Origin of the sequence: Streptomyces corchorusii (genome assembly GCF_001514055.1) — a bacterium.
GTDB classification, from domain to species: Bacteria; Actinomycetota; Actinomycetes; order Streptomycetales; family Streptomycetaceae; genus Streptomyces; species Streptomyces olivaceoviridis.
This window is the reverse complement of sequence record NZ_KQ948360.1, coordinates 220128-274899: the sequence shown is the minus strand read 5'-3', so window position 1 is coordinate 274899 and position 54772 is coordinate 220128. Positions and strand designations below refer to the sequence as shown.

Here is a 54772-nt window from a genome sequence, read left to right as displayed (position 1 = left end):
AAGCGGCCGCGTGGCTGCTCAGCGACCGCGCCTCGTACGTGACCGGCGCGATCCTGCCGGTCGACGGCGGCGCCGGCGCCTGACAAGAGCGGCCCGGGTCCTGATCCGCGCTCTGGGCGCTGTCGAGAACGCCCGGCCGGCGTCGGCGCGGCTGACCTGATCCGGGGAGACGCAAGGGGCGGCTCCCCGGCGCGCATCAGGCACACAGGCAGCAAGTGGGTCACCGGCTCCCTGGCCAAGCAGACGGGTGATCTCCAGCCGGCGGTGTCGTGTCCAGGGCGGCGCGCATCCGGTGGCGCCTGTCCCGACAGGGCAGGGGCGAGGTGGTGCCCTGCCTTTACCCGCCGGCCCTCGGCTGTGAGGGACGCAGCCGCTTCCGGTTGCGGCCGACGTACGGTTGAAGTACCGAGGGCATCACGCACTCCGGCTGCCACGCCGGGTCGTCCTCGGCGAGTGACGAGTGAATCCGGGCCGCCCCAGTGGTCGGTGCGGAGACGGGTCGGCACCATGTCCGCCGCGGTCGAGGCAACTCCGTGCAAGCTCATCATGGCAGGGGCCGCGCCGAGCGCCCGCGCACGTCCGCAACCCCGCCGAGGGGAGGCGTGATGGCCATTTCCCGGCTGGACATCCATCGGCGGAACCGAGGAGAGCGGACGCTCGTCACGCTTGCCGGTGACATCGGGCCGGCCACGACGCCGCTGCTGCGGGCCGCAGTGGAGCAGTGTCTGCTGGACGGTGTCACCGTGATCGACATCGACTTGACCACGGTCGGCTCCTGCGACGCCAGGGGCTTGGACGTCCTCCTGTCGGCATCACGGCGCGCCGGCCGGGTCCACGCTCGCCTGCGGCTGCACCATCCGTGCGCGCAGATCGCCCGGCTCCTCGATGCCACCGGATCGGATTCGCTGCTCCTTACGGCCCCCGTGAGTCCCGTGCCGCCCGCCGCGTCCGGCGACCTGATGAGTACCGCGACGCGGGCACCCGGCGACCCCGCTCGTCGGCCGGACCAGCCGGTCCTCAGGGATGGGATCCGCCTTCGCCGGCTGACCCGCTGGCAGGCAGAAGACATGCGCGAGGACATCGCGGACCTGGCTGCGGAGTCCGTCGCGGGCACCGCCGGCGAGGCGTACCACGACCGCGGAGACTTCCTGCACCGCTTGGCGGTCACCGCCCACCGCCCTGGTTTCGCCCTGCTGGTCGCCGAGACGACGGTGCTGGTCGGTTGTGCCTTCGGTTTTCCGATGGGCTCTGACGGCTGCGACCGCCGGGAGTGCGGCGGAGCGCTCCAGGAGATCATCCAGCGGCTCACTTCCCGCGCACGGTTCGTCGTCCTCACCCAGGTCGTGGCCCATCCGCACGCTCAGCACCGCGACATCGCCCGCCGCCTGCAACAGCGCCTGCTCACCGACCTGCACTCCTCCCTCGGGGTCACCCTGCTGCATCCTGCCGACCAGGCCGGACAAGCCGCCTTCTCGTCCTGGGGCTGGCAGAACATGGGTGAGGTCGTCGGGCTGCCCGGCCCCGTCGCCCCCTGCGTGTTGACCCTGTCCGTCGAAGGGCAGCCCTCGGCACGCCGGTGATTGGGCAGAGGAGCCAGGGGCCGTCGGTCGTACCGGCCGGGGCGGTCACGCCAGCCGTCGTCCGCCGTACGGACAGCGTCTCGACGCGATGGCTGTCTGCCTCTCCACGCGATGGCTGCGCCACGCCGCTTGCCACGGCCGGGAGTAGCCTGACAGGTACCGAGAACTTCCGGGCGCACGATGACGGCGGCGCCGTTCCCGGCGAGGGACAGACACGGGCAGCCGGAATCCGCACGGCCCGGAACGGGATCGCACGATGAACGCCATCGCACAGCCCGCAGAAGGTACGACGTCAGGCGACGGACACTCCTACCGGATGCCCTTGCCCCGGCTGCGCCTCACGCCGGACGTCAGCCATGGCCCGCTGGACGGCGCGTGGTGGCCGCGCTGCGACGCACTGGAACTGGAGCTGCCCGCGCTGGTCGGCTCCCTGGATCCGGGCGTCGGCACCGTCACCCGCGTGACCGTGGGGACTGCCGCCTGGCCCGATGCCCCGCAGGAGGTGATGGCGCCCGGCCATGTGATCGAGGTGGTCCTAACCGATTCCGCCACCGAGGCGCATGCCATCACCGTGGACTGCGGCACCGTGGGACGCTGGGAACTGCTGGTGATCCCCCCGGACGAGCCGGCTGGAGTGGCCACTCGGCTGCTGACCGCCGCCGCGGACCCCGGGAACCCGCTGTCGGCTCCACGTCTGCTGGCACTCGCCGAGAGCGGCCTCGACGGACAGGACGCTTGGGAGTCGGAAGGCGGAGCCTGACCGAGATGAGCAGCCCGACCCGGCCGACTCCGCGTGACCGGCAGGGCGGGCGCCACGACCCCGTGGTGGAGCCATGGCACCGACGGATCCTTTGTCATCCTGGCCCGCCCCCGCACCAAGCGTGACCGCGGCGGGTGAGGGGATGACGGCAGGACGGCGTCCGGACCGGTCCGAGAGCTTCGGGGAAGCCCTTCTCGGGAAGATCCTCGACAGCGCGCACGAACTCCCGCCCCATCTCATCGGGCCCTTGGTCGCCGACGTGGTGGAGCGGCTCGGTGGCCGCCGTCCGCAGGTGCTGTTGCAGGACTACGGCCAGCTGGTGCTCGTACCGCTGCCCGGCGAGGGACTCACCGGCGGGGAACCCCAGGTGATCGACGATTCCGAGGCGGGTCGCTGCTTTCTGGACGCGGTCCCCGTGGAGGTGGCCCAGGAGGACGGCGTCCGGGTCCATATGCCCCTGCTGGACGGCGGTGACCAGGTGGGGGTCATGGCGGTGACGCTGGACAGCGTCGACGACCACGACCGCCGCCTGCTGCTCAGGATCTCCGGCCTGGTGGCCGACCTCCTGGTGACCAAGCACGGCTACTCCGACCTGTTCTTCGACGTCCGACGCGGTGAGGCGATGAGCGTCGCCGCGGAGATCCAGTGGTCCCTGCTGCCACCGCTGGCCATGATCATGCCCCGGGTCGCCGTCGCGGGGATCCTGGAACCCGCCTACGACGTGGCCGGCGACAGCTTCGACTACGCGCTCAACGGCGACGTCCTCCACGTGGCCATGATCGACGCGATGGGTCACGGGCTGGACGCGGCCACGATGGCCGCGGTGTCCATCGGCTCCTACCGCCACGCCCGCCGCGCCGGCGTCGGACTGTCAGAGATCTACTCGTTCATGGACCACGCCGTGACCAGGCAATTCGGTCCCGAGCACTTCGTCACCGCGCAGATGTTGCAGCTGAACACGACGACGGGGCGGGTGCAGTGGGTCAACGCCGGACACCTTCCGCCGATCCTCGTCCGCGACCACCGCGTCGCGCAGCGTCTGGACGGCCCGACGACACTCCCCGTCGGCCTGGGTGGCGCGGAGCCTCGGGTGAGCGAGCTGGGGCTGGTGCCCGGGGACCGGGTCCTCTGCTTCACCGACGGGGTGGTCGAGGAGCACGAGAGCGGTGGGGAGGAGTTCGGGGAGGACCAGCTGATCGACTGCGTGAACCAGCTGGAGAGGACCGGGCGCGGCATCCGGGCGGTGACGCGATCCCTGTCCCACACGCTCAAGCAGGCGCGGGGCGGGCAGACCAGCGATGACGCGACGCTGCTCATGGTGGAGTGGCGCGGCTGACCCCCTCGCCGTGCGACGCCGTTCCGCCGGTCACGCCCGGCGGCGGCCCGCCGGCCGGACGGACCGTGCCCGCTCCCGGTCTCGATGAGTACCACGCACCGTCGAGGACGCCCTCGCGCGATGCGGTCGTCTCCGGCCGGAGAAGCGCACATCCCGGTCGCACCGCCTCGTGGACGCCGCTGGGCAGACGCCGGGGAACAGGTGTTGCGCGGCTCGACCGGGCGGCCGGTCCGGGTGGTGAAGACGTACGCCGGCTCCTGCCCCTTCTCCCCCGCCTTGAGAACGCGGTTGTCCAGGTCGACGTCCGATCAGCGGAGGCCGACGATTCCTCCCCGGCGGGGCCCCATGGCGACGGCGAGCGCGAAGTGCGCATGGAATAGGGCGAGTTCCTCGCGGCAGGCGGAGCGCAGAACTCGGTGCGGCTCCTTGGCGGTTGCGGTGATGGGCTCCTTCTCCGGGGAAACGAAAGAGCGCCGGACATCAGGAACACTCCTCCGCCGCGATTTACCCCGTACACCCGTACGGCACGGGCAATGACCCCGGCCCAGGCCGCCACATCGCAGGCAGCCCGGGCTCCTCCCCGTGAGTTCCCAACTGAATTTGTTCAGTTCAACCATTTGCGGCCCGCGCACCCACCCCGCACCTCACCGCATTCTCACCCCGACGGCCCAACATGACGTGTCGCCCAGATGGATGAACAATTGGCTGAGTAGTGCCCCAACCCGAGGCAATGCGTGAAAGGCGAACCACATGCGTATTCGACGAATCCTCGCCGCCGTCATCGCCACGGCAGCCCTCGCCGGACTCGGCCTCACAGGCGCCGCCACCGCCACCGCCGCCAGCCTCACTCCGGGTGAGTGCGAGCAGGGCGGCGGAACGGTCAATTGGGCGAACAACACCTGTAGTGGCGGTATGTACGACGGGCAGATGGTCGACTAACCCCACCAGGCGCCCCGCAGCCACGCGCTGCGGGGCGCGGATCACCGGGCTTGGGCCGTGCTCGGTCAGCGGGACGCGGGCGGGATGCTCTGGTCGTACTGGAAGACGTTGCGGGGGTCGTAATCCGCCTTGATCCTGCGCAGTCGGCCGAAGTTGGATCCCCAGTAGGCGGTCTCCCATTCCTGCATGCCGATGTTCGGCACGTTGACGTAGGCGCCGTCCACGTAGGGCTTCAGTGCCTGGCTGAATTCGGCGATCCAGGCCTGGGCCTCCGGGGTGAGCGGGTCGCAGACGCCCGGCTGGTCACTGCGCTTGCCCCAGCCGGCGCCGGGTTCGGCGTAGAAGAGCGCGTCGCGGTGCGGGAACGCCGTGCCGCCGCGGGGGCTCTTCCTGACCGTGCCCCCGAACGCCTGGACGAAGTAGTTGCTGTCGTCCGTAGGGGCTTTCTTGATGAACGAGGCGATCACGTCGATCGCCTTGGCCGGGAACGGCTTCTTGGCGAACTGGGAGTAGAACTTCCAGTTGGCGGGTTCGAGCGTGATCGGGGTCTGGAATCCCGCGTACACGTCGCCCCAGTTTCCCACCTGCGTCGTCACGTTGGGGCTGTCGATCGACAGGAGAGGGGCCAGCAGCTTCTTCGCCTCCGCGGGTGTTCCTTCCGCGAGGACCGCGAACAGCAGGATCTGGTTCGGGTGGACTTCGAGCTGGGTGCCGAGGCGGTTGTCGGTGAACGGCATCGTGCGCTGGTAAGCCTGGAAGACCCTGCGCAGGTCGCCGATTCCGTCCCAGGTGGCCGTCAGATACGTGACGCTCTTCAGCGGCGCCAGCTTGTAGGTGAGCGAGGTGACGATTCCGAAGTTGCCGTTGCCCGCTCCGCGCAGCGCCCAGAGCAGGTCGGCGTGGTGGTTCAGATCGACCTTGATCGCCTTGGCGCACTCGCCGCCCTCCGCGACGACGATCTCGGCGCCGATCAGGCTGTCGCAGGCCATGCCGAGCCAGCGGGTGAGGAAGCCGAAGCCGCCGCCGAGCGTCGCGCCGGACAGGCCCACGCTGCCTTCGGTACCGGTCGTCACCGCGAAGTTCCGCTTCGCGAGCGTGGTCACCGCTTCCAGCTGGTTGAGTCCGGCGCCGACCTTCGCGACACGAGCGGCGGCGTCGATGTGGACCGACTTCAGCTCGCTGATGTCGATCACGAGGCCGTTGTCGACGTTCGACCAGCCCTCAAGGCTGTGGCGGCCACTCCTCACGCGCAGCGCGACGTCGTTCTGCCGCGCCCACGTCAGGGCGTTGACCACGTCCTGGGTGTCCTGAGCGAAGACGATGACCAGCGGGTAGTGGGAGAAGAGCTGGTCCCAGCCGAGGCGCGCGTCCGTGTAGCCGGGGTCGTCGGGGCGGACGATGCGGCCGGTCAGCTTCGCGGGCGGGCACTGTGCCCCGTACCCCTGGCTCACGGTGGCCTCGGTCACCGCACTCGCATCGGGGGCTTCGGCCGCCGCAACGGCCGGCACGACGACCGCGCCGGCACCTGCGACCGCCGTCGTCTTGAGCAGTCCCCGACGGGAAAAGTCGTTCATGGTCCCTGTCCTCTCACCCGCCAATGGGTGCAAATCAGTCCTTTGTGGACTTCAGGCGAAGCGGACGCTAGCAAGGGCGCTCGCGGCGAACCGTCTCGACACGCTCGCGACCTCGGACGAGGCTCCTGATGCCCGACTCCGCGCCTCCCGCGTCGGCCGCGCCCAGACGAACCGGTCCACGCACCGGTGAACCGGGGAGGCGCTCGGCCGAGTGCAGAGGCATCGCAGAGCCGCACGATCAGCCGGTAACCGACATCCATCGCCGCCAGCCCCAGCAACTCGGCGTGACGGGTGCGCCAGCGGCCCGTCGCCAAGTCGTCTGCGAGCCGGGTCAGGCCCGGTGCGAGGGCGTCGTCGCCGGTCTGGGCCAGCATGGAGATCCCCGCACGCGCCTGTGGGTCGAGGTAGGCGTGCGGGCGGCGCCAGTACGCGGCGCCGAAGCCGTCGACGCAGTCGTGGGGGATGCGGACCGGTTCCTGGCGGCCCCCGCCGAGCAGGTCGATCAGCCGCGTCGACGGCGTCGTCGCGCAGCGGGAGGTGCTCCGCGACGGCCCGCACCGCCGGAGCGGCGGCTCCCGCCGGACGCTGACTGATCATCACCTGGCTGGGCTCGACCGCCGGCACCGTCCGCGGCGGCTCGTACGAACCACCGCCCGCCCCCACGTCGAGTACGTCCGCCGCGTCCCCGACCGCTGCATGGATCTGGACGGCGATCCGCGGATCGGGTTGCCGCGTCCGGGCGTATGTGGCGCCGAGTGCGTCGTAGAGGACCAGGGCGGTCAGTATGCGGAGCCAAGTGCGTCGTGGAAGGCCACGGCGGTCAGTATGCGGAGCCGCCGTGGTCGTGGGGCCGCTCGTCGAGCCGGACCCGACCGGTGCCGGGATCCGCGGCGACGGGGCGGGCGCCCCTCGGTGGGCGCCGTCGGCCGCGTCGGCGTCAGAACGGCGAGTGCTCCCGCGCGGGCTCGGCGGAGGGCCGGGCCGGGGTCCGGCGGGCGGCTGCGGCCAGCGCCAGCGTGACGCAGAGCGAGGCCGCCGCCATCGCGGTCATCGCCATGGCCGGCGAGGTGAACTGGGCCACCGCGCCGGCCAGCGCCGCGCTCACGCCCTGGAAGGTCAGCATGCCGACCGAGTGCAGTCCCAGCGCCTGGCCGGACAGGTCGCCGGGGGTCAGGCTCATCAGCCGCTCCTGCTGGACCAGGCTCGCGCCGAAACCGGCGGAGGCCACGGTCACGCAGACCACCGCCACCGGCACCGGCGGGTGCGCGCAGAACACCAGGTACGGCGTCGCGAGCAGCAGCAGGAGCGGGGTCGCCAGCCGGCGCCGGACCGCGGGCCGCAGCAGACGGCCCACCGTCACGTCCCCGGCGAGCATGCCGAGCGCGGCAGACGCGAACAGGGTGCCGGCCGCGTGCGGTGCGTACGACACGTAGAGGGACTCGCAGCCGACGACCATGCCGTTGGGCAGCCACAGGCCCAGGTAGGTGAGGCGGCGCGGACGGGACGACCACAGCTCGGCGTTGGCGCGCCAGGTCGCCGACGGCGAGGGGCGGCCCGTGGCCCGGGGCGGCCGGGCGGTCAGGCCGAGGCGCAGGACGAGCGCGGACGTCAGGTACAGGGCCGCGGCCAGCAGCAAACAGGCCCGCGGGGAGAGGGCGGCGAGCAGGGCACCGCCGGTGGCGAACCCGGCGATCTGCATGAGCCCGCTCATCATGTTGAACAGCGAACGCCCGGGCAGGTAGCCGTCCTTGGCGAGGATCTCGTTCAGCAGGCCCCAGCGGACCCCGCCCCCGAGTGAGGCGACCAGGCCCAGGACCAGGACGGCGGTGAACAGCGCGCCGAGCGGCAGACCGGGCAGCGCCTGCACCGCCGTACCGGCGGCGAAGGCCAGCGAGACGGCGGTGAGGGTAGTGCGCGGGGGCAGCCGGTCGGCGCCGGAGAGCAGGAGGGTCGCGCCGAGCACCTGGGCGAGGGACGGGCCGAACATGCTCAGCGCCGACAGGAGGGGGGAGCCGGTCGCCCGGTAGACGAGGGTGCCGAGGGCGAGGCCGCCGACGGTCCCGGCGGCGGTCTGGGCGGCGGTGCCGAGGAAGAGCGCGGTGAACTCGGGGGTGCGGAACAGGGATCGGTAGGCGGGCATGTTCCGGAGTCTCGGACGGGCCGCGGCGGGCTCGTTACTGTTTCGCCGTCGTGCGAAAGGTCCGTACGCGGCGTACGAGGAGGCGTTCATGGGGTGGTGGCAGCTCAACGCGGACACCCTGGCCCGGAGCCGGTTCGTCATCTCGCCGCTCGCCGAGACCTTCGCCGCGCTGAAGCTGCTGCACGCCGGGCAGGGGACGCATCCCGGTGAGCACTCCTGGCTGGGCGCGCACCTGCCCGCCTACCGGGACAGGCTCGCGGCCGACCCGGTGACGGCCCGGCTGGTGCGGGCGGGGCTGGGGCGGGAGTGGATCGCCGACTTCCTCACGCCCACGCCCCGCGACGGCGAGAGCCTGCGGGACGGGATCGCCCGGGTCCGCGCCACCGGGCCAGCGGACGCCCGCGCGCACCTGCGGCTCTCCCTCGCCGGACCGCTGCCCGCCGGCCTGGACCGGGACGACCTGCCCGAGCGGGCGGCCGTACTGCTGGAGTGGGTGTGGGAGGAGACCGTACGACCGTACTGGGGGCGGCGCCGGCGGGTGCTGGAGGCGGATGTGGTGGCGCGGACCGCGCAGGCGAGCCGGGGCGGCTGGGCGAGCGTGCTGGACTCCCTGCGGCCGGGCGGCACGCGGTGGCTCGGGGACAACCGGTTCCAGATCAACCTGCACGAGTATCCGCCGCGCGAGATCTCCGGTGCCGAGCTGGTGTTCGTGCCGGTGACCGCGCAGCGCACGGGCTGGGTGGCCTGGGAGGACGGTGAGCGGTACGCCGTGGTCTACCCCTGTGCCGGTGTCCTGGCCGGGGACGCCGACCGGGTGGTGCCCGCCGGGCTGAGCGCGCTGCTCGGGCCGGGCCGGGCGGCGGTGCTGGTGCTCCTCGGCTCCCCCCTGAGCACCACCCAGCTGACCGCCGTGACCGGGCAGGGTCTGGGCTCGGTGGGCCGGCACCTGAAGGTGCTCCGGGAGGCGGGGCTGGTGACGCGTCGGCGGGCCGGGCGATCGGTGCTGTACGTACGGACGGCGGCCGGCGAGGTCCTGGTCGAGGCGGGGCAGGTGAGCCGGTGATCCGGGGAACCGGTGACGTGCCGGACGAGGCCGGGCAGGGGGGTGTCGTCCGGCGGGGCTAGCATCCGGGCATGACGACTACTGAGCACAGCGGCTCTCCGCTGGACGTCGAGATCGGGGCCCTCCAGGGCGGCTCCGCGGATCTGTCGCGGTTCGCGGGCAAGGCCGTCCTCATCGTGAACGTGGCCTCCAAGTGCGGGCTGACCCCGCAGTACACCGGACTGGAGAAGCTCCAGGAGCGGTACGCCGAGCAGGGCTTCACCGTGCTGGGCGTGCCCTGCAACCAGTTCCTCGGGCAGGAGCCCGGAACCGCCGAGGAGATCGCGGAGTTCTGCTCGGCGACCTACGGCGTGACCTTCCCGCTGACGGAGAAGGTGGAGGTGAACGGGGCGGGCCGGCATCCGCTGTACGAGCGGCTCGTGGGCTTCGCCGACGCCGAGGGGCACAGCGGGGACATCCGCTGGAACTTCGAGAAGTTCTTGATCGGCCGGGACGGTCGGGTCGTCGCGCGGTTCTCGCCGCAGACCGAGCCGGAGTCGGCCGAGGTCGTCTCCGCGATCGAGGCCCAGCTCGGCTGAGTACGGCTCGGGCCTGGTGGCCCGGTAGAAGGCGGTGAGCCCTCTCGGCAAGGACGGCGACTGGTCGAGAGGGCTCTCCTGGTGGTGCGTGTGCAGTTGTCGTGCGGGTCAGGGTCAGGGAGAACCCCTCACGCCTTGACCGAGGACACGAAGGCGTTCCACGCGTCGGCGGGGAAGGCCAGGATCGGCCCCTCGGGCGTCTTGGAGTCGCGTACGGCGAGTTCGGCGGCGGTGGGCGACTTGACCTCGACGCAGGCGCCGTTGCCCGCGGAATAGGAAGACTTCATCCAGGTCTCCGAAGCGCCCTGAATCAGTGCCATGTCCACTCCTGTTGCGAGTTGCGGTAGTGCGGTTCACGCCAACCATGTCGTCTGACTGGCGTGATCGACGCTACCGGGCAACTGCGCGCCGCGGAGGAGTCGTTCACTCGACCGGATGGCATATTCCAGGTGAGCCTTCCATTGGAGTGGACCGGCGGTGTACGATCCCGCGCCCCGCGTGGTCCGACATCAGTCGGCGTAGAGTTTCGCCACGTCCGCGATGAATTTCCGGGACGCCTCCACATTGAGGGACTGCGCCCGCAGATGCTCGTACATCACGGCGTACTTCTGCACGTCCTGTGCCTTCTCCAAGTACAGGTCGCTGGTCACGCCCTCCAGGTACACCACGCTGGAGTCGGCCGCGTCGGCGAACTCCAGGATCGCGTACTGGCCGTTGAGCCCCGGATGCGCGCCCACGTCGAAGGGCAGCACCTGCACGGTGACGTGCGGCAGCTGCGACATCTCGATCAGGTGCTCCAGCTGTTCCCGCATCACCAGCCGGCTGCCCACGACCCGCTTCAGCGCGGCCTCGTCCAGCACCACCCACAGCCGGAGCGGGTTGGCCTGGGCGGTGATGCGTTCCTGTCGGCGCATCCGCACCTGGACACGCTTCTCGATCTCCGCGGTCGACGTCTCCGGCAACGCGCCCTGCACCAGCGCCTCGGCGTAGGCGCGGGTCTGCAACAGCCCGGTCACCAACTGGGGTTCGTACACCCGCAGCGACTCGGCGTCCGTCTCCAGACCGATGTACACGCTGTACGGGATGTCGCCGAAGGTGTGCCACCAGCCCTGCTGCCGGGAGTCCCGGGCCATCTCCATCAGCGAGTCGACGATCCGCTGGTCCTCGACCTCGTACACCCCGCACAGATCGCGCACGTCGCGCTGGCTGATGCTCCTCCGGCCGTTCTCCAGCCGGCTGATCTTCGACTGCGACACCAGCAGCCGCTCCGCCACCTCTTCGGCCGTCATGCCCTTGAGCTCACGGAGCCTGCGCAGCTCCTGGCCCAACCGGCGCCGCCTGACGGTGGGATTGACATTGGACGCCACGGGACGCGCACCTCCGGCTGCCTGCTTGTTGCCAACACTTTGCGTATCTGCTGTTGAGCAGACTGCCACCAAGGCGCTTCGCACCGCTGGGAAACCGTGGATATGCGGCCGGGGACGCGGCCGAGCGGGGCGGCGAGACCAGAGGATCTCACCGCCCCGCTCGGACCTGCGGCTCCCGAACCGGGTCTGTGGGGACCGGGGTTGCGGCTCAGTGGGCCACGGCGCGTGCCATGGACCCGTGACGCGGCTGCATCGGAACCCCGCGTGCGGGTTCCGGCGCGGGCCTGGCGCCGGGCGCGGCCTGCCGGCCGGCCGGGGCCGGGGCCGGGCCGCGGCGCGGCTGGGCCGCCGCGCCGTTCTGCACGTCCATGACGGCGTGGGCGACGAGCCCGCCCATGGGGTCGTGCCGGATCAGATCCCGCAACCGGGACCGGGACGACCGGCCCTCGTTCCCGGGATACAGGTGCTTGCCGAGCCCGACGGCGTGCGCCAGCGCGGCGAGCGCCGCGGTCCGCGGGTCCGGCGGTACGCCGGTGCGGATCGCGGAGTCCAGCCGGGAGCGGATCTCCCGGCTGATGGCGGTGTCCGTCGCCTGGTAACGCGTCGTCGGCAGCACCCCGCACATCTGGCCGGGTACGGCGGCGACCATGCCGCACCGCTCCAGATGCGAGAGGTAGGTCTGCCTGAGCCCCAGCCGGGGCCCGCCGATCCAGTGGACGGCACGCACGGGAGCGCCACGCCTTCGCAGCAACTCCAACGCGCAGTCCAGAGTCGGATCTCCTGTCGGCCGTGGCACCACCACGGCGATACGATCCCCGTCTGGGGCTATCCGTCCGGCCAGCGCCAGCTCCACTAGCTGTGCACCGGCCAGACCGAGGTCGAGCGACTGCGGCTGCGCAGTGGTACCCGTGGCCGGGTCCAGTGCGAGCAACAGAAGCTCCTCCGGAAGTGTTCTGCGGCTCCTGCCCATCCATGCCTCCCCGCGTGGATGAATGACAGGGTGACCCCTCTCACATTGGTCTGTCGAGGGTGCGTGACCGGTTCGTGAGGGAACCGGTAGGTATGTCGTTCTCGTCTACCGCAGGGGCCAAGTCCTCACACAGGACACTGGTACATGGTTCGGACAGGGCACGCGCGAAGGCGTGCGGCGCATGGAGGAGGCATCGGTGGCGGGCGAGTCCCCCGACAGGTCGAAGCAGCGCGAGTCGTCGGCGGAACCGACGTCGGGGAGCGCGGGTTCGGTTCCCGAGGCGCGCGATCCGCGTCTCGGGGTGTCCCGCGAACGGAAGTCCCCGGGCGGCGACACGGCGACGAAGGTCCTGACGGTACGACCCGAAACCCCGGCCGAGCGGGAGCAGTCGGCCGACCCCGAGGACACCGCCCTCCAGGCGGCGGTGTCGACCTGGGTACGCGAACCGAGCCCGGACACGCCCGCGAACGCCGACGACACCGCCGGGAAGGCCCCGAAGGCCGACGCCTCGTCCGAGACGGAGGACGAGGCCGAGGAGCCGTCTGACGCGGACGTGGATGCGAATGCGGATGCGGATGCGGACGGGGAGACCGAGGCGGAGGGCTCCGCCGACGCGAAGGCCGAGACTGACGCCCCGTCCGACACCGGCACGGAGGCCGAGGCGAAGGACACCGACGGCGCCGAGCCGACCGGGGACGAGGACGCCGAGGCGGACGCTGACGCGGACGCGGAGAGCGCGGCAGACGCCAAGGCGGCCACCGAGGACGAGGCGGCTGAGGACGAGGACGGACCGGAGGCCGCCGATGGCGGGGACGCCCCACAGGGGCCACCCGCGGCCGACGACGAGAGCCGCACGGGTGGTGCGGGTGGGAACGAGGACGCCGAAGGCGAAGCCGAGGCGGACCCGCGGCCGACGCCGCCGCAGGCACCCCGTCCGGGTGGGGACGAGGACGCCGAAGGCGAAGCCGAGGCGGCGGACGACGACGCGCCCCGCACGGACCCCGCGGCCAAGGACCCTGCCCCCAAGGACACCGGCGCCAAGGACACCGCCCCCGAGGACCCCGCCCCCAAGAAGACCGGCGTCGACCAGCCCACCACCGTCTTCAAGGCCGTCCGCCCCAAGACGCCCCCCGTCGACCAGCCGACGACCATGCTCAAGCTCGGCGGCAAGCCGGCCGCCCCCGAGTCCGGCTCCGAGTCCGCCTCCGAGTCCGAGCCCGAACGCACCAGCAAGTTCGTCGCGCTGAAGGACGACCTGCGCAAGCCGGCCGCCCGGGCCGACGCCAAGCCCGCGGACGCCACCACCCCCGTCCCCCAGGTCGGCCCCGAGCGCACCACCCAGCAGCCGCTCCCGCCCAAGCCCCCGCTGGACCTGCTGGCGGAGCTGACGAACACGCCCCCGCCCCCGGAGACCCCGGTCCGCACGCTCGTGCGCCGGATCAAGATCTGGACCCCGCTGGTCCTGCTCCTGGCGATCATCTTTGCGGTCGTACAGGCCGTGCGCCCGCTGCCGGCGCCCACCCTCGCGCTCACCGGCAAGGACAGCTACACCTTCGCCGGCGACCGCACCCAGCTGCCTTGGCCCGGCGAGGGCCAGGGCTGGATGGACGTGGACGGCGTCGGCACGATGGGGCACTTCGGCAAGCAGACCCCCGTGGCCATCGGCTCGGTCGCCAAGACCATGACGGCGTACATCATCCTCAGGGACCACCCGCTGAAGGCGGGCGAGGAGGGCCCGAAGATCAAGGTGGACGCGACGGCCGAGAAGGAGGGCGGCTACAACAAGGCCGGCGAGTCGACGCTCGACACCGTCAAGGCCGGTGAGACCCTCACCGAGAAGCAGGCCCTGTCGGCCGTCCTGATCCCCTCCGCCAACAACATCGCGCGGCTGCTCGCGCGCTGGGACGCGGGCTCGGAGGCGGCGTTCGTCAAGAAGATGAACGCCACCGCCAGGGAACTGGGGATGTCCGACACGACGTACACCGACCCCTCGGGGCTGAAGGAGACCACCGTCTCCACGGCCGAGGACCAGGTGAAGCTGGGCCGCGCGTTCGTGAAGGTCCCGGCCCTGGTCGCGATCAGCAGCGCGGCGAGCTGGACGGACCCCTCCGGCAAGTTCTGGCCCAACTACAACGAGCTGCCGTACCGCATCGGCGCGATCGGCATCAAGACCGGCAGCACCACCGCGGCCGGCGGCAACCTGCTCTTCGCCTCCCGCAAGCAGGTCGGCGGGCAGACGGTGACGATCGTCGGCGCGATCCTCGGCCAGCACAAGCGGGAGATCCTCCAGACGGTCAACGCGGTCAGCAAGACGGCGCTGCTCGCCGCCCAGTCCGCGCTGACCTCGGCGAAGATCGTGAAGAAGGGCGATGTCGTCGGGTACGTGGACGACCGGCTCGGCGGCCGTACCCCGGTCGTGGTGACGAAGGACGTCACGGCGGCCGGCTGGGCCGGGATGAAGGTGAAGCTGTCCTTCGCGTCCGGGACCGTGCCGCACAGCGCGAAGGCCGGCACCCGGGTCGGGACGCTCACCGTGGGTGACGGTTCGGCCGGTGCGGTGAAGGTCCCGGTGGCCCTCCAGAAGGATCTGGCGGAGCCCGGTATCGGCGCCAAGCTGACCCGCCTGGGCTGACCGGCCGGGCGGGCCGTACGCCCCCGGCCGAACGCCCCCGCGCACCCCGTCACGGAGCCCCCACCCGGGAGCCCCGTGGCGGGGTGCGTGCTAGCGTCACGAATCGGGGCAGGTCGCCGGTCCCGGGACAGGACGGCGAACTGGACCGGACGCGGCCGGGTACTCCTAGGGAAGCGGCCGAGAACAGAAGACGGGACACGGGGAGTGCCTTCAGGTGGCCACAGCGGAGCCGACACACGCCGACGACGCGGATCCGGGCCCGGGACCCGGCCCGCGAATACGTCTGTCCACGACTGACCCGGACCGGCGCACCGCCGGGCCCGAGGCCGGGGTGCGTCCCGGCCGACGCGCCCGTCTGCTCGCCGCCCTGGAACCGCTGCGGCAGCGGCTGCTCCGGCACCCCGTACTGTCGATGACGGTGCTCTCGGGCGTGCTGCACATCATCTGGTTCTTCACGTTCGCGAACAGCGGTGGCGATCTCGCCGCGCAGGACGCGTGGGCGGAGTTCGTCGGCCGGCACCCGGACTCGGCGTACAACCTCGCCTGGTACGGCGGCATGCACCCGGTGTCGTACAGCGTGGTGTCGCCGTATCTGATGTCGGTGCTCGGCGTGCGGACGACGATGATGATCGCCGGGACGGCCTCGGCCGGTCTGCTGACCATGGTGCTGATCCGCAGCCGGGCGGTGAAGAACCCGCTGTGGGCCTCGCTCGCCGGAGTCTTCGCGTTCCTGTGCAACGCGATCTCCGGCCGGGTGACCTTCGGGCTCGGCACGATGTTCGCGCTCGGCTCGGTCGCGGCGGTGTTCTGCTGGCCGTACCGGTGGCGGTTCAAACGCTGGGCGAAGGCCCTGGTCGCCGCCCCGCTCGCGGCGCTCGCCACGATGGCCTCGCCGGTCGCGGGGCTGTTCGTGGGCCTGGTCGCGGTCGCCCTGTTCCTCCAGAAGCGGCGGCCGGGCGCGTGGGCGCTGGGGCTCGCGCCGGCGGCGGTGGTCGCGGTGTCGGCCTGGCTGTTCCCGTTCTCCGGCACCCAGCCGATGGGGTTCGGCTCGGTGATCATGCCGCTGACGTACGGCCTGCTGTGCCTGTTCCTGGTGCCGAAGGACTGGGTGACGGTCCGGCTGACGGCCGCCGTCTACAGCGTCGCCGTCGTCCTGGTGTGGCTGATCAGCTCGCAGATCGGGTCCAACATCTCGCGGCTGCCGATGCTGTTCGCGGGCGCGACCCTGATCGCGGCGCTGCCGTACACCGTGCCGAAGTCCCGCAAGTGGTACGTGACCGTGCTGGCCTTCCTCGGCTTCGTCGGCTGGCTCGGCTTCAAGTCGGTGGACGACATCCTCCACACCACCCCGGCCGCGTCCTGGGCGCGGGAACTCGCCCCGCTGGTCCACGAGCTCCAGAAGGCCGGCGCCGAGAAGGGCCGGGTCGAGGTGGTCCCGGCCCGCTCGCACCGCGAGGCCTCCGCGCTCGCGCCGTACGTCAACCTGGCCCGCGGCTGGAACCGGCAGGCCGACATGGAGCGCAACCCGCTCTTCTACGACGACACGCTCAACTCGGCGAACTACCACGAGTGGCTCCAGCGGTGGGCCGTGCACTACGTGGTGCTGCCGAAGGACAACCCGGACGGTGACGGCGGCGTGCGCGAGCGGCAGCTGCTGCGGCGCGGGATGCCGTATCTGAAGCAGGTCTGGGGCGACGCGAACTGGCAGCTGTTCAAGGTGACCGATCCGGCGCCGCTCGCCGAGCCGAACGCGGTGGTGGACCGGGCCGAGCAGGGCGAGATGACGCTGCGGGTGAGCAAGGCCGGGCGCATCCTGATCCGCATCCCGTACTCGCCGTGGCTGAGCATCGTCGACGAGCACGGCAAGAGCCAGTCCTACGAGAAGGTCAAGGCGTGCCTGATGGCCACGCCCGAGGACGTCGACGGGGACAAGTGGACCACGCTGCTCGCGCCGAAGCCGGGCACGTACCGGCTGGCCGCGCCGTACCAGCTGCCGCGCGGTACGCCGTGCCCCGACGAACTGAGGAAGCCCTGACGGTCAGCGGAGCCGGTCGGCGTACGTGTCGGTGCCCGGCACCGTCGGGATGAACGGCGCCACCGGCTCCACCCGGCCCAGCCCCGCCGCGGCCACCTGCCCGTCCAGCCTCCATCGATGGCGACCGTCCACTTCATGTGGTCGTCGTAGCGGCCGGCGGTGATCCAGTAGGTGGTGAGGTAGGCGTAGTAGTGGTCGTCCTCGTGCCGGCGGTTGTACGCGTACTCGTGGCCGGGGTGCGGCTCGACCATGGTGATCAGCGCGTGGCCGGGGCGGACGCCGTGCGGGCCGACGGCGGCCAGTTCGGCGTACCGCTCGCTGCGGGTGTCCTCGCTCATGCGGTCCCCCTTTTCTGCGGTCGCCCATACTCTGACGCCCTGTCAGATGAAGCGCCGTACCGAAGAAGGGGCCATGTCCCTGCTCGCGGGCAAGGCCGTCTTGCGGGGCGGCGGGAACGCGGTGCTCGGGGCGCGCACGGAGGCGAACCTCGCCAAGAGCGCGGCCGGGATCGATCCGGGGGGCACGCGGACGGCGTTCCGGGCGACGGACATCACGGACGAGGGGCAGTGCGAGGCGCTGGCGGCGCCGGCGCGGGAGCGGTTCGCGGGATCGACGCCGTGGTGCAGGCGGCCGCCTGGGGGATGTGGCGGATGCGGCGGTGTTCCTCGCCTCGGACCGGGCGCGGGCGATCACGGGTCGGCCGTTGCTGGTCAACGCGGGCGAGCTGATGCGCTGACCCAACTCGTCCGACCCGCCTGGCCGTTCACGTTGATGAACACAGATCAGCAAGCAGAACAATTTTACTCTGACTTGACCTTACGCTTGCTTGTCGTGTTCATGTGAGCAGACCCACGATCGGGCACATGAACAGTCTCGACTGGGCCGTGCTCATCGGCTACTTCGGTGTGATGGTCGCGATCGGCGTCTGGTCGCACAAGCGCGTGGACAACGTTTCCGACTTCTTCACGGCCGGCGGCAAGATGCCCTGGTGGCTCTCCGGCATCTCGCACCACATGTCGGGCTACAGCGCCGTGATGTTCACCGGGTACGCGGGCATCGCCTACACCTACGGCGTCACCTCCTTCATCACCTGGTCCTTCCCCATCGCGCTCGGCATCGCCATCGGGTCGAAGCTGTTCGCGCCCCGCATCAACCGACTGCGTTCCCGGCTCCATGTGGCCTCCCCGCTGGAGTACCTGAAGAACCGTTACAACCTGCCCACGCAGCAGGCGCTCGCCTGGTCCGGCATGCTGCTGAAGATCGTGGACGTGGGCGCCAAGTGGGCGGCCATCGCCACCCTGCTGTCCGTCTTCACCGGCATCTCGCTGAACCAGGGCATCCTCATCACCGGCGCGATCACCGCCGTCTACTGCACGATCGGCGGCCTGTGGGCGGACGCACTGACCGAACTCGGCCAGTTCGTCATCCAGTTGCTCGCCGGTGTCGCGATGTTCGTGGCGGTCGTGCTGAAGCTGAACGACAAGAACATCGGCTTCTTCGGCGCCTGGGACGAGCCGGCCCTGCACGGCCACGGCAAGCCGCTGGTCGGCCCCTACGGCACGGTGTTCCTCCTCGCGTTCCTCTTCATCAAGCTCTTCGAGTACAACGGCGGCATGCTCAACCAGGCCCAGCGCTACATGGCCACCGGCAGCGCCTACGAGGCCGAGCGCTCGGCCCGGCTCTCGGCGGTGCTGTGGCTGGTCTGGCCGGTGGTGCTGTTCTTCCCGATGTGGATGTCCCCGCTGCTGGTCCACGCGCAGAAGCCGGACGGCTCAGACTCCTACGCCCTGATGACCGAACAGCTCCTGCCGCACGGCCTGTTGGGCCTCGTCATCGTCGGGTTCTTCTCCCACACCATGGCGATGTGCTCCTCCGACGCCAACGCGATCGCCGCCGTGTTCACCCGGGACGTGGCGCCGGTGCTGTCGGCCAAGGCGCGGGCCTGGGGCGAGCGCTCCGGTCTGATCGCGGCCCGCGTCACGACGGTCGTCTTCCTCGGCCTGTCCATGGCCGTCGCGACCCAGGTCAACTCCCCCACCCTGAAGGACATCATCACCGTCGTCATCAAGTGGGTGGCCGGTCTGATGGGACCGATCGCGATCCCGATGATGCTCGGCCTGCTCCGCCCGTTCCGCCGCTCCGGCCCGACGGCGGCACTCACCAGCTGGGCGGCGGGTCTGCTGGCCTTCTGGCTGGTCAACTACCCCATCAACTGGAACGTCGACGGCGGCGTGCCGCTCCAGTACCAGGTCTCGATCCCGCTCGCGGTCTCCCTGGTCCTGTACATCCTGATCGGCTACCTCAAGCCGGAGGACACCCCGGCCCGCCTGGCCGTCATCGAGAAGGTCAACACGGACGGGGACGCGGTGGCGGCGGTGCCGGTGCCGGCCACCGCGGGCGACGACGTGGTGGGAGCGCCGTAGGGTCCGCCGCCTGAAGCCGCGCTCACGCCCGCGGGTACCGGGCCAGCCACCCCGGTGACGAGCCGGCCGGGCCGTGCAGTGCGGGGCCCTGGGTCATCTCCATCGCGAAGTCGTCGGCCAGTTCCAGGATCGTGGGGCGGCCCTCCAGTTCGGCCAGCCAGGCCGGCGGGAGGGCCGTCTCGCCGTGCAGGGCACCGAGGAGGCCCCCGGTGAGGGCGCCCGCCGCGGCGGAGGGGCCGCTCTGGTTCACCGCCAGGCACAGCCCGTGCCGTACGTCCTCCCCCACCAGCGCGCAGTACACGGAGGCGGCCAGCAGCCCGTCCGCCGTACCGTCGCCGGCCAGCTCCTCCACCCGGGCCGGGGTCGGCATCCCCTGCCGTACCGCGCCGAGGGCGTGCTGGAGGGCATCGGAGACCGGCTGGTGGCCGGGGCGGACGGCGAGCAGCGCGAGGGCCCGCTGCACGGCACCGTCCAGGCTGTCGCCGCGGGCCAGCGCGTGCACGATCACGGCGTACGCGCCCGCCGACAGGTAGGCGATGGGGTGGCCGTGGGTCTGGGCGGCGCACTCCACGGCCAGCTGGACGACCAGTTGGGGTTCCCAGCCGACGAGGAGGCCGAAGGGTGCCGAGCGGGCGACCGCCTCCGGCCCCAGCTCCCCCGGGCTCTTCGGGGACTCCAGCGTGCCCATGGTGTCGTCGCCGAACCCGATGAGCAGGGCACGGGTGGGGTCCCGGCGGGCGTACAGCCACTCCTCGCGGGCCAGCCAGCCGTCCTCCTTGCGGCGCTCGTCGGGCCCCCAGTCCCGCTGGGTGGCCGCCCAGCGCAGATAGGCCCGGTGCAGATCGGTCGGCGGGTGCCAGGCGCCGGTGTCGCGGCGCACCTGGGCGCGTATCAGCCCGTCCACGGTGAACAGGGTGAGCTGGGTGTGGTGGGTGACCGTGCCGCGCCGCCCGTGCCCGAAGGCCAGGTCCAGCAGGCCCTCACCCCCGTACGCGGCCCGGATCTCCGCCAGGGACAGGGGATCGGCGGGCCCGCCCAGCGCGTCGCCCACCGCGGCCCCGAGCAGTGTGCCCCGCACCCGGCTCCGGAAGTCCTGCTGCTCGGCACGCCCCCAGACGGCACCGGCTGTCGCCCCCACCAGACCTCCCCTGGCACCGTCCGCCTGTACGACGCCAGCACTGTAATCGACCAGGGACGGCCCGTTGAGTGCCTCCCGGCCGGATTCTGGCGCAATGCGTACGGCGGACCGGGGCGGCCACCGGGAAGAATCCAGCCATGACCACCACCCCCACCCAGCACACCGGTCTCAGGCTTGCCGCCGGTGTGCTCACCGGCATACTCGCCCTCTACATCGCCCTGGTCGCGCTCGGGAACATCACGGACTTCGGGACCAACCAGCAGTTCGTGCGGCATGTGCTGGCGATGGACACGACGTTCAAGGACGACGATCTGATGTGGCGGGCCGTCACCAGTACCGCGCTTCAGGACACCGCGTACGTCCTCGTCATCGTGTGGGAGACGGTGGCGGCCCTGCTGCTGATCCGGGGGACGTACCTGTGGGCGCGGCGGAGGGACGACCTCGCCCGGCGCTGGTCCACCTACGGTCTGCTGATGCTCCTGCTGCTCTTCGGCGCCGGGTTCATCGCGATCGGCGGTGAGTGGTTCGCGATGTGGCAGTCGAAGACGTGGAACGGCCTGGACGCGGCGACCCGCGTGTTCCTGCTCAGCGGTGTCGCGTTGATCGTCAACCTGCTGCCGGGTCCGGTCCGGCGGGCCGACCCCGCATGACGCGGGGCGTACCCCGGGCGGGGGCGCGGAGCGGACAGCTGCGGCGGATCGCCGAGCGCCGGGCGCGGGCCGGCCGGGCGGCCGGGCAGCGGTCCCGGGCTCCGCTGGGCGCGCGCCGCCCCGGGTACCGCCCGAGGGCTCCGGAGCGGACCGGCGGCGCGGCGGGAGCGGGGACCGGTCCGGCGGCCGGCCCGGAGGGCTGGGCTCAGCGGGCGGGGCTCCTCGCGACGCTGCTCCCCGGGCTGACGGCGGTCGCCACCCTGGTCTTCACCTGGGTGTCCGTCACGCAGGTGTCCGAGGAGCTGACCATCTCGGAGCAGGGACAGATCGCGGACCGGTACGACAAGGCGATCGAGCGGCTGGACGACGACTCCGTCAACATCCGCAGGGGGGCGATCTTCTCCTTGCAGGGCATCATGGAGGACTCGCCGCGGAAGCAGCCGTCGGTGATCGACGACCTGCCCCAGTACATCCGCACCCACGCGGCCAAGAAGGTGACCTCGGCGCAGAAGGCACCCGACATCCAGGCGGCGCTCTCCGTGCTCGGTCAGCGCGATCCCGCGCACGACGGGGACCGGGCCATCGATCTGCGGGGCGTCCAGCTCGCCGACGTCGATCTCAAAGGCGCCGATCTGAGCGGTGCGCTGCTCGCCGACGCGGTGTTCTCGCGCGGTGACCTGGGAGGCACGAAGCTGTCCGGCGCGGACCTGCGGGGTGCCGCGCTGAGGCGGACGATCCTGCGCGGTGCCGATCTGTCGCGGGCGAACCTCTACAAGACGGACCTGCGGGAGGCGGACCTGACGGAGGCGGACCTGAGGGGAGCGGATGTGACCGGAGCGGAACTCGCCGGGGCCGGCCTGGCGGACGTACGGGTCGACGGCGCCACGGAGTGGACCGGTGCGCACCGGCCGGAAGAGGATCTGCCGACGGCGACCGCGACCCCGGTTCCGCCGGACCGCACCACGTCGACCCCCGCTTCCGAGTGGTCCCGCGGGGACGCTACTTGACGACCGCGACGCGGGTGCCCTGGTCGCCGAAGGCCCACAGGGCGGCTCCGTCCTCCTTGTGGAGGCGGATGCCGCCCAGTTTCTGGCCGTTCGCGGGCGGCGGCGAGGAGCCGTCCAGGGCGTTGGAGAAGGCGATGTTCACGCCGGACACCTTGGTGAAGTACATGATGTGCTCGATCTGCACGCCGTCCGAGCCCTTGAGGGACTGGGTGCGCAGGGTGATCGAGTAGCGGCCGGGCTGCGGGCTCACCGTGCCCGGCCACACCGTGAACGTGCGGGCCGCCTTGCCGGTCGCGTCGACCAGCCAGATCCGCTTCTCACCGAGCGAGTACACGATCCGGCGGCCCTCGCCGGACTCGTCCGGCAGGGCGGGGGCGGACGGCGTGCTCGGCGTCAGCGACGCGTGGGGGCTCGCCGTCGCCGAGGCGCTGGGCCTGGTCACGGCGGCCGTGGGATGCGGCCCGTGGTTCGCCTGCACGGCGAGGGCGACGACGGCAGCGGTCGCCCCCGCCGTCAGACCGGTGACCCAGGCCCACGAGGGCAGTCGGGCAGCCACGGGACGCATCTCCTCCGCTACGGGTCCCCCTTCTCAGCACAGGGGTCGGATCATCGTACTCAGTCCGCGGAGGGGGATCGGTCCGGGAGGCCGCTCAGTCCAGGACCGGCAGCAGGTCCGGCAGGTGCCCGTCGGACGCCTCGGCCGCCCGCCGCCGTTCCTCCGGCACCTCGCCGTAGAGGGTGGTGCGCGGCTTCGCGGGGCGGCCGGCCGCCTCCGCCACCGCGACCAGGTCGCGGATCGACTTGTACGAGCCGTACGAGGAGCCCGCCATGCGGGAGATCGTCTCCTCCATCAGCGTCCCGCCGAGGTCGTTCGCGCCGGAGCGGAGCATCTCCGCCGCCCCCTCGGTGCCCAGTTTGACCCAGCTCGTCTGGATGTTGGGGATCCACGGGTGCAGCAGGAGACGGGCCATCGCCGTCACCGCCCGGTTGTCCCGCATCGTCGGGCCGGGACGCGCGATGCCCGCCAGGTACACCGGCGCGTTGGTGTGGATGAAGGGGAGCGTCACGAACTCGGTGAAGCCGCCCGTCTCGCGCTGGATGCCGGCCAGCGTGCGCAGATGGCCGAGCCAGTGCCGGGGCTGGTCCACGTGCCCGTACATCATCGTGGACGACGAGCGGATGCCCAGCTCGTGCGCGGTGCGGATCACCTCGATCCAGGTGGCCGCGGGCAGCTTGCCCTTGGTCAGCACCCAGCGGACCTCGTCGTCCAGGATCTCCGCCGCCGTACCGGGCACGGAGTCCAGGCCCGCCTCCTTGGCGGCCGAGAGCCATTCGCGGATGGACAGGCCCGTCCGGGTCGCGCCGTTCACCACCTCCATCGGGGAGAAGGCGTGGACGTGCATCCCGGGGACGCGCTCCTTCACCGCCTTCGCGATGTCGAAGTACGCGGTGCCCGGCAGGTCCGGGTGGATGCCGCCCTGCATGCACACCTCGACCGCGCCCACGTCCCACGCCTGCTGGGCGCGGTCGGCGACCTGCTCCAGCGAGAGGGTGTACGCGTCCGCGTCCGTGCGGCGCTGCGCGAAGGCGCAGAACCGGCAGCCGGTGTAGCAGACGTTGGTGAAGTTGATGTTCCGGGTGACGATGTAGGTGACGTCGTCACCGACGGCCGACCTGCGGACGTCGTCGGCGACCCGGCACAGCGCGTCCAGCGCCGGACCGTCCGCGTGCAGCAGGGCGAGGGCCTCGGCGTCGGTCAGCCGGGTGGGGTCGTCGGCCGCCGTGCGCAGCGCCTCGCGGACGTCGGCGTCGATGCGTTCGGGGGCCATGCCGGGGGCCGCCGCCTCCCGCAGGGCCTCCCAGTCGCCGTACACCTCGTCGAAGTCGGCGCGCCGGTCGCCGGTGCGTCCCTCGGTGTCGATGGACGTGTGCAGGTCCGTGCGGCCGGTGGCGGTGAACACCTCCTCGGGCTCCTGCCAGGGCCGGCCGGTGACCGGCGCGTCCGGCAGGGCGAGGCCCGTGACCGGGTCGGCGAGGGCGGACACGTGCGGGCGCAGCCGCGGGTCCAGCCAGGGCTCGCCGCGGCGGACGAACTCCGGGTAGACGCAGAGGCGTTCGCGCAGTTCGAAGCCGGCGGCGCGGGAGCGCTCGGTGAGTTCGTCGATCTGCGGCCAGGGGCGCTCGGGGTTGACATGGTCGATGGTCAGCGGGGAGACCCCGCCCCAGTCGTCGATGCCGGCGCCGATCAGCCGCTCGTACTCGGCGTCGACCAGGTTCGGCGGGGCCTGGAGGCAGGCGGAGGGGCCCATGATGTGCCGGGCGACGGCCACCGTGGCGACCAGGTCGTCCAGTTCGGCGTCCGGCATGCCGCGCATCGCCGTGTCCGGCTTGGCGCGGAAGTTCTGGATGATCAGCTCCTGGATGCCGTGGTAGGCCCGGGAGACCTTCCGGAGCGCGAACAGGGACTCCGCGCGCTCCTCGTAGGTCTCGCCGATGCCGATGAGCAGGCCGGAGGTGAAGGGGACGGAGGAGCGGCCGGCGTCCTCCAGGACGCGCAGCCGGACGGCCGGTTCCTTGTCCGGGGAGCCGTGGTGCGGGCCGCCCGGCTCGGACCACAGGCGGGTCGCGGTCGTCTCCAGCATCATGCCCATGCTGGGCGCGACGGGCTTCAGCCGCTGGAAGTCGGTCCACGTCATGACGCCCGGGTTGAGGTGGGGAAGGAGTCCCGTCTCCTCCAGGATGCGGATGGAGATGGCGCGGACGTAGGCGATGGTGTCGTCGTAGCCGTGCGCGTCGAGCCACTCGCGCGCCTCCGGCCAGCGGTCCTCCGGCTTGTCGCCGAGGGTGATCAGGGCTTCCTTGCAGCCGAGGGCGGCACCCTTGCGGGCGATGTCCAGCACCTCGTCGGGGGACATGAACATGCCGTGCCCGGCGCGGCGCAGCTTGCCGGGCACGGTGACGAACGTGCAGTAGTGGCACTTGTCCCGGCACAGCCGGGTCAGGGGGATGAAGACGCTCTTCGAGTATGTGATCACGCCGGGCCTGCCCGCCGCCTCCAGGCCCGCGTCCCGCACCCGGGCGGCGGAGGCGGCGAGGTCGGTGAGGTCCTCACCCCGCGCCTGGAGCAGCACCGCCGCCTCGGCGACGTCGAGGGCGACGCCGTCCCGGGCGCGTTTGAGGGCGCGACGCATGGAGTTCTCGGTGGGGCCGGTTCCGGAGGTCGCGGAAGTCGTCATTCCTTGAGCATACGTTCGCGTTTGATCACTGTTGCGGGGCACTGTCCGTGAGGAGGGGGCCGTAGGCGTCGAGCGCCCGCAGCACCTCCTCCTCCCGGGCCGGCGGCAACTGCACCACGACCTCCTCGATGCCCAGTTCGGCGTAGTGGGCGAGCTTGCCGGGGGTGGGCTGGACGGCGTACGGGACGACCTGGAGGGCGGCCGGGTCGCGGCCCGCGTCCGCCCACACCGAGCGCAGCACGGGCAGCGACTCGGACAGTCCGCGCCCCCCGATCGGCAGCCAGCCGTCGGCGTACTCGGCGATGTGCGCGAACAGCTTGGGTCCGGCGGCCCCGCCGACGAGCGTGCGGGGGCCGACGACCGGGCCGCGCGGCTTCTGGGCGGGCTTGGGGTGGGCGAAGCTGGCCCGTACGGCGCCGAACTGCCCCTCGTACGCGGTCGGCTCCTCGCTCCACAGCGCGCGCATCAGCGCCATCCGGTCCCGGACCAGCTCCCGGCGGGTCCGCCAGGTCACGCCGTGGTCGGCGGCCTCCTCCACGTTCCAGCCGTAGCCGAGGCCGAGGGTGAAACGGCCGCCGGACAGGTGGTCGAGGGAGGCGATCTGCTTGGCGAGGTCGATGGGGTCGTGCTGGGCGACGAGGGTGATGCCGGTACCGAGCGCCAGCCGCCGGGTCACGGCCGCGGCCTGGGCCAGGGCCACGAAGGGGTCGAGGGTGCGGCCGTACTCGCGCGGGAGGTCGCCGCCGGCGGGGTAGGGGGTGGTGCGGTCGACCGGGATGTGGGTGTGTTCCGGGAGGTAGAGGCCGCAGAACCCGCGTTGTTCCAGTTCGCGGGCGAGGTGGGTGGGGGTGATGGTCTCGTCGGTGAGGAAGATCGTGACGGAGATGCGCATGGGGCATCGTACCGACCGGTTGGTCGCTCGTCAGGGGTGCGTGCGGGTCCGTCGCGGCTTGCCGCGCCCACGCGGGAGCGGCGCATATCGATACTGTCCCGCGCTCCGGCGGGCGCCTACCGTGGGCCTTGTGACCACCTTGCGCGGCACTCTCCCCCCGGGCTCCCCCGACTACGTCTACGTCCCGTTCGAAGTACCGCCGGGCACGGCGGAGTTGCGGGTCTCCTACACCTACGACAAACCCCCCGTCCCGCCCGGCACCCCCGGCAACGCCCTCGACATCGGGCTGTTCGACACGCGCGGTACCGATCTGGGCGGGCGGGGGTTCCGGGGGTGGTCGGGCGGGGCACGCGGCGAGTTCTTCGTGCGGGCGGACGCGGCGACGCCCGGGTACCTCCCGGGGCCGCTGACGCCCGGCACCTGGTCCCTCGTGCTCGGGCCGTACACCGTGGCGCCGCAGGGGCTGTCGTACGAGGTGACCGTCACGCTGACGGAGGGGGCGGCCGGAAAGACGCCCGAGCCGGTGTACCCGCCGGACCGGGCCCGCGGGCGGGGGCGGGACTGGTACCGGGGCGACTGCCATCTGCACTCCTGGCACTCCGACGGGCGCCGCACCCCGGCCGAGATCGCGGACCTGGCCCGCGCGGCCGGGCTCGACTTCCTCAACAGCTCCGACCACAACACGCACGCCTCGCACGCCCACTGGGCCGACGCGGCCGGCGACGACCTGCTGGTGCTGCTCGGCGAGGAGGTCACCACCAGGAACGGGCACGTCCTGGCGCTCGGCACCGAGCCGGGCACCTTCGTCGACTGGCGCTACCGGGCCAGGGACGGCCGCTGGGCGCACTTCGCGCGGGAGATCCGGCGGGCCGGCGGTCTGGTCGTCCCGGCCCATCCGCACGCCGACTGCGTGGGCTGCGGCTGGAAGTTCGGGTTCGCGCGGGCGGACGTCGTGGAGGTGTGGAACGGGCCCTGGACACCCGACGACGAACTGGCGCTGGCGGCCTGGGACGCGGGGCTGGTGGCGTCGGCGCGGGGCGAGCGTGCGTGGCTGCCGGCGATGGGCAACAGCGACGCCCATCGCGCCCCGGACGTCGTCGGGCTGCCCCAGACGGTCGTCCTCGCCGACGGCCTGACCCGGGAGGCGATCCAGGAGGGCCTGCGGGCCGGGCGGTCGTACGTGGCCGAGTCACGGCAGGTCTCGCTGGCGTTCTCCGTGACGGCCGAAGACGGTGAACGGGCCGGGATCGGGGAGCGGTTGGCGGCCCGGCACGACACCCCGGTGACCGTCCGGCTGGAGGTGTCCGGGGCGCCGCGCTGCTCGGTGCGGTTCGTCACCGACCAGGGCGTGCTGTACACCGGCGAACCGCTGCCGGTGTCCGGCACGGGCACCGTGGAGTGGCGCACCACCCCGGACCGCGCGGCCTATGTGCGGGCCGAACTACGGCACGAGACGGCGCTCGGCCCGGTGCCGGGGGCGATGGCCGCGTTCACCAACCCGGCCTTCCTCGGACACGCGGAAGCCGGGGGGTCCGGGGCGGCGCGGTGAGGCGGGTGCGGGGCGTGGCCCCGTTGCGCTCCATCATGGCGTGGTGGAGGCTGGCGTCCTCGGGCCGGGAGAGAACAGGGGAGCCGGAGTCATGCCAGGCCGCGCAGACCGCAAGCACCGCGTCGTGACCCGTTTCCAGCGGTACGTCGCCAACCCGCTCATCCGGCGCCTGCCGTTCCAGAACCTGCTGGAGACCACCGGCCGGACCTCCGGCCTGCCCCGGCGGACCCCGGTCGGCGGGCGCCGGGTCGGCAGCTCCTACTGGCTGGTCTCCGAGTTCGGCCTGAAGTCGCAGTACGTGCGCAACATCCAGGCCGACCCCACGGTCCGGGTCCGCATCGCCGGCCGCTGGCACCACGGCACCGCCCACCTGCTCCCCGACGACGACCCCGCGGCCAGGCTGCGCACCCTGCCCCGCCTCAACAGCGCGGCGGTACGCGCGCTCGGCACGGACCTGCTGACCGTACGGGTGGACCTGACCGACTGAGCCCCGTCGCCCGCCGGTTCCTCAGCCCGGCCACACCCCGGGCGGCTCCACGGTGTGGTCGTCGACGGAGATGGTCAGCGGTAACTGTGCGGTCTCCATGTCCTGCACGGCAGCGGCACTCTGACGAAGCGTCAGCTACCGGTGTCCGGCAGCCGGCATGCGGAGAGGTTGTGAGGGCTTCGTGCACCCAGGGCGGCCCGCTGTGATCGGCGTCTCCCACGGCTGACGCAACCGCCCGGAACAAGGCAAACTGACGGGGTTGTTCGTGATGCCGAGGGGGACGAACGCATGGACGGTGGGCCGCGAGTACCCGAGCAGCGGCGTGCCGGCTCCGCGCCCGTCGCGGAGCCCGGCCCGCTGCGCTTCGGCGTGCTCGGTCCGGTGCGGGCCTGGCACGGCGAGGAGGCGCTCAGCACGGGCTCCCCCCAGCAGCGCGCCCTGCTGGCCGCCCTGCTGCTGCGCGAGGGCCGTACGGCCACGGCGGCGGAGCTCATCGACGCGCTGTGGGGGCCCGAGCCGCCGTCCCAGGCACTGGCGGCGGTCCGCACGTACGCCTCCCGGCTGCGCAAGGTGCTCAGCCACGGCGTCCTGATCAGCGAGTCCGGCGGGTACGCGATCCGGGGCCTGCGCGAAGGCGCCCTGGACCTGGCGGTCGCGCAGGACCTGGCGGCGGAGGCGGAGAAGGCGCGGGGCACCGGGGAGCTCGGCCGGGCCCGCGCGCTGCTCAACCAGGCCCTCGACCTGTGGGACGGCGAACCCCTGGCCGGCGTCCCCGGCCCGTACGCCGAGGCCCAGCGGGCCCGCCTGGAGGAGTGGCGGCTCGGCCTGCTGGAGACCCGCCTGGACCTGGACCTGGAACAGGGCTGCCACGCGGAGGCGGTCTCGGAACTGACGGCCCTGACGGCGGCGCACCCGCTCCGGGAGCGCCTGCGCGAACTGCTGATGCTGGCGCTGTACAGGAGCGGACGCCAGGCGGAGGCCCTCGCGGTCTACGCCGACACCCGCCGCCTGCTGTCGGAGGAGCTGGGGGTCGACCCCCGCCCGGGACTCAGCGAACTCCAGCAGCGCATCCTCCAGGCGGACCCGGCCCTGGCGGAACCGTCCGCCCCCGTGACGGAGCCGACGGCGGCCCCGGTCCGCCCGGCCCAGCTCCCCGCCTCCGTCCCCGACTTCACCGGCCGTTCCTCCTTCGTGACGGACCTGACCGAGGTGCTGTCCTCGGCGTCCGAGGCGGGGGGCCGGGTGATGGCGGTCTCGGCCCTGGCCGGCATCGGCGGCGTGGGCAAGACGACGCTGGCGGTCCACGTGGCCCACCGGGCCCGCCCGGTCTTCCCCGACGGCCAGCTGTACGTGGACCTCCAGGGCGCGGGCCCCCGCCCGGCCGAACCCGAAACGGTCCTGGGCTCCTTCCTGCGGGCGCTGGGCACACCCGACACCGCGATCCCCGACTCCCTGGAGGAACGCTCGGCGCTCTACCGCTCAGTCCTGGACGGCCGCCGGGTCCTGGTCCTGCTGGACAACGCGAAGGACGCGGCCCAGGTGCGGCCCCTGCTCCCCGGCACCGAGGGCTGCGCGGCCCTGGTCACCTCCCGCGTCCGCATGCTCGACCTCGCCGGCGCCCACCTGGTCGACCTGGACGTCATGTCCCCCGACGAGGCGCTGGCCCTCTTCACGAGGATCGTGGGCGAGGAGCGGGTGGCGGCGGAGCGCGAGGCCGCGCTGGACGTGGTGGCGGCCTGCGGCTTCCTCCCGCTGGCGATCCGCATCGCGGCGTCCCGCCTGGCGGCCCGCCGCACCTGGACGGTCTCCGTCCTGGCGGCCAAGCTGGCGGACGAACGGCGCCGCCTGGACGAGTTGCAGGCCGGCGACCTGGCGGTGAAGGCCACCTTCGAACTGGGCTACGGCCAACTGGAGCCGGCCCAGGCCCGGGCCTTCCGCCTGCTGGGCCTGGCCGACGGCCCGGACATCTCCCTCGCCGCGGCGGCAGCGGTCCTGGACCTCCCCCCGGAGGACACGGAGGACCTCCTGGAGTCCCTGGTGGACACGTCCCTCCTGGAGTCGGCGGCCCCGGGCCGCTACCGCTTCCACGACCTGGTCCGCCTGTACGCCCGGTCATGCGCGGAAAGGGACGAGTGGCCGCCCAGCGAGCGGGAGGCGGCTATGTCTCGGGTGCTGGATTTTTATCTGGCGACGGCAGCGCGGGTTTATGCGATGGAGCGGCCGGGGGACCGGTTGGTGGAGCACCTGGAGCCGACCGAGTACCCGGGGCTGATTTTTGACAATCGCCAAGAGGCACTGGACTGGCTGTACTGCGAGGCCAACTGCTTGCTGGCATCGGCTCGTCAGGCCTTGGGCGACCTCAGAATCCGCCGGGGCGTGGACCTTCTATGGGCTGCCAAAGATCTAGGGGAGTCAGGGGCCAACTCCAAGCAGTACGAGTCTGTCGCGCTCACCGCCAGAGATGCCGCCCAGGCATCGGGCGACGCGCACGCTGAAGGCCGCGCCCGTACTGTGCTGACGAACGTCCACCTCGTGGCGGGCCGCTACAGCGAGGCGGACGAGGAAGCTCGACTGGCAGGCCTGCTTGCGGAGACAGCCGAAGATCCCACGCCGGTCTTCTGGACGAGCAACGACCGGGGAATCATCGGCCTCAATCAGGGCCGCTACGCGGACGCTGAGCAACACCTCATGCGCGCCATCGAAGCGTCGCGGCAGGATGGCAACCTCGCAGGTGAAGCAAGCGCTCTGTGCAACTTGTCGCGCGTCCACCTGGCCATGGGACGCACCGGCCATGCGATAACGCTTGCCCAGCAGGGAATCGATCTGTACGACCGCCTGGGAGCCACCGTCCGTCTGGCAAATGCCCGGTACGCCTTGGGGCTCGCGTTGACCGAGGCTGGACGACCGTCCGAGGCCCTCGCGCAGCTTACGGACGCCCTGAACACGTTCCAGACGAACCGGCAGCGTCTGTGGGAGGGGACGACTCACTTCCGTATCGCGCAGGCTCACCTCGTGGGGCGGCAACACACGTTGTCCGCCAAACACGCAGAGCAAGCACTGGCCATTGGATGCATCGGCGGTGACCGCGTGCGCGCCGGCGTCCTCACAGCCTTGGGTCGATCGTTGTCTGGTTTGGGCCAGGTCGACCGCGCACGGGTCTGTTGGCTTGAGGCGCTGCCCCTCTATGAGCAATCCGGCGCTCCGGAGGCCGACGCCGTCCGGGCGCTGCTGTCACCGGTCTCCACAGCCTGACGGGCGACAGCGGCGTTCATCGATTGTTTATGCCTCGCTGGCATGCTCAACCCATCGACCCGTCGCGTCGGGGGGCAGGCGGGCCGCTGCGGGACTCGACAGATATGCGAGAGTCCTGTCAGGTCCCTGCTCGGGAGCACTCGGGGGAGTTACCGGGCAGGGGCCGCTCAGATCCAACTCACCTTCAGGGGAGCCGTGCACATGGCCGAGGCCAAGAAGAAGTCCGAGGACATCATCACGCTGGACAACCACTCGCCGGTCCCGCCGATCGACGACGCGATCACCACCATGGACAACCACTCGCCCGTCCCGCCGATCGACGACGCGATCACCACCATGGACAACCACTCGCCCGTCCCGCCCGCCCTGGAGCTGGACGGCAAGTAAGTCCTGAGGACTTCCATCCCGACGGGGATCGGCCGCGGCGGCGCGGAGGGGGAGCCGCCGCGGCCGAGGCGTGTGCGGGGCAAGATCCAGCCGATCTGCGGCGGGAACTGTTCGAATTCATCGAACAACTCCCGCCTCAGGAGCTAACGTCGGCCACCGATGCCGGTTCAACAACGGGAGGACGCTATGACGCTCACCAAGAAGATCGTGGCCACCGCCGCCCTGATCCTCGGAGCCACCGCCGCCGCTGCGAGCCCTGCGCTGGCCGACAACGCCATGCCCGTGAGCCCGGGGAACGGTCAGGCAACGGTCGTCACCACCCAGGACAACCACATGCCGTGACACGGCAGCACACCTCCGAGGGGCCGGGCGGAAGCTCGGCCCCTTGTCGTGTGCTCCCGCCGAGGTGGCCGGTCACTCTTCCTCCGCCAGCTCACACCACACGGTCTTCTCCACCCCCTGCTCCACACCCCACCGAACGGTCACCGCGTCGATCAGGGCGAGGCCACGACCCACTTCAGCGTCGTCCGTGGCAGGCAGGAGTACGGGGAGGGCTTGCGCCTCCGGGTCGGTGACCTCGACGCGAATGCGACCACCGTCCGTCCGGGCCACCCGTACACGAACGCTGACCCCCTCCCCCACATGCCGGATGACGTTGCCGACGAGTTCGGTGACGCAGAGCTGGACGTCGGCGCAGGGCGCGTCCAGGTAGCGGCGGACGGTACGGCGCAACCCTTGGAGTGCCTTCGGTACGGCGACCACCTCCACGTCCAGCGGTGACCGGCTCGGTGGAGGTACCTCACGCCGCAGCGCCCTCGCCAGCCTGCGCGCCGTCGCCACATTGCAGTTGCCGAGTGCGACCAGGCCGGCCGACGGCTGGTACGTCCCCGCGAAGCTCGGCAGGTCCACCCGCAGCGAGGGCAGGGTGATCCCGTGTGTGGACAGCGCGTCGCGCAGATCGTCCACGCAGAGAGTGGTGTCGTGAGCGGAGTTGCCCCGCTGGGTGGAGGGAAGATTCGAGGACGACACGATTGTGTACGCCTTCCTGTGCGCTCTGTGACGAAACAGTCACACAGTGACGCCCGCGCCGGTACCTTTTGAAGAGGTTTCGGCTGCGCAAGCGCAAGTGGCAAACGGCGGTGACGAGTTATGCCCCCACGCAAAGACCCAGACGCCTCGGCGAACGTCCCCTCCTTCTACGGCGCCGAGTTGCGCTATCAGCGTGAGCTGGCGGGACTGACCTTGGAGCAACTGGCGGAGGGAAGTTTCCGGGGCGTGCCGTTCCTGAGCCAGATCGAGCGGGGAGAGCGACGGATGCCGGTGGATCTGGCCCGGCACGTCGACAAGGTGCTGGGGACGGACGGGTTTTTCGAGCGGCGGTGTGAAGACGCCCGCCGGGCACGACAGTCGGGGCATGCGGAGTACTTCGCGGATGTGGCGGAGATGGAGCGGCATGCGGAGACGATCGAGGACTGGGCTCCGATGCTCGTACCGGGGCTGCTCCAGACAGCGTCATACGCCCGCGCGATCGTGCGTGCCGCCATGCCCCGAGCCTCGGATGAGGAGGTCGAGGAGAAGATCAACGCCCGCATGAACCGGGCCAAGCTCTTCGACGCGGAAAACCCGCCGAAGTTCTGGGCGATCCTGGACCAGTCGTTGCTCCAGCGCCCAGCACTCCCCTACGAGCAGATGGCAGAACTCCTCGACCACATCACTCAGGTGGTGAGGAACACGCACTCCATTCTGCAGATCCTCCCGCAAACCACCGGCGCCCATCCGTTCATGATGGGCATGACCAGGTTCATGACCTTCGCGGACGCACCTCCAGTGGTGTACACGGAGTACCTACACAGCGGCCAAGTCATCGACTATCCAGCGCTCGTGAAGCAGTACCGCGAGTCGTACGATCTGCTCAGGGCCGCCGCACTGCCGCCTGAGGCGTCCCTTGCGATCATCGAGGCTGCGGCAGAGGACTACCGAGATGGCAAGCACCGGGATTGACCTGAGCAATGTCGTGTGGCGCAAGAGCAGCTACAGCAATGGCACCGGGGGCGAGTGCGTCGAGGTCTCGGACACTCGCCCCGGCATCGTCCCCGTCCGCGACTCCAAGAAGCCCCACAACGGCCCCGTACTCCTCTTCCGCCCCCTCGCCTGGAGCACCTTCCTCGACTCCCTGAAGGGCTGACCACACCGGTTATCCACAGGGCAAGCGGCAGGGCGCGGATTCTGCGATCTTGCCCGTGTGGAGCGGATGGACTTGAGGGCGCTGGCGGACAGAGGCGTCCTCCTCACCTCATGTGCCGTGGCGGCCGGCTGGCCCAGGCGTAGCCTGACGCGTGCGCTGCGGGCGGAGGGGTGGACGCAACTCCGGCACGGCGCCTGGTCCGAGCCGGGGCGCGACCCGGACCTGCTCACGCACCTCCGGGCCGTCCAACTCCGCGTACCGCGACTCGTGGTGAGCCACGGTTCGGCGGCCGGCCTCTGGCGGATCGAGCTGCTCGACGGTAGCCGCAGCGCGCCGCTGGACTTCATCGACCCGCACCTCAGCATCCACCGCCTGGGCAGCGGCGTGCGCGTGCACCGGATGCCGCTCGGCAGAGGTGAGGTGGTGGAGAGGCAGGGACTACGGCTCACCACCCCGATCCGCACGTGCGCCGACCTTCTCCGCCGCGGGCCCAGGGACGAGGCGGTAGTCGCCGTGGACTCGGCCCTGACGTACCGCAGGGTCGGGCGAGTCCGGCGCGCACCGCTGCTCCGGAGGGAGCAGATCGCAGCCGCGCTGGGTAAGACCTCGCAGGGGTCGCTCCGGGCGCGGGACTGGCTCCGGCTGACCGACCCGCTCGCCGGCTCCTCCGCCGAGACGGTCGCCCGGCTGCGCATGTACGACGCCGACCTGCACCCCGAGAGCCAAGCCGAGCTGCGCACCCCGGACGGCAGTCGCCGCGTCGTCGACTTCCTCTTCCGGGCGGCAGGGCTCGCCGTGGAGATCGAGGGCTACGCCTACCACGGCACCCGTGAAGCCCACCGCAGGGACATCGACCGCTTCAACCAGCTCCTCCGCTGCCCCGAGATCCGAAGCCTCCTCCGCTTCAGCGCCGAGGACGTTTTCCGGCGGCCTGCGTACATGGTCGCGGAGATCAGGGCCACGCTGGCTTCTCTGACCGGCGATTCCAAGTGACCGTTGGGCCGCTCGCTTCTCGGCCAGTGTCGTGCTTCCGCGGTCCGCGTCAAGGGCGCTGCGCGTCGCCTTCGGCGATGGGCCTCCGGCCCACCCTTGACCCGGCCCGCTCCAGCACGGGGAAGAAGCGAGCGAGCGGCCCGGAAAGGCGGTGGCCCCGGCCGGTACCGGGCCCTCGGGTCGGCTGGGTCCGCATCGTCGGCAGGGCTGCGCGAACGCGCCTCGCCAGCACGCCGGGAGGGCTAAGCGGCGAACGGCGAGTGGGTGGGGCGCGGCAGCGCCTCGCATGCACGCCGGGTGAGATCGGCGGCTGCGGCTCATGCCCTCCCCGGGCCTCGCCCCGCCCCTCCAGAGGGTGATGGGCGCAATTGGGCCAAGAGGCGGGGTGGGTCGGATGGCGGGAGGTCCGCTGGGGTGGCCCACATCCGCCAATCACTGGTCCCGTGTGACCAGAGAGGCTCATGGGACGCCAGCCCAGCCATCCCCTCGCTCCCACCCACCGGCCGCAAGCCGCCGAACCGCCCCGGCGTGCAGGCGAGGTGCGGGGGCGCCCCCCACTCACCGTTCGCCGCCGAACCCACCCGGCGTGCAGGCGAGGCGCCGACGCGTGCCCCTCGCGCCGGGTGCGTGCCCGGCTTGCTCAAGGGCCCCGCGCCGGTGAGGGGGCCAGTTTCCCCCGGCCGCCCGCTCGCTTCTACCCCGTGCTGGAGTGAGCCGAGTCAAGGGTGGCCCGGAGGGCCATCGCCGAAGGCGACGCGCAGCGCCCTTTACTCGGCTCACGGAAGCACGACACTGGCCAAGAAGCGGGCGGCCGGGTTCAGCCAGCAGCAACCCTTTCGACGCCGGGGCGTACCTTTCCGCTCGCGTTGCGGGGCAGGGTCGGTACGAACTCCACCGACGTCGGCACCTTGTAGTTCGCCATCTCCCGGCGGACCAGGCGATCAGGTCGTCCGAGGTCAACGGCGGCCGGCCGTGCAGGGCACCGTGCGGGCGTTGTGAGCGGCCCGGGAGGCCGGGCGCGCGGCAGGCGGAGCTGTTCGCCGCCCGCCGCGCGGAGTTCAGGACGCGGTGAGGTTCACCAGTGGTAGGAGGCGACCGGGTCGAGGTCGCAGTGGTCGACCTCCGGGACGCTCTCCTTCGCGTTGTCCACCGGCACCCGGACGGTCTTCGTGCCGTGCGCGGGCACGTCGACCTCCTTGATGGTGCCGTTGACCGTCATGTCGTCCGCGTCCTCGAAGGTGATGTGGACGTCGAAGCTGCTCTTGGTGGCGTTCGGGTTGGTGACCTCGATGGTCGCGTAGGGCTTCTTCACCGTCGCGCAGCTCACCAGCCGCGCCGTGCCGTCCTGGTGGCCGGAGGGGGTCGATCCGCCGGACGAGCTGCCGGAGGTGCCGTCGCCGTAGGAGTCGTCGTCGTAGTCGTCGTAGTCGCGGTGCGTGCCCGAGCCGTAGCCGCCGCCCGACGACGTGGACGAGGAGCTGTCGTGGTCCTGGCTGGAGCTGCTGCACCCGCCGCCGCCGCCGTGGCCGCCGCCGTGTCCGTGGCCGCGGCTGCTGAACCCGGTCAGGGCCAGGACGACCAGGGCCGATACCGCCGTCAGTCTGAGCATGTGTCCCCGTCGATGCATGCCGAGCACTCTAGAGGACGCCTGTCACGGTCATGCCACAGTGTGGCGACCGCCGCGTGCCCGGCGTAGCGTCTGCCCTGAGAGCGGTGGAGGCCGCACCGCTCCCCCGCGACGACGGCCGCCGTCCCAGGCCCTTCCGTGTAACCGGTACGACGGCCGTCTCCCGCTCACGCGGTCCGCGCGGTGCCCGTGCCCTTCTCCGCGTCCAGCGCGTACACGCACCGGTCCTTGCTGCACGCGTACACCACGCCGTCCTTGACCACCGGGGAGCCGGTGATCTCGCCGCCGGTCGCGAGCTTCCAGCGCAGGCGCCCGTCGTCGGCCTTCAGGGTGTAGAGGAGGTGGTCGGTGGAGCCGAAGTGGATGCGGCCCTCCGCCACCGCGGGCGCGCCCACGACGTCGCCGCCCGCCTGGAAGCGCCACTTGGGGGTGCCGGTGACCGCGTCCAGGGTGTACAGGCCCTTGCCGCTGCCGACGTGCACGTGCCCGGCGGCCACCAGGACCGGCTCGACGGAGGAGCGGGCCTCGGTGGCGATGCGCCAGCGGTCGCGGCCGTCGGCGGCGTCGAGGGCGTAGACCGTGCCGAGGTAGTCGGCGAGGTAGACGCCGCCGCCGGTGACGGCCGGGCCCGGGGCGAAGGCCGGCGGGCTCAGGAAGACCGCCGGGGCCTCGAAGTGCCAGCGGACCATGCCGCTGACCGCCTCGATGGCGAGGACGCGGGTGCCCGCGGAGACGTAGACGCAGCCGTCGGGGGCCGGGACCAGCCGCACCGGGACGCCGCCGCAGGAGGCCGCGTCACCGATGGGGTACGACCAGCGCTCCTCGCCGGTGCGGGCCTCCAGGGCGCGCAGCCGGGCGTCCTGCCAGACGTAGACCGTGCCGTCGTGCACGACCGCGCCCGCCTCGGGGGACTCGAAGTCGGTCTGGCAGCCGGTGATCTCCCACAGCTTCTGCCCGCTCGTCGCCTCCCAGGCCTGGACGCCGCCGCCGCGGGTGCCGGTGACGACGGTGCCGCGGTCGGCCTTGAGGGAGTACACCCAAGCGTCCGTGGACAGCCGCCACAGGTCGGTGCCCTCGCGGGCGTCCAGGGCGAACAGGGTGGGGCCGTCGGAGGCGTGGATACGGCCGTCCGCGACCGCCATGGACCAGGCGACGTCCCGGGTCTTGAAGCGGCGGCGGCCGGTGGCCACGTCCAGGGCGTGCACCTCGAAGGAGGTGACGTAGACCAGGTCGCCGTCGACGGAGGGGGTGCCCCACACGTCGTTGGACATGCGGAACCGCCAGGGGCGCCAGCCGGCCGCCGTCTCCGGGGGCTGCGGCGGCACGGGCGGTACGGCGGGGTCGGCGCCGGCCACGCCGGGGCGGGGCCGGGACCAGCTGGCCACCAGGCCGGCCTCGGGCGGCGGCGCCTTGACGGCGGCGGCGCGGGCGTCGGCGACCCGGGGGCCGGGGCCGATGGGCACCTGGGCGCCGGCCAGCCGGACCGGGCCGGTGTCGGGGGCGCCGACCGGGACGGGGACCGCGGCGCTCGCGGGCGCCGGGACCGGCGGGTCGTACGGCGGGGGCGGGGGCACGGCCTGCCGGCCGCCGCTGCGCGGGCCGCCGGTCGGGGCCGGGGCGGGCTTGACGGCGGGGCGTCCGCCGCGGCGAGCCTCGATGAGGGCGACCGCCTTCTCCGGCAGCCAGGCGGAGGCGGTGCCGCTGTCGTCGGAGCCGGAGCCGAAGAGGTGCGGGGCGAGCTGGGCCTGGAGGTCGGCCGGGGTGGGGCGGTTCGTGGCCTCCATCTGCATGCAGAGCTCGATCAGCGGGCGCAGCTCGTCCGGCAGGCCGGTGAGGTCGGGGCCCTCGCGGAGCAGCATGAAGACGGTCTCGACCGGGTTGGCGCCGTGGAAGGGCGGGTGGCCGGTGGCCGCGAAGACCAGCATGGAGCCGAGCGAGAAGACGTCGCTGGCGCCGGTGACGCTGCGGGAGTCCTTGGCCTGCTCCGGGGACATGTAGGCGGGGGTGCCGACGGCGACGTTCGTCATCGTCAGACGGGTGTTCGAGACGCCGGAGGCGATACCGAAGTCGATCACCCGGGGGCCGTCCTCGACCACGAGCACGTTGGAGGGCTTGAGGTCGCGGTGGACCAGCCCGGCGCCGTGGATGGACTGGAGGGCCTCCGCCACGCCGGCCGCGAGCCAGCGCACGGCCTGGGCCGGGAGCGGCCCGCACTCGTTCACTATCTCTTCGAGCGAGGGGGCGGGGACGTAGGCGGTGGCCAGCCAGGGCACGGCGGCGCGCGGGTCGGCGTCGACCACGGCCGCGGTGTAGAAGCCGGAGACCGCGCGGGCCGCCTCCACCTCGCGGGTGAAGCGGACGCGGAAGAGCTGGTCCTCGGCCAGCTCGGTGCGCACCGTCTTGATCGCCACGCGCCGGCCGGACGCCGAGCGCGCGAGATAGACCAGCCCCATGCCGCCGGCGCCCAGCCGGCCCAGCACCTCGAACGGCCCGATCCGCCGCGGATCGTGCTGCGTCAGCTGATCCACCACTGCCTGCCACCTCCCCGTACGAGCCGCGCCACTCTCCGTATGTACGCGACCGAAGTGCAGCGTCTCACCACCGCACCGCCATGGCGGCACGCACCCCGATTCTTCCTGGCCGGGCGGCTGGTTGCGAACCCGGTGACAATCGGGGTGTCTCACACTGAAACATCCCAAAGGGGGTGCATCAGCGCTGGAGCAGTGCGAACGACGCCCCCTGATTGTCGGTGACGACGGCCACCACTCCGTACGACGTCCCGAAGGGCGGCGCCTGCACCCGCCCGCCGAGCCGGTGGACGGCCCCGAGGGCGTCCCCCAGATCCGCGACCCGGAAGTGGACGAGGAAGTGCGGGGGCATCTCGGCCGGGAAGACGTCGGTGACCTCCGCGCGGCCGAAGTCGGGCTCGGCGTCGGTGCCGAACAGGGCGTCGTGGAAGAGACCGCCGTAGAAGGTGTTGGCCGCGGCGGTGTCCCGGGTGTAGAGCTCGGCCCAGACGAAGGTGTTCGGCCGGCGCCGCCGCCCGAAGCCGCGGTGGGTGCCGGGCTGCCACAGGCCGAAGACCGCGCCCTCCGGGTCGGCGGCCAGGGCGGCGACGCCGAGGTCGCCCACCGGGTACGGGGCCGTGACCACCTGCCCGCCGGCCGCCGTGATCCGCCGGCCGAGGGCCCCGGCGTCCGAGGTGCAGAAGGAGACGGTCCACACCGTCGGCATCCGGCCGTCCGTCTTGGGGGCCAGCGCGGCGACGGGGTCGCCGTCCAGCAGGGCCCACACGGAGGAGCCGTGCGCCTCCTCGAAGGTCCACCCGAAAAGCTCACCGTAGAACCGCTTGCCCGCCTCGACGTCGGGCAGCTGGGCGTCCACCCAGCAGGGGACGCCCTCCCCGTATGTCTCTTCGTTCGTGGATGCCCTGTTTTCGGCCATGTCGTCAAACTTAACCGGGTCGCGCGCACCGCGCAGACCAGGCACACCATCCCCGTTTTGCCCGTGCACCCCATTTGCAGTCGGCCGAATCGCGCTCCCATCACCCCTCGGTAAGCTGACGACATGACAGGACAAGTGCGTACCGTCGACGGCCGCGTGGCCGGCCGGCGTGGGCAGGCGACCCGGCAGAAGCTGCTCGACTGCCTCAGCGAGATGCTCAGCTCCTCCCCGTACCGGGACGTCAAGGTCATCGATGTCGCCCGGAAGGCGGGCACGTCGCCCGCGACCTTCTACCAGTACTTCCCGGACGTCGAAGGTGCCGTCCTGGAGATCGCCGAGCAGATGGCGGCCGAGGGCGCGGGACTGACCGAACTCCTCGAAGGGCGCACCTGGACCGGCAAGTCGGGCTGGCAGACGGCGCAGGAACTCGTGGACGGGTTCCTGGAGTTCTGGCGCAGGAACGACGCGATCCTGCGGGTGGTCGACCTCGGTGCGGCCGAGGGGGACAAACGGTTCTACAAGATCCGTATGAAGATCCTGAACTCGGTCAACAACTCCCTCGCGGACTCCATCGCGGAACTCCAGTCCAAGGGCCGGGTGGACAAGGACGTGAACCCGGCGGCGGTGGCCGGTTCGCTGGTCGCGATGCTCGCGGCGGTGGCGTCCCACCAGAAGGGCTTCTCGTCCTGGGGTGTGAAGCCGGCCGAACTCAAGCCGAATCTGGCGATGTTGGTGCACCTGGGCGTGACGGGCAGGAAGCCCTCCAAGTAGTCACGCACCCGTTGTCGGGGTCCAAGTCCTGTCTGGCAGGCGGTGGTTCACACGGTGAGCCACCGCCTGCCGTCTACGCCGGCAACGGCCGGTCCCGGACCACGTGCTTCATCACGAGCGTCGACGTCAGCCGCTGCACCCCCGGCAGCGTCGCCAGCCGCTCGTCGTACAGCCGCTGGAAGGCGGCCAGGTCGGCGGTGGCCACCCGGAGCAGGTAGTCCGGCTCGCCGAACAGCCGCTGGGCGTCCAGCACGTGCTCCAGCTCAGCGACCGCCCGCTCGAACTCGGCGACCGTGTCCCGGTCCTCCTGGCGCATGGACACGAAGACCAGCGCCTCGAAGTTCAGACCGAGCGAGGCCGGGTCCACCATCGCCCGGTAGCCCTGGATGGCGCCGGACCGCTCCAGCTCGCGCAGCCGCCGGTGGCAGGGCGAGACGCTGAGCCGCACCCGGGCGGCCAGCTCGGTCACGGTCAGCCGCCCGTCCTGTTGCAGCTCGGCAAGGATTTTCCGGTCCACGTCGTCCATGGGGAAGATATTTGCGCAGGAAGCGCGATCATGGGCAAACTTCGGGAACACTTTCGGGACATTCGCGCCTAATGTCCCCGGTATGGACTCCGGGCTGCTCTTCTCCTTCCTCGTCGTGGACCTGCTGCTGGTGTGCGTACCGGGCGCCGACTGGGCGTACGTCATCGCGACCGCCCTGCGCGGCGGTTCGGTCATGCGCGCGGTGGCGGGCCTGGTCTGCGGCTACGCCCTGCACACCGCCCTGGCGACGGCGGGCCTGGCGGTGCTGGTGGCGGGCTCGCCCCGGCTGCTGACGGCCCTGACGGTGGCCGGCGCGGGCTATCTGCTGTGGCTGGGCTGGGGCGTCCTGCGCCACCCGGCGGTCCCGGACGCCGACACCACGGCGACGCCCGACGGCCGCCTGTTCCCGCGCGGCGCGACGATCAGCGGCCTCAACCCCAAGGGCCTGCTGCTCTACCTCTCCGTGCTCCCCCAGTTCCTCACCCTCAGGGGCGCCCACCTCCCCGTGCCCGCGCAGACGGCGGCCCTCGGCCTCCTGCACATGGCCTGCTGCGCGGCCGTCTACCTCACCGTGGGCACGCTCGCCCGCACCCTCCTCAGGGCCCGCCCGACGGCGGCCCGGGCGGTGACCCGCACGTCGGGCGCGGCCATGCTGGGCATCGGCGCGCTGCTGCTGGTGGAACGGCTGGCGACGCTCTAGTCCGGGTGCCCGGTGAGCCGGAACAGCCGGATCTCGCGCTCCACGCGCGCCTGGCAGGTGGCGTACGGCGGCCGGAACGCCGGCAGTGCCTGCCAGGCGGTGTCCCGCTCCGTCCCCGTGAGCAGCCGGGCGGTGACCGGGATGTCCCGGCCCTTCCAGCTCACCGAGGCCACCGGGGGGGGCGAGGAGGTCGCGGGTCCGGGCGGGGTGGCCGGGGCGGCCGACGTCGGAGCCGACCAGTATCCAGGTCCTGCCGTCCTCCTCGGGCATGCAGGCCGGCGGGGCCCGGCGGGGCCGTCCCGTCCTCGCTCCGGTCGAGGTGGTTCTGCTCCTCGGGGACCGTGGTGCCGGGTAGGGAGTGAGGGTACGGCCCTGTGCCGCCCGGGGACGCGAGCCGGCCCGGGTGATACTCGCCCCATGGCACAGCACGATCTTCACGAGCTGCTCCGGTCGCTGCGGGTCTGGGACGCCCAGGTGACCGAGCTGCGGCCCTTCGACCCGGACACCGCCCCGCCCACTCCGCTGGCCCTGTTCACGAACTGGTTCGCGGAGGCCGTCGCGGCGGGGCAGCCGGAGCCGCACACCATGTCGCTGGCGACCGCGGACGAGGAGGGCAGGCCGGACGTGCGGATCGTGATGCTGCACGGCGCCGACGCGGACGGCTGGTCCTTCGCCACCCACGCCACGAGCCGCAAGGGCCGCGCGCTGAGCGCCCGGCCGTACGCCGCCCTCGCCTTCTACTGGCCGGTGCTCGGCCGCCAGGTGCGGGTGCGCGGGCCGGTGACGTCGGCGCCGGCCGAGGAGAGCCAGGCCGATCTGCACGCGCGGTCCACGGGCGCGCTGGCCGCCGCGCTGACCGGCCGGCAGAGCGAGGAGCTGTCCTCCGTGGAGGAGCTGCGGCGGGCCTCGGACGCGGCCTGGCAGCGGGCCCGGGAGAACCCCGCCGAGCCGTCGCCGACCTGGACCCTGTACCGGCTGCGCCCGGAGACGGTGGAGTTCTTCCAGGGGAACGCGGAACGGCGGCACGTGCGCCTGGAGTACCGCAGCACCGGGTTCGGCTGGAGCAGGGCGCTGCTGTGGCCGTGAGGGTCAGCCGGCCGGCCCCGCCGCGAGCCCCGGCCCCGGCCCCGGCCGGAACACCGGTACGCCGTCCCGGAACGCCACCTCCAGCGCCATCCCGGCCCGCGGGCCGTCCTCCGGGCAGTCCACCGGTTCCGTCATCATCCGCGGGCCCTCGGCCAGGTCGGCCACCGCGGCCAGGTAGGGGACGCGGCCGGTGAACGGGGGGGAGGTCGTTGTGGTGCACCGCGGACCACGTGTGGAGCGTGACCCGGCCGCTCGCCTCCTCCCAGGCCACCTCGACCGCAGGCCCCGCAGCGGCGGATCAGCAGCCGATGCGCAGCACGGCCAGCCACTGAGCGCCGTCCAGCCACGGAGCGCCCATGGATCTGACGGTACGTCAGGTGACGCGTAAAGCCCACACGCGGACCCACACACGAAGCCCACGCGTAGCGGGCGCGGGAGGCGGTAGCGGGCGCCTTCTTCACGGGCGGGACACCCTTCCCGTACACCCGTGATCAATCCGCAACCAATTCCGGTCTTGACCGAGACCCATCAACCGGGTGTGTGATTACGCTCCCGCTCATGGCCGTCTCCCGTCCCTCGCCCGCCCCCCTCCCGCCGACCCCCGCCGACCGCCCGGTCTATGTGATCGGCGCCGGCCCCGGGGGTCTCGCCGCCGCGTACGCGCTGCGGGCGCGGGGCGTACGGGCCGTGGTCCTGGAGAAGTCCGACCGGGTGGGCGCCTCCTGGCGCCGGCACTACGACCGGCTGCACCTGCACACCACCCGGCGGCTGTCCTCGCTGCCCGGGCTCGCCATCCCCCGCAGGTTCGGCCGCTGGGTCTCCCGGGACGACGTGGTCCGCTACCTGGAGAAGTACGCCGAGCACCACGAACTGGAGATCGTCACCGGGGTGGAGGTCCACCGCGTCGAGCGGAGCGGGGACGGCACCGGATGGCTGCTGCGCGCCTCCGGCGGCCGGGAGCTGACCGGCAGCGCGGTCGTCGTCGCCACCGGCTTCAACCACACCCCGCGCATCCCCGACTGGCCGGGCCGGGAGTCGTACGGCGGCGAGTTCCTGCACGCGGGCGAGTACCGCGCCGCCGGGCCGTACCGGGGCCGTGACGTGCTCGTCGTCGGCGCCGGCAACACGGGCGCGGAGATCGCCGTGGACCTGGTGGAGGGCGGGGCCGCACGGGTACGGCTGGCGGTGCGCACGGCGCCGCACATCCTGCGCCGGTCGACGCTGGGCTGGGCCTCCCAGTACTCGGGCGTGCTGGTCCGGCGACTGCCGGTGTGGCTCGTGGACCGGCTCGCCGGACCGGTCGGGCGGCTCAGCACCCCGGACCTGACCGCGCACGGGCTGCCGCGTCCGGACACCGGCCTGTACAGCAGGGTGAAGCAGGGCGCCATCCCGGTCCAGGACGTCGGTCTGATCGACGCCGTGCGCACGGGCAAGGTGGAGATCGTGGCGGCCGTGGAGGCGTTCGAGGACGGCAAGGTGGTCCTCGCCGACGGCAGCCGGGTCTCACCCGACGCGGTGATCGCGGCGACCGGGTACGTGCGGGCGCTGGAGGGGCTGGTCGGGCATCTCGGGGTGCTGGACGAGCGCGGCAGACCGGTGGTGCACGGCGGCCGTACGCCCGCGCAGGCGCCCGGCCTGTACTTCACCGGGTTCACCAACCCCCTCAGCGGGATGCTCCGGGAGCTGGCGATCGACGCGGGACGGATCGCGAAGGCGGTCGCGAAGGCGGTCACGAAGAGGCCGGCCTAGCCGCGCGGCAACTTTGCCGTTCCGAGCAGTTCCTGACGCTCCGTCAGCTCAATCCGGACTGGGCCGGGCGGGTCGGGGCCCGCGTGCGCCCGGTGCACCCGGCCCGGCCTGCCGTGTTCGGCCTGCCCTGCGCGGCCTCCGTGGCCGAACTGCCCGAACAGGTCGACCTGGCCGTGCTGCTGGTGGCCGACCCGCTGCCGCTGATCGGGGAACTCGCCGGGGCGAAGGCGAGGTTCGCGGTCGCCTTCGCCTCCGGGTTCGCGGAGACCGGCCGGGCGGGCGCCGAGGCGCAGGAGCGGCTGGCCGAGGCGGTACGGCGCTCGGGCGTCAGGCTGCCAGGAGCTCGGCATCCGGCTCTCGCACCGGCCGCCCACCGGCAACGAGGCCGACCTGGAGACCCGTGAAGGTGGGCCGCACCGAGACCGGCGCCCGCACGGCCGCCTCGCACACCGGCGGTGTGGGTTCGGTGGTGCGGTCAGGATACGGCGAGGGTGCGGGCGGCCGGTGCGGTGCGCCGGATGACCAGCGCCATCAGGGCCGCCGCCGCGCACAGCGTGCCGGAGGCGTACCAGACGACGTCGTAGGAGCCGAAGACGTCCCGGGCGACTCCGCCGAGGTAGGCGACGACGGCCGCGCCGACCTGGTGGGAGGCGAGCACCCAGCCGAAGACGATGGCGCTGTCCTCGCCGAACTGCTCGCGGCACAGGGCCAGGGTCGGCGGGACGGTGGCGACCCAGTCGAGGCCGTAGAAGACGATGAAGAAGAGCATCGGCGGGTGGACGGCGGGGCCCAGCAGCATCGGCAGGAACAGCAGGGACAGGCCGCGCAGGGCGTAGTAGACGGCGAGCAGGCGGCGCGGTTCGAAGCGGTCGGTGAACCAGCCGGAGGCGATCGTGCCGACGACGTCGAACACACCGATCACCGCGAGCAGCGAGGCAGCCGTCGTCACGGGCATGCCGTGGTCGTGCTCGGCGGGCACGAAGTGCGTCTGGACGAGGCCGTTGGTGGAGGCGCCGCAGATCGCGAAGGTGCCGGCGAGCAGCCAGAAGGTGCCCGTGCGGGCGGAGGAGGCCAGGACGCCGAGGGTGCGGCGGGCGGCGCCGGTGACGGGTGCCGGCTTGGGCACGAACGCGCGTGCCCCGTACGGCGCCACGCCCACGTCGGCCGGGTGGTCGCGCAGCAGGAACCAGACGAAGGGGACGACGGCGAACGCGGCCAGGGCGACCGTGACCGCGGCGGGCCGCCAGTCGTGGCGCTCGACGATCCAGGAGAGCAGCGGCAGGAAGACCAGCTGGCCGGAGGCCGAGGCGGCGGTGAGGACGCCGGTGACCAGACCGCGCCGTTCGGTGAACCAGCGGTTGGTCACCGTCGCCGCGAAGGCCAGGGCCATGGAGCCGGTGCCGAGCCCCACCAGCAGGCCCCAGCACAGCAGCAGTTGCCAGGCCGCCGTCATCCACACGGTCAGGCCGGAGCCGAGGGCTATCACGGTCAGCGCCGCGGCCACCACCCGGCGGATGCCGAAACGGTCCATCAGCGCGGCGGCGAAGGGCGCGGTGAGGCCGTAGAGCGCGAGGTTGACGGAGACGGCGGCGCCGATCGTGCCGCGCGACCAGCCGAACTCCTGGTGCAGCGGGTCGATGAGCAGGCCGGGCAGGGATCGGAAGGCCGCCGCGCCGGTGATCGTGACGAACGTGACGGCGGCGACGAACCAGGCACGGTGCACGCGGCCACGCCGGGCGGGCGGGAGCTGGACGGGAGCGGCGGCTGGGGTTGTCTGAGTCACGCCCCCACCCTCCCGTGCGCATGCTCATGCATCGAGTGGCCCGCTGGACATACTTCGCTATGATCGGGCCATGACGAGCGCAGTCGCAGGGGGATTCCGGCCGCACCGGGTCGCCGTCCTCGCCCTGGACGGCATACTGCCCTTCGAGCTGGGCATCCCGCACCGGATCTTCGGCCGTCCACGGGACGCCCGGGGCCGGCACCTGTACGAGGTCGTGACCTGCTCGGTCCGGCCGCCCGGCATGGTCGAGACGGACGCCGACTTCGCCGTGCAGATCGCGCACGGCCCACAGACGCTGGCGACGGCCGACACGGTGATCGTCCCGGCGTCCTACGAACTCGGCCCGCTCTACGACGAGGGCCGGCTCACCGACGAACTGGCCGCCGCCTTCGCCCTCGTCCGCCCCGGCACCCGGCTGGCCTCCATCTGCACCGGCGCCTACGTCCTCGCCGCCGCCGGCTACCTCGACGGACGCCCGGCCACCACGCACTGGGCCGACGCCGAGCGCTTCCAGCGGATGTTCCCGAAGGTCAAGGTGGACGCGGACGTGCTGTTCGTCGACGACGGGGACGTGCTGACCTCGGCCGGGGTCGCCGCCGGGATCGACCTGTGCCTGCACATGGTCCGCCGCGACTTCGGCACGGCCGTCGCCAACGAGGTGGCGCGCCGCACGGTCGTACCGCCCCACCGCGACGGCGGTCAGGCCCAGTACATCCACCGCCCGGTCCCCGACCCGCAGGTCGCCACGACGACCGCCGCCCGCGCCTGGGCGCTGGGCCGGCTGCACGAGCCGATCCAGCTGCGCGACCTGGCCGAGCAGGAGGCCATGTCGGTACGCACCTTCACCCGCCGCTTCCGCGAGGAGGTCGGCATCAGCCCCGGCCAGTGGCTCACCCAGCAGCGCGTGGAGCGCGCCCGGCACCTGCTGGAGTCCACGGACCTGTCGATGGACCAGGTGGCCCGGGAGTCGGGCTTCAACACGGCCCAGTCGATGCGCCAGCACCTACAGGCCGCCCTCGGGGTCACGCCCACCGCCTACCGGCGCGCCTTCCGCACCGGCGGCGCCGACCGGCAGGACGGCGTCGGCACCCGGCGCTGACCGGCCGGTGCGTCTCTCGCCCCACCAGCCGACCGCCGTCAGCAGCAGGGTGAGGGCCACCCCGGCCAGGATCGCCGTGGAGGGCGCGGTGCGCGGCAGCAGGGCGCCCGCGAGCGAACCGGTCGCCGCGTAACCGGCGCCCACGGCGGCGTACATGACCGAGTAGCCCGCGGCCAGGACGTGCGGCGGGAGCACCTCGCGCAGGGACAGGTTCCGGGTGAGCATCGCGCCGGACTGGAGCAGCCCGGCCACCGCCAGCGCCGCCGCGATGCCCGGCGTGCCGGGTATCAGGGCGACCGCGGCGACCGCGGCCGACATGCCGGTCATCAGGACCGCGCTGCGGGTGCGGAGCAGCCCCGGCCAGGACCGCAGGCCGTACAGGAAGGCGCCGACGGCGGAGGCCGCCGCCATCACCGTGAGCAGCGGGCCCGCCCGGCCGACGCCGATGCCACGCTGTTCGAGCAGGGCGGGCAGCACGAGTTCGGCGAGGGCCAGCAGGGACAGGCTGGCCGCGCCCGTGACGTACACCGGCCAGGCGCGGGCCAGCAGGCGCGGCTTCGACGCGCCCCCGCCGTCCCGGTCGCCGCTCCCGGCCGGACCGCCGGGCCCGTCCGCCGCCCGGCCGGCCGGGAGCAGCCACAGGCCCGCGGCGGACGACGCCATCAGGGCGGCGGCGAGCAGCGGCGGGAGGCGGGGGCCGGCGCCGAGGGCGAGCCCCGTGACGGTGCCCGGGGAGACGGCCCAGACGCCGAACGTGAGCACCGACTCGGCGGACAGCGCCTGGGCCGCCGCGTGCGCCGGCACCAGGGAGGTGAGCCACGTGCGCAGCCCGCCGGGCGCGGCGGCGGGCCCGGCCCCGGCGAGGAACGCGAAGGCGGTGAGCAGCGCCGCGGGCGCGCCGGGGAACGCGCCGAGGCCCGCGAATCCGGCGGCGCCCGCGCCGAGTCCGGCGGCCAGGTGCGGGCGGGCCCGCCGGGGGTCCAGGCGCATGCCGAGCAGAGGGGCGCCGATGATCTCCCCGATGACGTAGGCGGCGGCGAGGGCCGCGCCCAGGGAGTAGCCGCCGGGGCGCTCGCGGACCAGGAAGACCAGGGACAGCGGGGCCATGGCCACCGGCATGCGGGCGCCGACGGCCACCAGGGCCCAGGTCAGGACCGGCCGGGAGACGACATCGCGGTAGCTCATGCCTCGACGGTAGGGGCCGCCACCGACAACCGCCGCCCCCTCGTCCCGAGCCTGTGGACAACGTCGGCCGGGGGCACCTGACGGGGGCTCACACGGGCTCACACGGGCTCACACCGGGTCGAGTTCGCCGGTACGCGCGCGCGTGCCGGTGACATCGTGCTCGTACGGACCGGACAGGTGCGGGTGTACCTGGCCGGGGACAAGCACGGCTACGGCCATCCGTCGCCGGGGCTCTCGGTGCGCTGCCCGGAGTGGTTCCACGCGCGCGACGTGGCGGCGGTCGCGAACGACACGCTCACCTTCAAGGTCTTCCCGCCCGAGATCGAGAACCTGTGGCTGCCCGTGCACGCGCTGCACCTGGTGGAGAGGGGGATGCTCCAGGGCCGGAACTGGAATCTCGAAGAGTTGTCCACAGCCTGTGGAGGAACGGGCCGGTACACGTTCCTGCTGTCGGCGATGCCCGAGCCGTTCGTGGGCGCGACGGGGACACCGGTGGCCCCGGTGGCGATCCTGTGAACGACGGCGGCGGCGCGTCCGCGGTCGGCGGCGCGCGCCTCCCCCCACCGTCACGCGCACGCGCCGCCGTCCGATACGACCCGCACTCGGCGAGGACCGCCGTCAGCCCGGGCCCTCGCCGTCCCCTCGCGGCGGATCGACGCACCCCAGCCTGATCAGGCACCCAGGGAACGTCAACGCCGGTACGGACCCGTGTTGCGGCAGCCCCGCTCACGGCACCCGCGCACGGGCGCACCCCCCGGCGCACCACCGCTCCGGGCCGCTACACCGCTTCAAAGGCGAGATCCCCGTACGCGGACAGTCCGCCCCCGCACGCCAGCGCGGCGCTCTGCCGGGGCTGTGAACAGCGGTCCAGTTCGCACCAGATGCTCTTGCCGGCACCCTCGGGGCTCCAGCCCCAGCGGTCGGCGAGACAGTCCACGAGGGCCAGACCCCGGCCGCCGGTGGCGTCGTCGTCGGCGCAGCGGGGCACGGGCGCGCGCGAGCTGCGGTCGGTCACCTCGACCCGCACCGTGGCCGACGGACACTCCTCGGCCGCCGGGCCCGGCAGACACAGCCGCAGCACGGCCGGCCGGCCGGTGTGCACCACGGCATTGGTCACCAGCTCGGAGACGAGCAGGATCAGGGTCTCGGCCAGCGGCTCGTCGGCCGTTATCCCCGATCCCGCGAGCCGCGAGCGGGCCCACCTCCTCGCCCGTCCCACCTCCGCGGGGTCGGGCCGGATCTCCAGCTGCACTTGAAGCACCTGCACCGCTCACACCATCCGAACCGGCGGATCGACGACCCCGCGCCAACCGCGCTCCGCGGTCTCAGCCGCGGCGGCGATCACGAGGGCCACGATCCCAGCCATTTTCTGCATGGCCAGAACAACGGCCAGAGCAAGTGTCACGGAACGTGACTCCCTTGCGAGACAGCATGGTTGACGTACAGTCACCCCAACAAGCGCTTCGGGCATATTCCCGCGCGAAGGAGTACGCGTAGGGCATACTGTGCGACGCTCGTGCCGGGGAGTCGAACAGACGGGGACAACGGGCCTGAACGCCCTGCGAGCTGCGGCGCGCACCGCGCGACCCGGCACCGCCCCAAGGGCACCGCCGGCCCGGCTCGTCCGCGCAGCCACTCGCATCTCACACAAGGTACCCGAGCGGACACCCGACTCCGGGCCGTGACGAGTCCCGCGAAGGACACAACCCGATATCAACGCTCCGTGACGCCAACAGGCCACCGTCCGCAACATCGTGGGCCATGACTTCGCTGCGGGAGCGGTTCGGGTGAGGGCGGTCCGGTCGGCCGCGGCCGGACCGTGCCGTGGGTTCCCGCTACTCGGGGACCGTGAAGTAGCGCGCGAACGCCGGTACGATCTCCGCCTCGCCGATCCTGCCGTCGCCGTCGGCGTCGAGGGCGGCTGCGGCCTGGCGGGCGGTCTCCTCCGGGACGTGGAACACGCGCAGCACGCGCGCGGTGTCGGCGGTGCCGATCCGGCCGTCGGCGTCGGCGCCGGCCACCGCCAGGGCCGCGTGCAGGAAGGGGCGGGCGATCTCGGCGAAGCGGCCGGGGTTGTCACGCAGTCGCTTGACCGCGCCGGTGACGAACTCCGCACGGGTGATGCGCTGGTCGCCGTCCCGGTCGGCGATGCCGGCCATGCCCTGCCAGAACGCCTCGGCGCCGGCGTACAGCGCCTGCCCCCTGTCGGAGCGGGCGGGTACGGCGAACTCGGCGAGCAGCGCCTTGGCCGCCGCGTTGAAGTCCTCCCGGTCGATGTAGCCGTTGCCGTCCTGGTCGAAGGTGGCGAACCGGGCGGCGATCCTGCGCTCGTACTCGGTGCTGACCATGTCTGTTCGGGCCGCCTTACATGAGGGTCGTACGGGTGGTCCTGCCCGTGGGTGGGGGGTGACCTGGCAGGGAGCGTACGACGCGGGCGGCCGGCAGACGGCGGGAATGCGTCGGTTGTGCCAAGACCGGGGGAATTCCGCGACAACAGTGTGGCCGTGTCGCGATGCCGTGACGGCCGCTCAGGCGGAGAGCGGCCCGGCCTCGTCCGTGGTCGCGGAGTCCAGGTCGGGGTGGACGTCGAAGAGGCGGCGCACGCCGAGCGCGCCGAGCACGCGGTTGACGTGCGAGCCGTCCTCGGCCCCCCGGTCCGGCAGGATCAGCCGCAGCCGGCCCTGGCAGGAGCGGATCAGCCGGCGGGCGGCGATGAGGACGCCGACCCCGCTGGAGTCGCAGAAGAACACGTCGGAGAGGTCCACGACGAGGCTGTGGTGCCCCTCGGCGACGCTGTCGTGCACCCGTTGGCGCAGCACCGGCGAGGTCATCAGGTCCAGTTCCCCGGACACCCGGAGGACGGCCCACTCGCCCTGTTCGACGCCGGTCACACTGAATGCCACGGCCCTGCCCTCCGCTCGCCGGATCTCCCGGAACCGCCCGGAAACGGAAGCAGTTCCTACGTTTCCTGTCGCGCGGCTGCCCAGCGGCCGTTCCCTGAAACGTGATGCGACAAACGGCAGTCGATCGACTAGGGGCTTGTTTCGGTCACTATCGATCCTGTTCGATCAGAGGTGCACGCATCTCGTGTGAAGGATGTGTGAAGGGGGCACTATCACCTGCGGCCCTTCCGGGGGCGCACATTGACACAAAGGGGCGTGCGCCGTCAGGCGTGCCGACTACATTCGAGAGGGCAGGACCGACAGGCTGGACGGGCCGGACAGGTCGAGGGGAGGGGACCGCATGGCCAGGAAGGACGTACCGCCCCGCCGGGACCGCAAGATGCAGCAGCGGCTCGCGCGCGGTGAGGCAGCCGCCCTCGGCGAGCTGTACGACCGCTTCGCCTCTCTCGTGCACAGCCTCGCCCACCGCGTCCTCGCCGACGAGCAGGACGCCGACGCCGTCACCCGCGAGGTCTTCGCCCACGTCTGGGAACACCCCGAGACCTACGACCCCCAGCAGGGCCCGCTGCGCTCCTGGATCGCCGCCGTCACCCACCGGGTCGCGGTGCAGCGGCTGCGCGACCGGGAGGAACCGGAGCAGCCGCGGCGCGAGGAACTGGAGAGCGAGGTCCGCCGCGCCTCGGTCGCCGCCCGCGCCGACTACATCGTGCACTCCATGCCGGCCCCGCTGCGCGCCGCCCTCGACCTGGCCTACTTCCAGCGCCGCGACTACCGCCAGACCGCGGCCGACCTCGGCGTCACCGAGGACGAGGCCCGCCGCCGGCTCCGCCTCGGCCTCCAACTCCTCTCCACCGCCCACGACGCCGGCACACCGCCGGGATACCGGGGTGCGGTGTGACGGGGACGGGCGGCTTCGGGGCGCACGACGAGTACGGCGAGTACGGCGAGTACGGCGAGTACGGCGAACACGCCGGCCACGGGGAGGCGGGCAACGGCGGTGCCGCACACGGCGAACGGCCCCGGGAGGACGACGGACGCGGTACGGGTGCCGGGGGTCGCGGCGGGCGCGGCGGCGGTTCGGGGGACGTGCCGTGCGGTGCCGGCGGGTCCGGGACCGCTCCGGCGCCGCGGATACCCACGCCCCGCGCGTCCGTGGAGGACAGCGGGCTCCCGCTGCCCGACCTCGCCGATCCGGGAGACCTCGCACCCGTGCCGCTCGACCTGTCGCACGACGTCCTGAAGTCGCTGCTCGGCGCCTGGGCGCTGGCCGCCTGCTCGGCGGCGGAGACGGCGGCCGTCGAGGAGCACCTGGGCGGCTGCGGATCCTGCGCCGACGAGGCCCGCCGGCTGCGCGAGGCGGTCGGCCTGCTGCACCAGCCGGAGACCCTGGACCTGAACCCGGCGCTGCGCACCCGCGTCCTGGCCGCCTGCCTGAACCGCCGGCCGCCGCGCATCCCGGTGCCCGGCTGGGCGGCGCCGTACGACGCCGAGACCGCGCGGCTGGACGCGCTGCTCCAGGACTTCGGGGACGCGGAGTGGCACGCGCCGGTGCGGCTGCGCTGGTTCGAGGCCGACGCACCCACGAGCCGCCGTTCGACCGTCGCCGGGGTGATCGCGCACCTGCTGTCGGTGGACGGGCTGATCGCGACGGCGCTCGGGCTGGAGGACCCGCTGGCCGAGGTCGCCGGCGAGGACGCCGTGGGTCCGGCGGGCCGCACGGAGGCGTACTGGCGGGCCTCGCACTTCCCGCCGACGCGCTCGGTGCGGGGGCCGTGGCGGGAGCAGAGCCACAGCCTGGTGCGGACGGTGTCCTTCACCGGCGGTCACGCGGGCGGGCTCACGGTGCCGTACGGCGACTTCGCGCTGCCGCTGCACGACGCGATGCTGGACCGCGCCTTCGAGTGCTGGGTGCACGCCGAGGACATCGCCGAGGCGGTGGACTATCCGTACGCGCCGCCGGCGCCGCGGCACCTCAACCGGATGATCGACCTCGCGGCCCGTCTGCTGCCGACGGCGCTCGCCGCGCGCCGCCGGGCGGGACTGTCCGCGCCGGGCCGCCGGACCCTGCACCTGGTCCCGGCGGGCGCGCCCGGCCGCAGCCTGCGCCTGGAGATCGAGGGACCGGCCGGCGGCGAGTGGCTGATCCCCCTCGACTCACCGGCGGCGGTGGGCTCCGCCGACTTCGAGGTGGCCCATGTGGCCCTGGACGGCGTGGAGTTCTGCAAGCTGGCGGCAGGGCATGTGCCTCCGGCGGAAGCCGCGGTGGGCCGGGTCGGCGACCGGGAGGCGATCAAGGACGTGCTGTTCGCGGTCGCGTCGTTGAGCCGGATGTAGGGGCGGGACCGCAGGCGCCGGCGGCTGCGGGTGGCCGGGGCTGCCCGCGCCGTTCCCCGCGCCCCCGAAGGGTCGCCCGACCGGCTAGGCGAACACCACCGTCCGGCGCCCGTTGAGCAGGATCCTCCGCTCCGCGTGCCACTTCACGGCCCGCGCCAGCGCCTGGCACTCCACGTCCCGGCCGATGGCCACCAGCTGGTCCGGCGTCACGTCGTGCCCGACCCGCTCGACCTCCTGCTCGATGATCGGGCCCTCGTCCAGGTCCGCGGTGACGTAGTGCGCCGTCGCGCCGATCAGCTTCACACCCCGCGCGTGCGCCTGGTGATACGGCTTCGCGCCCTTGAAGCTCGGCAGGAAGGAGTGGTGGATGTTGATGATCCGGCCGCTGAGCT

Annotated in this window: 49 protein-coding genes and 7 pseudogenes (1 of these 56 running past the window's edge); 30 read left to right on the top strand and 26 right to left on the bottom strand. The window is 72.4% G+C overall.

What is annotated here, in order from left to right; all coding sequences use genetic code 11:
- The 4 genes from AQJ11_RS51240 to AQJ11_RS26730 form a co-directional block, all read left to right on the top strand.
- A partial coding sequence (locus AQJ11_RS51240) for an SDR family oxidoreductase (protein WP_159061693.1) occupies window positions 1-83 on the top strand: 83 nt, incomplete at its 5' end.
- A gap of 522 nt (window positions 84-605) precedes the next feature.
- Window positions 606-1580, top strand: coding sequence for an STAS domain-containing protein (locus AQJ11_RS46320; RefSeq protein ID WP_079082411.1), 975 nt, complete (start codon window positions 606-608; stop codon window positions 1578-1580).
- Between the two features lie 256 nt (window positions 1581-1836).
- Complete coding sequence (locus tag AQJ11_RS26735; protein ID WP_244218358.1) at window positions 1837-2340, top strand: DUF5994 family protein; 504 nt, start codon at window positions 1837-1839, stop codon at window positions 2338-2340.
- Window positions 2341-2482: 142 nt separating this feature from the next.
- On the top strand, window positions 2483-3676 hold the full coding sequence (locus AQJ11_RS26730; protein ID WP_059264784.1) for a PP2C family protein-serine/threonine phosphatase: 1194 nt from the start codon (window positions 2483-2485) through the stop codon (window positions 3674-3676).
- A 203-nt stretch (window positions 3677-3879) separates the two neighbouring features.
- Here the strand turns inward: AQJ11_RS26730 and AQJ11_RS53095 are convergent.
- Window positions 3880-4164: pseudogene (locus tag AQJ11_RS53095) on the bottom strand (hypothetical protein); the annotation flags it as partial.
- Window positions 4165-4426: 262 nt separating this feature from the next.
- Here AQJ11_RS53095 and AQJ11_RS26725 point away from each other — a divergent pair.
- Window positions 4427-4615 (top strand): hypothetical protein, encoded by a 189-nt coding sequence (locus AQJ11_RS26725; protein WP_014673289.1) that lies wholly within the window; start codon window positions 4427-4429, stop codon window positions 4613-4615.
- Window positions 4616-4680: 65 nt separating this feature from the next.
- On the opposite strand, the gene AQJ11_RS26720 is transcribed toward AQJ11_RS26725, so the two are convergent.
- Both AQJ11_RS26720 and AQJ11_RS26715 read right to left on the bottom strand, forming a co-directional pair.
- Window positions 4681-6189 carry an FAD-binding oxidoreductase gene (locus tag AQJ11_RS26720; protein WP_059264642.1) on the bottom strand — a complete coding sequence of 503 codons (1509 nt, stop codon included), beginning with the start codon at window positions 6187-6189 and terminating at the stop codon, window positions 4681-4683.
- Between the two features lie 937 nt (window positions 6190-7126).
- On the bottom strand, window positions 7127-8329 hold the full coding sequence (locus AQJ11_RS26715; protein WP_059264641.1) for an MFS transporter: 1203 nt from the start codon (window positions 8327-8329) through the stop codon (window positions 7127-7129).
- Window positions 8330-8417: 88 nt separating this feature from the next.
- Between AQJ11_RS26715 and AQJ11_RS26710 the strand changes: the two genes are divergently transcribed.
- Together AQJ11_RS26710 and AQJ11_RS26705 are read left to right on the top strand one after the other, a co-directional pair.
- A complete protein-coding gene (locus tag AQJ11_RS26710) occupies window positions 8418-9392 on the top strand; it encodes an ArsR/SmtB family transcription factor (RefSeq protein WP_014673292.1) in 975 nt (324 codons plus the stop codon).
- A 71-nt stretch (window positions 9393-9463) separates the two neighbouring features.
- Complete coding sequence (locus AQJ11_RS26705) at window positions 9464-9970, top strand: glutathione peroxidase (protein WP_030642835.1); 507 nt, start codon at window positions 9464-9466, stop codon at window positions 9968-9970.
- Between the two features lie 128 nt (window positions 9971-10098).
- On the opposite strand, the gene AQJ11_RS26700 is transcribed toward AQJ11_RS26705, so the two are convergent.
- The 3 genes from AQJ11_RS26700 to AQJ11_RS26690 all read right to left on the bottom strand — a co-directional run bounded on the left by AQJ11_RS26700 (window position 10099) and on the right by AQJ11_RS26690 (window position 12307).
- Window positions 10099-10290 (bottom strand): DUF397 domain-containing protein, encoded by a 192-nt coding sequence (locus tag AQJ11_RS26700; RefSeq protein ID WP_030642837.1) that lies wholly within the window; start codon window positions 10288-10290, stop codon window positions 10099-10101.
- Window positions 10291-10479: 189 nt separating this feature from the next.
- Window positions 10480-11337 carry a helix-turn-helix domain-containing protein gene (locus AQJ11_RS26695; protein ID WP_015493273.1) on the bottom strand — a complete coding sequence of 286 codons (858 nt, stop codon included), beginning with the start codon at window positions 11335-11337 and terminating at the stop codon, window positions 10480-10482.
- A gap of 208 nt (window positions 11338-11545) precedes the next feature.
- Complete coding sequence (locus AQJ11_RS26690) at window positions 11546-12307, bottom strand: GOLPH3/VPS74 family protein (RefSeq protein WP_059264640.1); 762 nt, start codon at window positions 12305-12307, stop codon at window positions 11546-11548.
- A 181-nt stretch (window positions 12308-12488) separates the two neighbouring features.
- Between AQJ11_RS26690 and AQJ11_RS26685 the strand changes: the two genes are divergently transcribed.
- Together AQJ11_RS26685 and AQJ11_RS26680 are read left to right on the top strand one after the other, a co-directional pair.
- On the top strand, window positions 12489-14939 hold the full coding sequence (locus AQJ11_RS26685) for a D-alanyl-D-alanine carboxypeptidase (protein WP_059264639.1): 2451 nt from the start codon (window positions 12489-12491) through the stop codon (window positions 14937-14939).
- Window positions 14940-15153: 214 nt separating this feature from the next.
- Window positions 15154-16974: an MFS transporter gene (locus tag AQJ11_RS26680; protein ID WP_208616620.1), complete on the top strand. Its 1821-nt coding sequence runs from the start codon at window positions 15154-15156 to the stop codon at window positions 16972-16974.
- Between the two features lie 113 nt (window positions 16975-17087).
- Here AQJ11_RS26680 and AQJ11_RS46305 read toward each other — a convergent pair.
- Window positions 17088-17312 (bottom strand): annotated as a pseudogene (locus tag AQJ11_RS46305) (hypothetical protein); the annotation flags it as partial.
- A gap of 73 nt (window positions 17313-17385) precedes the next feature.
- On the opposite strand from AQJ11_RS46305, the pseudogene AQJ11_RS51230 reads away from it, so the two are divergent.
- Window positions 17386-17612 (top strand): annotated as a pseudogene (locus AQJ11_RS51230) (SDR family NAD(P)-dependent oxidoreductase); the annotation flags it as partial.
- A gap of 225 nt (window positions 17613-17837) precedes the next feature.
- The gene (locus tag AQJ11_RS26670; RefSeq protein WP_014673300.1) at window positions 17838-19397 is read left to right on the top strand and encodes a sodium:solute symporter family protein; all 1560 of its coding nucleotides are present in this window, start codon (window positions 17838-17840) and stop codon (window positions 19395-19397) included.
- 22 nt (window positions 19398-19419) lie between these two features.
- Here the strand turns inward: AQJ11_RS26670 and AQJ11_RS26665 are convergent, their stop codons facing one another.
- Entirely contained in the window at window positions 19420-20535 is a 1116-nt protein-coding gene (locus AQJ11_RS26665) for an ADP-ribosylglycohydrolase family protein (RefSeq protein WP_014673301.1), read from the bottom strand.
- A gap of 137 nt (window positions 20536-20672) precedes the next feature.
- Between AQJ11_RS26665 and AQJ11_RS26660 the strand changes: the two genes are divergently transcribed.
- Both AQJ11_RS26660 and AQJ11_RS51225 read left to right on the top strand, forming a co-directional pair.
- A complete protein-coding gene (locus AQJ11_RS26660) occupies window positions 20673-21185 on the top strand; it encodes a DUF2165 domain-containing protein (RefSeq protein ID WP_014673302.1) in 513 nt (170 codons plus the stop codon).
- Window positions 21182-22192 carry a pentapeptide repeat-containing protein gene (locus tag AQJ11_RS51225; RefSeq protein WP_244218357.1) on the top strand — a complete coding sequence of 337 codons (1011 nt, stop codon included), beginning with the start codon at window positions 21182-21184 and terminating at the stop codon, window positions 22190-22192. The genes AQJ11_RS26660 and AQJ11_RS51225 overlap by 4 nt, the downstream gene beginning before the upstream one ends.
- On the opposite strand, the gene AQJ11_RS26650 is transcribed toward AQJ11_RS51225, so the two are convergent.
- From AQJ11_RS26650 to AQJ11_RS26640, 3 genes are all read right to left on the bottom strand, one after another.
- Window positions 22185-22748: a hypothetical protein gene (locus tag AQJ11_RS26650; protein ID WP_079082409.1), complete on the bottom strand. Its 564-nt coding sequence runs from the start codon at window positions 22746-22748 to the stop codon at window positions 22185-22187. The genes AQJ11_RS51225 and AQJ11_RS26650 overlap by 8 nt on opposite strands.
- Window positions 22749-22842: 94 nt before the next feature.
- Entirely contained in the window at window positions 22843-25428 is a 2586-nt protein-coding gene (locus AQJ11_RS26645) for a bifunctional FO biosynthesis protein CofGH (protein ID WP_059264638.1), read from the bottom strand.
- Window positions 25429-25453: 25 nt separating this feature from the next.
- Window positions 25454-26320 (bottom strand): LLM class F420-dependent oxidoreductase, encoded by an 867-nt coding sequence (locus tag AQJ11_RS26640; RefSeq protein WP_059264637.1) that lies wholly within the window; start codon window positions 26318-26320, stop codon window positions 25454-25456.
- 130 nt (window positions 26321-26450) lie between these two features.
- Between AQJ11_RS26640 and AQJ11_RS26635 the strand changes: the two genes are divergently transcribed.
- The 5 genes from AQJ11_RS26635 to AQJ11_RS49940 all read left to right on the top strand — a co-directional run bounded on the left by AQJ11_RS26635 (window position 26451) and on the right by AQJ11_RS49940 (window position 32337).
- The gene (locus AQJ11_RS26635; protein WP_059264636.1) at window positions 26451-27869 is read left to right on the top strand and encodes a CehA/McbA family metallohydrolase; all 1419 of its coding nucleotides are present in this window, start codon (window positions 26451-26453) and stop codon (window positions 27867-27869) included.
- 91 nt (window positions 27870-27960) lie between these two features.
- Complete coding sequence (locus AQJ11_RS26630) at window positions 27961-28356, top strand: nitroreductase/quinone reductase family protein (RefSeq protein ID WP_059264635.1); 396 nt, start codon at window positions 27961-27963, stop codon at window positions 28354-28356.
- A 288-nt stretch (window positions 28357-28644) separates the two neighbouring features.
- Entirely contained in the window at window positions 28645-31608 is a 2964-nt protein-coding gene (gene afsR, locus AQJ11_RS26625; protein WP_159061692.1) for an SARP-family global regulator AfsR, read from the top strand.
- A 201-nt stretch (window positions 31609-31809) separates the two neighbouring features.
- On the top strand, window positions 31810-31995 hold the full coding sequence (afsS, locus tag AQJ11_RS26620) for a regulatory protein AfsS (RefSeq protein ID WP_059264634.1): 186 nt from the start codon (window positions 31810-31812) through the stop codon (window positions 31993-31995).
- Window positions 31996-32181: 186 nt separating this feature from the next.
- Window positions 32182-32337 (top strand): hypothetical protein, encoded by a 156-nt coding sequence (locus AQJ11_RS49940; RefSeq protein WP_167360878.1) that lies wholly within the window; start codon window positions 32182-32184, stop codon window positions 32335-32337.
- A 72-nt stretch (window positions 32338-32409) separates the two neighbouring features.
- Here AQJ11_RS49940 and AQJ11_RS52450 read toward each other — a convergent pair whose 3' ends face one another.
- Window positions 32410-33024 carry an ATP-binding protein gene (locus AQJ11_RS52450; RefSeq protein ID WP_059264633.1) on the bottom strand — a complete coding sequence of 205 codons (615 nt, stop codon included), beginning with the start codon at window positions 33022-33024 and terminating at the stop codon, window positions 32410-32412.
- Window positions 33025-33144: 120 nt separating this feature from the next.
- Between AQJ11_RS52450 and AQJ11_RS26610 the strand changes: the two genes are divergently transcribed.
- The 3 genes from AQJ11_RS26610 to AQJ11_RS51210 all read left to right on the top strand — a co-directional run bounded on the left by AQJ11_RS26610 (window position 33145) and on the right by AQJ11_RS51210 (window position 35173).
- Complete coding sequence (locus AQJ11_RS26610) at window positions 33145-33996, top strand: helix-turn-helix domain-containing protein (protein ID WP_059264632.1); 852 nt, start codon at window positions 33145-33147, stop codon at window positions 33994-33996.
- Window positions 33977-34180 carry a DUF397 domain-containing protein gene (locus AQJ11_RS26605; RefSeq protein ID WP_059264631.1) on the top strand — a complete coding sequence of 68 codons (204 nt, stop codon included), beginning with the start codon at window positions 33977-33979 and terminating at the stop codon, window positions 34178-34180. Before AQJ11_RS26610 ends, AQJ11_RS26605 begins: the two co-directional genes overlap by 20 nt.
- Window positions 34181-34450: 270 nt before the next feature.
- Window positions 34451-35173, top strand: a complete 723-nt coding sequence (locus tag AQJ11_RS51210; protein ID WP_244218356.1) for a hypothetical protein — start codon at window positions 34451-34453, stop codon at window positions 35171-35173.
- Between the two features lie 817 nt (window positions 35174-35990).
- On the opposite strand, the pseudogene AQJ11_RS52745 reads toward AQJ11_RS51210, so the two are convergent.
- The 4 genes and pseudogenes from AQJ11_RS52745 to kbpA all read right to left on the bottom strand — a co-directional run.
- Window positions 35991-36133 (bottom strand): annotated as a pseudogene (locus tag AQJ11_RS52745) (AMP-binding enzyme); the annotation flags it as partial.
- Between the two features lie 115 nt (window positions 36134-36248).
- Window positions 36249-36800, bottom strand: a complete 552-nt coding sequence (locus AQJ11_RS26595) for a hypothetical protein (RefSeq protein ID WP_244218355.1) — start codon at window positions 36798-36800, stop codon at window positions 36249-36251.
- 167 nt (window positions 36801-36967) lie between these two features.
- Window positions 36968-39331 carry a protein serine/threonine kinase AfsK gene (afsK, locus tag AQJ11_RS26590; protein WP_014673318.1) on the bottom strand — a complete coding sequence of 788 codons (2364 nt, stop codon included), beginning with the start codon at window positions 39329-39331 and terminating at the stop codon, window positions 36968-36970.
- A gap of 178 nt (window positions 39332-39509) precedes the next feature.
- The gene (kbpA, locus tag AQJ11_RS26585) at window positions 39510-40244 is read right to left on the bottom strand and encodes an AfsK-binding protein KbpA (protein ID WP_086011545.1); all 735 of its coding nucleotides are present in this window, start codon (window positions 40242-40244) and stop codon (window positions 39510-39512) included.
- A 123-nt stretch (window positions 40245-40367) separates the two neighbouring features.
- Here kbpA and AQJ11_RS26580 point away from each other — a divergent pair, with 123 nt between their 5' ends.
- On the top strand, window positions 40368-41015 hold the full coding sequence (locus AQJ11_RS26580) for a TetR family transcriptional regulator (protein WP_167360877.1): 648 nt from the start codon (window positions 40368-40370) through the stop codon (window positions 41013-41015).
- Window positions 41016-41088: 73 nt separating this feature from the next.
- On the opposite strand, the gene AQJ11_RS26575 is transcribed toward AQJ11_RS26580, so the two are convergent.
- On the bottom strand, window positions 41089-41541 hold the full coding sequence (locus tag AQJ11_RS26575) for an Lrp/AsnC family transcriptional regulator (RefSeq protein ID WP_014673322.1): 453 nt from the start codon (window positions 41539-41541) through the stop codon (window positions 41089-41091).
- A gap of 82 nt (window positions 41542-41623) precedes the next feature.
- On the opposite strand from AQJ11_RS26575, the gene AQJ11_RS26570 reads away from it, so the two are divergent.
- Window positions 41624-42241, top strand: coding sequence for a LysE family translocator (locus AQJ11_RS26570; RefSeq protein WP_014673323.1), 618 nt, complete (start codon window positions 41624-41626; stop codon window positions 42239-42241).
- Here AQJ11_RS26570 and AQJ11_RS26565 read toward each other — a convergent pair.
- Window positions 42238-42562: pseudogene (locus tag AQJ11_RS26565) on the bottom strand (nitroreductase/quinone reductase family protein); the annotation flags it as partial. The gene AQJ11_RS26570 and the pseudogene AQJ11_RS26565 overlap by 4 nt on opposite strands.
- Window positions 42563-42658: 96 nt before the next feature.
- On the opposite strand from AQJ11_RS26565, the gene AQJ11_RS26560 reads away from it, so the two are divergent.
- Entirely contained in the window at window positions 42659-43327 is a 669-nt protein-coding gene (locus AQJ11_RS26560) for a pyridoxine/pyridoxamine 5'-phosphate oxidase (RefSeq protein WP_014673325.1), read from the top strand.
- Window positions 43328-43330: 3 nt separating this feature from the next.
- Here the strand turns inward: AQJ11_RS26560 and AQJ11_RS52445 are convergent, their stop codons facing one another.
- On the bottom strand, window positions 43331-43492 hold the full coding sequence (locus AQJ11_RS52445) for a PhlB family protein (RefSeq protein WP_341846294.1): 162 nt from the start codon (window positions 43490-43492) through the stop codon (window positions 43331-43333).
- Between the two features lie 393 nt (window positions 43493-43885).
- Between AQJ11_RS52445 and AQJ11_RS26550 the strand changes: the two genes are divergently transcribed.
- Together AQJ11_RS26550 and AQJ11_RS26545 are read left to right on the top strand one after the other, a co-directional pair.
- Entirely contained in the window at window positions 43886-45076 is a 1191-nt protein-coding gene (locus AQJ11_RS26550) for a flavin-containing monooxygenase (protein WP_059264628.1), read from the top strand.
- 59 nt (window positions 45077-45135) lie between these two features.
- Window positions 45136-45530 (top strand): annotated as a pseudogene (locus tag AQJ11_RS26545) (CoA-binding protein); the annotation flags it as partial.
- A 21-nt stretch (window positions 45531-45551) separates the two neighbouring features.
- Here the strand turns inward: AQJ11_RS26545 and AQJ11_RS26540 are convergent.
- Window positions 45552-46859, bottom strand: coding sequence for an MFS transporter (locus AQJ11_RS26540; protein ID WP_208616619.1), 1308 nt, complete (start codon window positions 46857-46859; stop codon window positions 45552-45554).
- 70 nt (window positions 46860-46929) lie between these two features.
- Between AQJ11_RS26540 and AQJ11_RS26535 the strand changes: the two genes are divergently transcribed.
- Window positions 46930-47958: a GlxA family transcriptional regulator gene (locus AQJ11_RS26535; protein WP_059264625.1), complete on the top strand. Its 1029-nt coding sequence runs from the start codon at window positions 46930-46932 to the stop codon at window positions 47956-47958.
- On the opposite strand, the gene AQJ11_RS26530 is transcribed toward AQJ11_RS26535, so the two are convergent.
- On the bottom strand, window positions 47863-49143 hold the full coding sequence (locus AQJ11_RS26530) for an MFS transporter (protein WP_059264624.1): 1281 nt from the start codon (window positions 49141-49143) through the stop codon (window positions 47863-47865). The genes AQJ11_RS26535 and AQJ11_RS26530 overlap by 96 nt on opposite strands.
- Window positions 49144-49263: 120 nt before the next feature.
- Here AQJ11_RS26530 and AQJ11_RS26525 point away from each other — a divergent pair.
- Window positions 49264-49659: pseudogene (locus tag AQJ11_RS26525) on the top strand (cyclase family protein); the annotation flags it as partial.
- 262 nt (window positions 49660-49921) lie between these two features.
- Here AQJ11_RS26525 and AQJ11_RS26520 read toward each other — a convergent pair.
- The 4 genes from AQJ11_RS26520 to AQJ11_RS26510 all read right to left on the bottom strand — a co-directional run bounded on the left by AQJ11_RS26520 (window position 49922) and on the right by AQJ11_RS26510 (window position 52046).
- Window positions 49922-50395 carry an ATP-binding protein gene (locus tag AQJ11_RS26520; RefSeq protein ID WP_014673332.1) on the bottom strand — a complete coding sequence of 158 codons (474 nt, stop codon included), beginning with the start codon at window positions 50393-50395 and terminating at the stop codon, window positions 49922-49924.
- A gap of 18 nt (window positions 50396-50413) precedes the next feature.
- Window positions 50414-50548, bottom strand: a complete 135-nt coding sequence (locus AQJ11_RS52155; protein WP_257726420.1) for a hypothetical protein — start codon at window positions 50546-50548, stop codon at window positions 50414-50416.
- A 430-nt stretch (window positions 50549-50978) separates the two neighbouring features.
- Window positions 50979-51491, bottom strand: a complete 513-nt coding sequence (locus tag AQJ11_RS26515) for an EF-hand domain-containing protein (protein WP_059264623.1) — start codon at window positions 51489-51491, stop codon at window positions 50979-50981.
- 180 nt (window positions 51492-51671) lie between these two features.
- Window positions 51672-52046 carry an STAS domain-containing protein gene (locus AQJ11_RS26510; protein WP_014673334.1) on the bottom strand — a complete coding sequence of 125 codons (375 nt, stop codon included), beginning with the start codon at window positions 52044-52046 and terminating at the stop codon, window positions 51672-51674.
- A gap of 340 nt (window positions 52047-52386) precedes the next feature.
- Between AQJ11_RS26510 and AQJ11_RS26505 the strand changes: the two genes are divergently transcribed.
- Window positions 52387-52944: a sigma-70 family RNA polymerase sigma factor gene (locus tag AQJ11_RS26505; protein ID WP_014673335.1), complete on the top strand. Its 558-nt coding sequence runs from the start codon at window positions 52387-52389 to the stop codon at window positions 52942-52944.
- On the top strand, window positions 52941-54380 hold the full coding sequence (locus AQJ11_RS26500; RefSeq protein ID WP_398780589.1) for a zf-HC2 domain-containing protein: 1440 nt from the start codon (window positions 52941-52943) through the stop codon (window positions 54378-54380). The genes AQJ11_RS26505 and AQJ11_RS26500 overlap by 4 nt, the downstream gene beginning before the upstream one ends.
- An 84-nt stretch (window positions 54381-54464) precedes the next feature.
- On the opposite strand, the gene purU is transcribed toward AQJ11_RS26500, so the two are convergent.
- Window positions 54465-54772, bottom strand: partial view of a formyltetrahydrofolate deformylase gene (purU, locus tag AQJ11_RS26495; RefSeq protein ID WP_059264622.1) — the end only. It continues 574 nt past the right edge of the window; the window shows 308 of its 882 coding nt (coding positions 575-882); the start codon falls outside the window, past its right edge; the stop codon is at window positions 54465-54467.

Coding starts and splice junctions, on each gene's coding strand:
- AQJ11_RS26505 (WP_014673335.1), top strand. CDS start 52,387: ATGGCCAGGAAGGACGTACCGCCCCGCCGGGACCGCAAGATGCAGCAG.
- AQJ11_RS26560 (WP_014673325.1), top strand. CDS start 42,659: ATGGCACAGCACGATCTTCACGAGCTGCTCCGGTCGCTGCGGGTCTGG.
- AQJ11_RS26730 (WP_059264784.1), top strand. CDS start 2,483: ATGACGGCAGGACGGCGTCCGGACCGGTCCGAGAGCTTCGGGGAAGCC.
- AQJ11_RS26595 (WP_244218355.1), bottom strand. CDS start 36,800: ATGCATCGACGGGGACACATGCTCAGACTGACGGCGGTATCGGCCCTG.
- afsR (WP_159061692.1), top strand. CDS start 28,645: ATGGACGGTGGGCCGCGAGTACCCGAGCAGCGGCGTGCCGGCTCCGCG.
- AQJ11_RS26630 (WP_059264635.1), top strand. CDS start 27,961: ATGCCAGGCCGCGCAGACCGCAAGCACCGCGTCGTGACCCGTTTCCAG.
- AQJ11_RS51225 (WP_244218357.1), top strand. CDS start 21,182: ATGACGCGGGGCGTACCCCGGGCGGGGGCGCGGAGCGGACAGCTGCGG.
- AQJ11_RS26715 (WP_059264641.1), bottom strand. CDS start 8,329: ATGCCCGCCTACCGATCCCTGTTCCGCACCCCCGAGTTCACCGCGCTC.
- AQJ11_RS26645 (WP_059264638.1), bottom strand. CDS start 25,428: ATGACGACTTCCGCGACCTCCGGAACCGGCCCCACCGAGAACTCCATG.
- AQJ11_RS26735 (WP_244218358.1), top strand. CDS start 1,837: ATGAACGCCATCGCACAGCCCGCAGAAGGTACGACGTCAGGCGACGGA.
- AQJ11_RS26580 (WP_167360877.1), top strand. CDS start 40,368: ATGACAGGACAAGTGCGTACCGTCGACGGCCGCGTGGCCGGCCGGCGT.
- AQJ11_RS46320 (WP_079082411.1), top strand. CDS start 606: ATGGCCATTTCCCGGCTGGACATCCATCGGCGGAACCGAGGAGAGCGG.
- AQJ11_RS26535 (WP_059264625.1), top strand. CDS start 46,930: ATGACGAGCGCAGTCGCAGGGGGATTCCGGCCGCACCGGGTCGCCGTC.
- AQJ11_RS26685 (WP_059264639.1), top strand. CDS start 12,489: ATGGAGGAGGCATCGGTGGCGGGCGAGTCCCCCGACAGGTCGAAGCAG.
- AQJ11_RS26570 (WP_014673323.1), top strand. CDS start 41,624: ATGGACTCCGGGCTGCTCTTCTCCTTCCTCGTCGTGGACCTGCTGCTG.
- AQJ11_RS26640 (WP_059264637.1), bottom strand. CDS start 26,320: ATGCGCATCTCCGTCACGATCTTCCTCACCGACGAGACCATCACCCCC.
- AQJ11_RS26710 (WP_014673292.1), top strand. CDS start 8,418: ATGGGGTGGTGGCAGCTCAACGCGGACACCCTGGCCCGGAGCCGGTTC.
- AQJ11_RS26550 (WP_059264628.1), top strand. CDS start 43,886: ATGGCCGTCTCCCGTCCCTCGCCCGCCCCCCTCCCGCCGACCCCCGCC.
- AQJ11_RS26610 (WP_059264632.1), top strand. CDS start 33,145: ATGCCCCCACGCAAAGACCCAGACGCCTCGGCGAACGTCCCCTCCTTC.
- AQJ11_RS26605 (WP_059264631.1), top strand. CDS start 33,977: ATGGCAAGCACCGGGATTGACCTGAGCAATGTCGTGTGGCGCAAGAGC.
- afsS (WP_059264634.1), top strand. CDS start 31,810: ATGGCCGAGGCCAAGAAGAAGTCCGAGGACATCATCACGCTGGACAAC.
- AQJ11_RS26670 (WP_014673300.1), top strand. CDS start 17,838: ATGAACAGTCTCGACTGGGCCGTGCTCATCGGCTACTTCGGTGTGATG.
- AQJ11_RS49940 (WP_167360878.1), top strand. CDS start 32,182: ATGACGCTCACCAAGAAGATCGTGGCCACCGCCGCCCTGATCCTCGGA.
- AQJ11_RS26575 (WP_014673322.1), bottom strand. CDS start 41,541: ATGGACGACGTGGACCGGAAAATCCTTGCCGAGCTGCAACAGGACGGG.
- AQJ11_RS26700 (WP_030642837.1), bottom strand. CDS start 10,290: ATGGCACTGATTCAGGGCGCTTCGGAGACCTGGATGAAGTCTTCCTAT.
- kbpA (WP_086011545.1), bottom strand. CDS start 40,244: ATGGCCGAAAACAGGGCATCCACGAACGAAGAGACATACGGGGAGGGC.
- AQJ11_RS26720 (WP_059264642.1), bottom strand. CDS start 6,189: ATGAACGACTTTTCCCGTCGGGGACTGCTCAAGACGACGGCGGTCGCA.
- AQJ11_RS26530 (WP_059264624.1), bottom strand. CDS start 49,143: ATGAGCTACCGCGATGTCGTCTCCCGGCCGGTCCTGACCTGGGCCCTG.
- AQJ11_RS26705 (WP_030642835.1), top strand. CDS start 9,464: ATGACGACTACTGAGCACAGCGGCTCTCCGCTGGACGTCGAGATCGGG.
- AQJ11_RS26515 (WP_059264623.1), bottom strand. CDS start 51,491: ATGGTCAGCACCGAGTACGAGCGCAGGATCGCCGCCCGGTTCGCCACC.
- AQJ11_RS26690 (WP_059264640.1), bottom strand. CDS start 12,307: ATGGGCAGGAGCCGCAGAACACTTCCGGAGGAGCTTCTGTTGCTCGCA.
- AQJ11_RS26725 (WP_014673289.1), top strand. CDS start 4,427: ATGCGTATTCGACGAATCCTCGCCGCCGTCATCGCCACGGCAGCCCTC.
- AQJ11_RS26660 (WP_014673302.1), top strand. CDS start 20,673: ATGACCACCACCCCCACCCAGCACACCGGTCTCAGGCTTGCCGCCGGT.